Raw genomic sequence first — 55,563 nt, 5'->3', positions numbered from 1 at the left:
CGATGGTCACCATGACGTTGCGCTCCTTCTCCGTCACGGCCTTGGGAGCCACGGCGGGAATCAGGAGCATCATGAAGGCCGCCAGATGCAGGGCGATTACAAACGCGATACCGACGATGCGAGGCCAGCTCAGCCCCGAGTCATCGGGTTGTTCGTACCGGTGAACGACTAGTTGTTCCGTCATGCGCCAAGAGCTCAATAGTGGGGCCGGAATCCCGGGGGCGGGATCCCTGATCAGCGGTGCATGACACCGCAGGAACCTCCAAGCTTATACCAATCCTGAGCGCTTGCGCATCAACTGGGCAGGCGTTCAGGCGTTATTCCTACTTACTTCAGGTTGATGATTTTCTTGGCATCAGCCTGGTTCTTCACGCCCTTCGCCAGCGCCTGCTGGGCGGCCTGCTTGGCCTCCGGGACACGACCTTCACTGTGCAAAACACGTGCCAGATTCAGGTAGGTCTCACCGTCCTTGGAGAGCGGGGCGGCCTTCTGCCACGCATCGATCGCCTGCGGCACCTGGTCGGAGTAGTAGTAGGACTGGGCCAGTGCCAGGTAGACCTGGTAATCCGGCTTCAGGATGCCCTTCTGCAACCCTTCGTTGATGACCGCGATGACGTCCTTTTCCTTGTTCTCGGTGTTGGCATAGATCGAGTACAGCTGCTTGTACTCGCGCTCTTCGGTGAGCTGACCGCTGCTGCGCAGCTTGTCCATCACCGCGGCGGCCTTTGGCATCTGGTCGGCCTGCATGTACATGTTGGCCAGGTTCAGCTGCGCTTTTTTGTCATTCGGGTTCTTGGCGGCCAGTGCTTCGGCAGCCTGCACGGCCTCACCGGTCTGGCCGGCTTCGGCCAGCGCGGCCATCAGCAGCTGGTTCCAGTTGTCCTTCGGCTCGGCAGCGCCGGCGATGGCCTGCTTCAGCACCGGGATCGCTTCCTGGTAGCGCTCCAGCTGGTACAGCGCCTGGCCCTTGATGATCAGCTCTTCCGGCTTGGTCGACTTGCTCTCGGCGAAGTACTTGTCCAGGGTCGCCAGGCCTTCAGCGGTCTTGTCTTCCTGGATCTGCAGCTGGCCGAGCATCAGCATCGACTGGAAGTGGCCGTTGTTGTCCAGGCCGTTGAACTGCAGCACCTGCTTCAGGTAGGCGATGGCGGCTGCGGTGTCGTCGGTCTGGTAGGCGGCCTGGGAGGCGAGCTGCGCGGCCAGCGACTTGTCGTACTCGTTGGCGCCTTCGTTGGCCAGGATCTCGTCGGCCAGCGTGCGGGTCTCCGGGAACTTTTCCTTGTTGTAGCTGTCAATCATCTTCTGCAGCTTGCTGCCCAGCTTGGCCGACGACTTCGCTGCCGGTTCCTGGCGGGTCGCGTTCGGGAACAGCACTTCGGCCTTGGCCTGCTTGCCGCCACGGTTGCCACGCTCGGACGAACGCGAGGACTGCGCGAACGCATCGGTGACCACGGCGCCGGTCAGGGCAGTGGCGATGAGGACGGAAAGCACAGCTTTGTGGTTACGGAAAATCATCGTTCACCTCGATCGAACCGCCGGTAGCGGCAAAGTCGGACTGTCAGAAAAATCTGAGCCGCCAAACGTATCAGAAACAGATGGCGTGAGAAATCGTTTTATGTGCTGCAATACAGCATGAATCTGCGCACTCAGCCACACTTTGGACGGCGTCCGGCCGCCTGGGCCTGCTGGTAGACGGGGCCGAGCGCCGGTACATCACGCTGCAACTCCCTGATCCGATTGGCTGGATCGGGATGGGTGGACAACCATTGCGGGCTGCGACCGCCACTGGCGGCCATCATGTTCTGCCACAGATCGACCGCCTGGGCAGGGTTGAATCCGGCCTCGGCCATCAACCGCTGACCGATCACATCGGCCTCGCTCTCCTGGGTGCGTGAGCCGGGCAACAGGAACGCGGTCTGCGCCCCCATCCCGCCGAGCTGGTTGACCGTGCTGGCCGCGCCTTCGCCGCCATACGCGCCCGCGAGTGCCCCGAGCACCGCCAATCCGGTCTGCGCGCCCATCTGCCGGGTGATGCGCTCTTCATGGTGGCGGGCGATCACGTGGCCGATCTCATGGCCGATCACTGCGGCCAGCTGATCCTGGTTCTTGGCGACGCTGAAGATGCCGGTGTTGACCCCGACCTTGCCGCCGGGCAGGGCGAAGGCGTTGGGTTCCTTGTCGACGAACACCGCCGTCTCCCACCGTACGCCACGGTACTGAGGCGGCAGCTGTGCGACGAGCGCATTGACCACGCATTGCACGTAGCCGTTCTGGCGGCCGTCGCTGCTGATCTTCTCTTTCTGCTTGGTCTCAGCGAATGCCTGCGCACCCAGCTGATCCAGCTGTGCCTGCGACACGCCGCCCACCATCTGCCGACGTCCGGTGGGCGAGGTGGTGGTCGCGCAGGCGCTGACCAGAGTGGTGATGACGATGGCCAACAGCAGTTGTTTCATGGACCCACCCCCGTGTTCAGAAGCCCAGTGTGTAACGGGTCTGCTTAATCTTTCGTCAAGCGGACAGAGCCTTACGTTGCCCCGAAAAACACCAGGGCTGCAAGCGCCACGGCGTTGTTCAGTGCATGTGCGGCGATCGCCGCCCACAAGGTGCCAGTGCGGCGGTACAGCCAGCAGAATGCAGCGCCCATGCCGCCATAGACCAGCCACAGCTGTGCGATCTCGGCCGGGCCATTGGCGCTGGTACCGGGAATTTCATGGATGAGCGCGAACGCCAGGCTGCTCAGGATCATCCCCAGCCACGGCCGTCCGGCCTGCCACAGACGCCCGAACAGGACACGGCGGAACAGCAGTTCTTCGTAGGCGGGTGCAAGCACCACGGCAAACAACGTCAGGAACAGCGGAAAACGGGCAACCGCGTTCTGCATCAGTTCGAGGTTTGTCGGCACCGGCTCGATGCCCATCTGCTTGGCCACGAAGGCGATACCGTTGCTGCCGATCACGATCGCGCTGGCAACCAGCAGCGTCCAGCCCCAGGTGGAGGGGCGACGGAGTGCGTCCCGCGAACGCTGGCGTTCGGCAGCGTTGGCCGGTCGGCGCCAGAAATACACCAGCAGCGCTGCGCCGCCGGTAGCGACCAGTGCCATCAGGATCTGCCCGAGCGCACCGGGTTGGCCGAGCTGCTGGGCGACCGCTGCCGTATCAGGCATGCCGCCGCCGGATTTGGCGCTGGCATAACCCACCACGATGCCGCGGTAGAGCCCCCAGACCAGACCACTCACCAGGCTCAACCCGAACAGGGTGACGGCGGCGATGCCCAGATCAATGAAAAAACCTGCCAGCGGCGAGGAGGCGCGGGCGGCTGCGGTTGCCGGCGGGACCGGCGGCGGAGCGGAAACCGGGGCGGAAGCGGACATCGATTACCTGCGATCAAGGGACAAAAGCCGGCGCACCTCCCCGCGCGCCGGCCACGATCCGATTGTGTCAGATATCCAGGTTGGCGACCTTCAACGCGTTGTCTTCGATGAAGTCACGACGCGGTTCGACCACATCACCCATCAGGGTGCTGAAGATCTGGTCAGCGGCCACCGCGTCTTCGATACGTACCTGCAGCAGGCGACGGGTATCGGGATTCACGGTGGTATCCCACAGCTGTTCCGGATTCATTTCACCCAGACCCTTGAATCGCTGGATCTGACGGCCGCGCTTGGCTTCGTCCAGCAGCCAGTTGCGGGCCTGCGCGAACGAGTCGATCTCGATCGACTTGGCGCCACGGGTGATGACCGCGCCTTCGCGGACCAGACCGTGCAGCAGCTGCGCTGCCTGGTGGATGCCGCGCAGTTCGCCGCTTTCCAGCGCAGACAGCGGCAGCACCTGGATGTGCTGTTCGCCCATGTGGCTGCGCGTGACCAGCACTGCAGCCGGACGCTGCTCGTTGGGTTCCTGCAGTTCCAGGGTGAAACGGGCGCTGCCGAGGTTGCCTTGGTTGAGGTGCTTGGCCAGCGCGTCCAGGCCTTCGCCAGGACCTGCAGTGCGCAGGTTTTCCAGCTCCAGCGGCATGAAGTCGACCAGCGCTTCGAGCAGGTTGCGATCGTAACGGTGGGTATTGCGGTTGATCGTGTCCTGCGCGGCAGCGTAGGCGAGCAACAGCTTTTCCAGCGCCACGCCATCGATCGGCGGCTCGCCGCTGGCCGGCACCAGCCCGGCATTTTCCACCGCGCTGCTGGCCAGATAGCTGTCCAGTGCCGGATCGTCCTTCAGGTACAGCTCCTGCTTGCCCTGCTTGATCTTGTACAGCGGCGGCAGGCCGATATAGACATAACCGCGCTCGATCAGCTCCGGCATCTGACGGTAGAAGAACGTCAGCAGCAGGGTGCGGATGTGCGCGCCGTCGACGTCGGCGTCGGTCATGATGATGATCTTGTGGTACCGCAGCTTGTCCGGGTTGTACTCGTCACGACCGATGCCGGTACCCAGCGCGGTGATCAGCGTACCCACCTGGTCGGACGCCAGCATGCGGTCGAAACGCGCACGTTCCACGTTGAGGATCTTGCCGCGCAGCGGCAGCACCGCCTGGTTCTTGCGGTTGCGGCCCTGCTTGGCCGAACCACCTGCCGAGTCACCCTCGACGATGAACAGTTCGGACAGCGCCGGATCCTTTTCCTGGCAGTCGGCCAGCTTGCCCGGCAGGCCGGCGATATCCAGCGCACCCTTGCGGCGGGTCAGGTCGCGGGCCTTGCGAGCCGCTTCGCGGGCACGGGCAGCGTCGACGATCTTGCCGGCGATGGCCTTGGCTTCGTTCGGGTTTTCCTGCAGGAACTCTTCCAGGCGCTGGCCGAACGCGCTTTCCACGGCCGGGCGCACATCCGAGCTGACCAGCTTTTCCTTGGTCTGGCTGGAGAAGCTGGGATCCGGCACCTTCACCGACAGCACCGCGATCATGCCTTCGCGCATGTCATCGCCGGTCAGGTTGATCTTGGCCTGCTTGGCGATGCCGTTCTGCTCGATGTAGTTGTTGAGCACGCGGGTCAATGCGCCACGGAAGCCGGCCAGGTGGGTACCGCCGTCCTTCTGCGGAATGTTGTTGGTGAAGCAGTACATCGTCTCCTGGTAGGAGTCGGTCCACTGCAGCGCCACTTCCACGGTGATGCCATTGGATTCGCCGGTCACCGAGATCACGTTCGGGTGCAACGGCGTCTTCAACTGCGCCAGATGCTCCACGAAGCTGCGGATGCCGCCCTCGTAATGGAAGTCGTCGCGGCGGCCATCACCACGCTCGTCCACCAGCACGATCTTGACGCCGGAATTGAGGAAGGACAGTTCGCGCAGGCGACGGGCCAGGATGTCGTAGTGGAATTCCACATTGTCGTGGAAAGCCTTTACCGACGGCCAGAAGCGCAGGGTTGTACCGCGCTTGGTGCTGGGACCGACCTGCTTGAGCGGATGCAGTGCTGCGCCGTCGGCGTATTCCTGCTGGTAGTGGAAACCGCCTTGGTAGATATCCAGGACCAGCTTCTGCGACAGCGCGTTGACCACGCTGACACCCACGCCGTGCAGGCCGCCGGAAACCTTGTAGCTGTTGTCGTCGAACTTGCCGCCTGCGTGCAGGACCGTCATCACGACTTCGGCAGCAGACACGTCGCGGTCGAGCTTTTTGCTCATCTGCTCGTGCTTGCCCGTCGGAATGCCGCGACCGTTGTCGGACACGCCTACCGAGCCATCGGCATGGATCGTCACCGAGACGTGGTCGGCATGGCCGGCGAGGGCTTCGTCGATTGAGTTGTCGACGACCTCGAACACCATGTGATGCAGGCCGGTGCCGTCATGGACGTCGCCGATGTACATGCCTGGGCGCTTGCGGACAGCCTCCAGGCCTTCCAGGGCCGTAATGCTGTTGGCGTCGTAGTTGCCGTTGTTTGCCGGGGTGTTCTGTTCGTCGGTCATTGCGCTTGCCGTAGGCTCCGCAGGTCGGACACCGCTTTGAGCGATGTGCCGAGAATGAAGGGATAGCAGCCTGAATTATACCAGCCGGGGCTGAGCGGCCTTGCCGTGCCCACTATGGCACAGCCACGATCTGTGCATGTTCCACGTGGAACCGGGTGACGTCGCTCAGGGTCTCCAGTGCCGCAGGCGTTTCTGTTGCGGTGATGAAGATCTGCGCCGGCGCCGCCAACAAGCGGTGCAGTACCCGGCTCTGGTGGGTGCGATCCAGCTCCGAAGCCAGATCGTCCAGCGCGATGACGGGCCACTCGCCGCGCTGCTCGGCGTAATCCTCTGCCTGAGCCAGCAGACAGGCGAGGGCGGTGAGCTTGGCCTGGCCGCGCGAGAGCGCATCGCGGCCTGGAATGGTGTGAAACGCCACGCTCCAGTCTGCGCGGTGCGGGCCCAGCGAGGTGTAACCCGCCTGACGATCGCGTTCGCGCGCCAGCAGCAGTGCATCTGCCAGTGGAACCTCGCTTCGGCGCCAGCCCGGGCTTAGATTCAGGCCCACAATTCCCAGCTGAGGAGCCAATGCCTCGGCCAATGCGATCGTCCGGGACTGCAACCGCTCCAGATAGTGCTGCCGACGACTGGTCAGCGGCTCTCCCGCCTCGGCCAGCTCGTGATCCCAGGTATCGAGCATCCGCGACGGCCCGCCCTGCTTGAGCAGGGCGTTGCGCTGCTTCAGAGCCCGCGAATAGCGCCGCCACAGGGAAAGAAAGTCTGGTTCCACGTGGAACAGGCCCCAATCGAGGAAACGCCGGCGCGGTTCACCACCACCACTCACCAAGGCATGGCTGCCTGGTTCAAAGGTGACCACCGCCAGAGCGGCACACAGGTTTCCGAGCTGAGCGACGTCTTCGCCATCCAGGCGCCCCTTCCACTCCTGCCCACTATGGCGCAGGCCCGCCTTTCGGCGCTGCGCGGGCAGATCACCGCGTTGTTCGTCCCATTCCACGAAGACTTCCAACGCCTCATGGCCCTGACGCACCAGGCCGTCGCGTACCCGCCCGCGGAAACTCCGCCCATAGGCCATCAGATGCAACGCTTCAAGGACGCTGGTCTTGCCAGCGCCGTTGTCACCGGTCAACAGATTCACCCCTGGCTGGGGCGACAGCTCCACCGCATCGAAACGACGCAACTGGTGGAGGGCAAGACGACGAATCTGCATGGGATGCGACAGACCATCCGCACGTGGCGGTAGAGGGACGGGGAATCACCCAGCTTACTGCATTGGTCAAGCCAGCCGTCATGTCGGGACGCGGCCCGGCATCAGCGAGCCCTGTCGACGTTGGAGAACATGTGTTCCACGTGGCGGGGCCGTGACTTCCGGCGACAGGCGACCGGACAGCGGCCGAAATCGTTCAAATCCAGCAGCTGGCCAAGGCTCAAGAGCCCAGATTTCAACGATCCGAAGACCGTTATTCGCACACCAGGCCTGAGAGTGCGCTGGGGTGGCAGTCAATACCCCGAAAATTCCTTGAAATCTGGGGGCGGTGGTCCTGCCAGGTTCCACAGATTTCAAGAAATTCAAAGCCTCCGTTCCACGCCATCCACAGGGGGCATGTATGACTTATACACAAGGTGTGGGCGAACTGTGGATAAAAAAGCCACTTTTCCATCGCGTCAAAACTATCCACAGGTTCCCCCCCAGGCTTGATGGCCTATATACAGGGGGTTTCAGCCCTATAAAATTCTTCTAATTCAAAAACATAGCTTACTTTTACATGAAATCTGGCCCTACCATCACCACCAAGCTTTTGATTTATACCCAGATTTAGAAGCTAGGGAGGCCCCGACTTTCCGCGAACGAGGCCTGTGGACAGAGAGGTCAGCACGCAGGGCAGGTCGCTTGATCCAAGACCGCTCCCTGATCGCATCCAAGCGGTCTCAGCATCCCTGAAGGGCTGGAACTCCTCGGCTGGGTCCACCACAGCGCGAATCCCACGCAAGAGCGCGGAAGCCAGGAACGTCTCATCAACCGCAAGCCCGATGGTGCCAGAAAGATCCGGCACCGATGCTCCACGTGGAACAAAAAAAAGACGCCCGGGAAATCCCGAGCGTCCATGTGTTCCACGTGGAACTGCGCGAAGGTCAGAGACGCAACGGCATCACCACGTGACGCGACTTCTCACTGCTCGATTCACGCACCAGCGCCGAGGAGTTGGAGTCGCGAAGCTGGATGATCACTTCTTCGTCGCGCAGGGCGGAGAGGGCATCCAGCAGGTAGTTCACGTTGAAGCCGATGGCCAGATCGCTGACCGTGGTGTCCGCTTCGATTTCTTCCTGGGCCTCTTCCTGCTCCGGGTTGTGCGCGCTGATCTTCAGGTTGCCCGGCGAGACTTCGACGCGGATGCCGCGGTACTTCTCGTTGGACAGGATCGCGGCACGCTGCAGCGAGGCGCGCAGTGCTTCGCGATCAACCTTCACTTCGCGGTCGGCACCGATCGGAATCACTGCCTCGTAATCCGGGAAGCGACCATCGATCAGCTTCGAGGTGAAGGTGACATCGTCGCGCTTGACACGAACGTGGCTGCGGCCGACTTCAAGTTCGATCTCGCGGTCGCCGCTTTCCAGCAGGCGCTGCAGTTCGGTCACGCCCTTGCGCGGCACGATGATCTGGCGCTTGGAACCGCTGGGCTTGGCCAGATCGGTTTCGCACAGTGCCAGGCGATGACCGTCGGTCGCGACGGTGCGAAGGGCATCGCCGCGCAGATCGAACAGCAGGCCATTGAGGTAATAGCGCACGTCCTGCTGGGCCATCGCGAACGCCGTGCGCTCGATCAGCTCCTTCAGGGTGGCTTCGCCGATGGCAACGCGCTCGGTGGCTTCCACTTCGTCCACCGACGGGAAGTCGTTGGAGGGCAGGGTGGCCAGGGTGAAGCGGCTGCGACCTGCCTGCACGGTGATCTTGTCACCGGTCTGCGAGACGGTGATCCGGCTGCCATCGGGCAGTGCACGGATGATCTCGAACAGCTTGCGGGCCGGAATGGTGGTTTCGCCGTCCTGGGCATCTTCAACCGCGATCCGCGACACCATCTCCACTTCCAGGTCGGTACCGGTCAGCGACAGCTGGCCGTTCTGCACCTGCACCAGGAAATTGGCCAGAACCGGAAGGGTCTGGCGGCGTTCGACCACGTTGACGACCTGTGCCAACGGCTTGAGAAAGGCTTCGCGCTGCAGTGTGAAACGCATGTGGTTCCGTGCCCCTATGCTTTAAAAAAATGTGGAATAAATCAAAAGCTTGGTGGTGCTGGTAGAGCCAGAATCGCTGGAAAACACAGCTAAGTCTTTGTAAACAAAGGGGTTTCACGCTTCGAAACCCTCTGCATTACCAGCCCCCAAGGGGTGGGGAAAGCTGTGGATAAATTCTCCGCGAAATCCAACGGCATTTTTATCCACACCCTGTCCCGCGCTTGCTACCGGATTCTGCACCGTTTTATGCGGTGACGCCTCATCGGCGTACGTGCATCATTCGCTCAGCTTCCGGATCAGCTTGTCCCAGTCCTCGCGGAGCTTGCCGTCGGCTTCCATCAGGGTGCGGATCTGCCGGCAGGCATGCAGCACCGTGGTGTGATCGCGACCGGCAAAGGCGTCGCCGATTTCGGGCAGGCTGTGTTCGGTCAGTTCCTTGGTCAGCGCCATGGCAACCTGACGCGGACGGGCCAGCGACCGGGTCCGACGCTTGGACAGCAGATCCTTGATCTGCAGCCCGTAGTAGTCGGCAACGGTTTTCTGGATGTTGGGAATGCTGATCGCCTGCTGCTGGGCGCGCAGCAGATCGCGCAGGGTTTCCTGGGCGAATTCGGTGGTGATCGCGCGGCCAGTGAAATTGGCGCGGGCGGTCAAGGTATTCAGCGCGCCCTCGAGGTCGCGCACATTGGAGCGCATCTTCTTGGCGATCAGGAACGCAACGTCATCGGGAATCTCGGCACCACGCTCGCGGGCTTTGGCCAGCACGATCGCAGCGCGGGTCTCGAAGTCCGGCGGCTCGATCGCCACCGACAGGCCCCAGGCAAGACGCGACTTCAGGCGCGCTTCCAGGCCTTCGACTTCGCGCGGATAGCGGTCGCAGGTCAGGATGATCTGCTGCTTGCCATCGAACAACGCGTTGAAGGTGTGGAAGAACTCTTCCTGGGTACGGTCCTTGCCCGCAAAGAACTGGATGTCATCGATCAGCAGCGCGTCGACCTGCTGGAACTGGCGCTTGAACTGATCCATGGTCTTTTCCTGCAAGGCCCGGATCATCGCGCTGAAGAACTGTTCCGAACGCAGGTACAGCACCTTGGCCCCCGGATTGGCCTGACGCATCGCGTTGCCGGCGGCGAACATCAGGTGGGTCTTGCCCAGGCCGGTGCCCCCGTACAGCAGCAGCGGGTTGTGCGCGCGGTCGCCCGGCTTCTGCGCCGCCTGGAATGCCGCGGCCAGGCCCAGCTGGTTGCTGCGGCCTTCGACGAAGTTGGCGAAGGTGTAGTGGTTGTCCAGGTTGCCGGCGAACGGGACCTGCGGCTGCACCGGCGCCTGCGCCGAATGGCTGGAAACCGGCGCGATCTGCGCGTCCACGGGCCGCGGGCGCGAGCCGATTTCAAGAAAAACGTCGCCGAAACCGGCAAAGTGGGTGACCAGCTCGCGGATCCGCGGCAGGTACAGTTCGCGCACCTGATCGACAATGAAGGCATTCGGTGCATACAGCACCAGGCTGTCAGCGCGCAGATCGGCCTGCAGCGGCTTCAACCAGGTGTGAACATCCTCGGGCGGGAACTCCGCCTCGAGTCGCTCGAGACTACGTGACCAGGCATCCATCAGCAATAATTGTCCGGTGGCCGATGCATAGGCGCGAAAAGGCGCCCAAACACAGGCCTGAAAGGGGGAAATGGATGGCTCAGCCTACCACCGAGCGCCCGCCTTCGGAATGCTTGTCCCGTACTTATTCACAAAAAGATCCACAGCTATTGCACAGCCCGGTGAATTGGCGTAGCAGACAGGGGTTGACGGGAGGGGGGACACCTCTCTAAAATTTCCGGTTCTTTCCGTCCCATTCATACGAGAGGCCCACATGGCCACCAAGCGCACCTTCCAGCCCAGCAACCTCAAGCGTAAGCGCGACCACGGCTTCCGTGCCCGTATGAAGACCGCTGACGGCCGCAAGATCCTGTCGCGTCGCCGCGCCAAGGGCCGCAAAGTCCTGAGCGCCTGATTGCCATGCCGCATCCAGCGGCAGACGCAATCCATTCGACAGTGAATACTGCAGACCCGCGCAAGCGATTCCCTCGCTCTGCGCGGGTTCGCACGCGTGCCGAATATTCAACGGTCTTCAACGGCGCCCGCCGTGTGTCCGATCCGCTGATGACCCTGCACTGGCTACCGGCTGACCGGCCGGCCAGGCTGGGTCTGGCGGTTTCCCGCAAGGTCGATCCTCACGCCGTTGGGCGTAACCGGATCAAGCGCGTCCTGCGCGACGCCTTGCGTCAGACACGAACCGACATACAGCCAGGCGACTTCGTCGTCGTGGCTCGTACTGCTGCGCGTCACGCCAGCAACGAAGATATCCGCCAGGCCTTCCTGCGCCTGTTGCGGCGCCTGCGCGCATTGCCCGCGCCGGGCGTGGACGGCACAATGCCGCCGCCTGATGGCATTGCCATTTCCTCCGTCACCGAGCCGGCACCGCGTCCCGGCCCCGCTGAGCCTGCCTGCTGATGAACCAGACCCGTGTTTTCCTGATCTTTGCCTGGCTGATGGTGGCCGTGCTGCTGTGGATGGAGTGGAGCCGTGAGAAGTCCGCCCCGACCCCGGCGCCGACGACCAGCTCGGCCCCGGCCGCCGCACAGAGCGTCCCCGGTGCAGCCCCGGGCAGCATCCCCAGCGCGCAGGTTCCCGGTGCTCCGGGCCAGCCCGCTGTACAGGCCCAGGCCAGCGCCACCCCGTCCGCACAGCGCGTGACCATCACCACCGACGTGCTGCGCCTGGTGCTCGATGGCGGCCGCGTGCTTGATGCCGAACTGCTGCAGTTCCCGCAGAGCAAGGACGAAGGCAGCCCGCCGGTGCGCCTGCTGACCGAAGACCCCGCGCATCCGTACAGCGCGATCAGTGGTTGGGCCAGCGAAGACAAGAACACTCCGGTGCCGGGCGCCGACGGCTTCAAGCTGGTCGGTGACACCCGCGACTTCGTGCTGGCCAAGGGCCAGGACGAACTGCAGGTCCCGTTCGTGTGGACTGCCGACAACGGCGTGACCATCGAGCGCACCCTGATCGTCGGCCGCAACGAGTATGCGATCCGCTTCAAGGACGAGGTCAGCAACGCTGGCGCCGCGCCGTGGAACGGCTATGTCTACCGCACCCTGGACCGCACCCCGACCATCCTGTCGCGGAGCATGACCAACCCGGATTCGTTCAGCTTCAACGGTGCCACCTGGTACGACAACGACAAGAAGTACCAGCGTCGTGCGTTCAAGGATTACCTGGACGATGGCGCGCTGAACCAGAACATCACCGGTGGTTGGCTGGCGATGCTGCAGCACCACTTCTTCACCGCCTGGATCCCGCAGAAGGACCAGACCGCACACTACGTGCTGTCGCAGGTGGCCGGTCGTGACCTGATCGAAGCGCGCGGCCCGGCCTTCACCGTGGCCCCGGGCCAGTCCACCAGCACCGAGGCCCGCCTGTGGGTCGGCCCGAAGCTGGTCAACCTGATCGCCAAGGAAGACGTGCCGGGTCTGGACCGTGTGGTCGACTACAGCCGCTTCTCGATGATGGCGGTGATCGGCCAGGGCCTGTTCTGGGTGCTCAACCAGGTGCACAAGCTGGTGGGCAACTGGGGCTGGGCCATCGTTGGCCTGGTGGTGCTGCTGAAGATCGTGCTGTACCCGCTGTCGGCGACGCAGTACAAGAGTGGCGCCAAGATGCGTCGCTTCCAGCCGCGCATCGCACAGCTGAAGGAACGCTATGGCGATGACCGCCAGAAGTTCCAGACCGCGATGATGGAGCTGTACAAGAAGGAAAAGATCAATCCGATGGGCGGCTGTCTGCCGATCCTCATCCAGATGCCGATCTTCTTCGCTCTGTACTGGGTGCTGGTGGAATCGGTCGAACTGCGCCAGGCGCCCTGGTTCGGCTGGATCCAGGACCTGACCGCACGCGATCCGTACTTCATCCTGCCGGTGATCAACGTGGCGGTGATGTGGTTCACCCAGAAGCTGACGCCGGCACCGGGCATGGACCCGATGCAGCAGAAGATGATGCAGTTCATGCCGCTGGTGTTCGGCGTCATGATGGCCTTCATGCCGTCCGGCCTGGTCCTGTACTGGGTGGTCAACGGTGGCCTGGGCCTGCTGCAGCAGTGGTGGATGACCAAGCGTCACGGCAGCGATCCGGTGCCGGCGACGGCGGCCACCGCCCCGGCCAAGAAGAAGTAAGAGGTAGACGTCGACCTTGGTCGACTGCTCCCCAGGGTCGATCGACCCAGCAAAGGCCCGCCGCAAGGCGGGCTTTTCGCATGCGGCGTTAGAATCGCCGGCACACCATTCCCCATTGTTCGAGTCCGCCATGCCGCGTGCGCAGTCGTTCCGCCTGTTCCTGCCCAGCCTGCTGCTGACCCTGCTCGTGGCCGGCTGCGGCGACAAGGACGCGCAGGCACCGGCGGCGGTTACCCAGCCGAGCGCACAGGCTGCCGCTGCCGCCGACCCGGCCGCAGCACCGCTGCTGGGCGCATTGCAGAAGCAGCTCGACGGCTATCGCCGGATCATCGTGCTGCTGGCCGATGAGGAAAAGCAGTCCGCGGCCGATCGCACCACCTCCACCCGCATCGGCCAGCAGCTGTTCCACGACGGCCTGGAACAGCGCAGCGCCATTGCCGCGCAGTTCGACACGCTGCTGCGTGGTAGCAGCCCGCAGCGCTTCGCTACCCTGGGCACGGTGCTGGATTACATCGAGTCGGCACCGGAACTGTTCGATGCCGATCGCCTTGCATTCCGCGAAGTGCTGCGTGACCTGCACGAACGCATCGGCGCCGATTCCTCGTTGCCGGCGGTGAAGCTGCACCAGCGCATCGGCGAAGACCTGGAGGCGCTGGACGAGATCGAGCGCAACTACAACCAGGAACTGACCCGCATCTTCAGCCGCTTCGAGCGCACCCGTGCCATCGAACTGAAGCGCGAGAAGTGGGACGACTACATCGCGCACCTGCACAAGGACTACAGCCGCGAAGCGATCCTGCGCGACTACGGCGTGATCGAGCCGTACCCGATGTCGATGAAGGACAGCGACCGCGAGATCTTCGGCCGCGACCTGCCGCCGAAGACGGTGGTGCTGACCTTCGACGATGGCCCGCACAAGGCCTATACCGATGAAGTCGTGGCCATCCTCAAGCGCTACGACGTACCGGGCGTGTTCTTCGAGGTCGGCCGTAACCTGGGCAAGGTCGAGACCGACGGCAAGGTCAGCCTCGGGCCGATGGCGAAGATCAGCCGCCACCTGATGGAAGAGGGCTACGCCGTCGGCAACCACAGCCTGACCCATGCGCAGCTGTCGCGTACCACCGGCGATGCGCTGCGCCAGCAGGTGCTGGACACAGACACCCTGCTGAAGGATGTCGACAGCAAGCGCGCGCCGCTGTTCCGCTTCCCGTATGGCGCGCGCAACGCCGAGGGCCTGCAGCTGCTCAACGAAGCGGGCCTGAAGTCGATCATGTGGAACATCGATTCGATGGACTGGGCCGACCCGGTGCCGGAATCGATCGTGCAGCGCGTGCTCGATCAGGTGAACAAGGAACAGCGCGGCATCATCCTGTTCCACGATATCCACGACCGCGCGGTGAAGGCACTGCCGCAGATCCTGGATCGACTGATCGCCGACGGCTACCAGTTCGCTGGCTGGAATGGCCGCGACTTCAGCGTCGCCCGCCCGCGCAAGGGCAGCGACCGCGATGCCACCGTCACCACCGGCTATGAAAAATCGTGGGCGATCGTGGTCGGCATCGACAACTATGCCAAGTGGCCGAAGCTGGAGTACGCCAGCCACGACGCGCAGGCGGTGGCCGATACGCTGACCGGGCAGTTCGGCTTCCCGTCCTCGCAGGTGATCGTGCTGAAGAACGAACAGGCCACCCGCAACAACATCCTGGCCGCCTTCCACGACCGGTTGTCCGATGACCGCACCGGCAGGAATGATCGCGTGTTCGTGTTCTTCGCCGGCCATGGCGCGACGCGCCAGCTCGCCTCCGGTCGTGACCTGGGCTACATCATCCCGGTCGATTCGGACCCGAAGGAATTCGCCACCGATGCCATCGCGATGACCGACATCCAGAATATCGCCGAGAGCATGCAGGCCAAGCATGTGATGTTCGTGATGGATGCCTGCTACAGCGGCCTCGGCCTGACCCGCGGCGGCCCGTCGTCGTCGTCGTTCCTGCGCGAGAACGCACGCCGCAGCGCGCGACAGATGCTGACCGCCGGCGGCGCCGACCAGCAGGTTGCCGATGCCGGCCCGAACGGGCACTCGGTGTTTACCTGGGTGCTGCTGCAGGCATTGGCCGGCAAGGGCGATCTCAATGGCGATGGCCTGATCACCGGTACCGAGCTGGCCGCCTATGTGGCACCGGCGGTGTCGGCGGTCTCGCACCAGACGCCCGCCTTCGGCAGCCTGCCCGGCTCGCAGGGCGGCGAGTTCGTGTTCCAGGTGCCGGACAGCCAGGAATACCTCAACGCCGACACGCGCCAGCTGACTGCCGATGCGATCGCCCTGAACAACAAGGTTGATGCCGCCCAGGACGCCAAGAACAGTGAGGCGCCAGTGACCGTGGCCGACCTGCAGGGCGGCAAGGCCAAGCTGGTGGTGCCGACGGCCGGACCGGCCTCGGACCGCCAGCGCTCGCAGCAGGCCAACGACCGTGGCCTGCAGCTGTACCGCGAGAAGCGCTACGACGAAGCTGCCGTGCAGTTCGCCGAGGCGTTGAAGCTGCGCCCGGATTTCGCCCAGGCGGCCAACAACCTCGGCTTCGTCTACTACCGCCAGCAACACTACGCCGAAGCGGCGCGTTGGCTGGAGAACACACTGAAGATCGATCCGTCGCGCGCGGTGGCCCATCTCAACCTGGGCGATGCCTACTTCCACGCGGGCGAGAAGGCCAAGGCGAAGCAGGCCTACACCACCTACCTGGCGCTGCAGCCGCAAGGCAGTGGTGCGGCACAGGCGCGCGCGCAGCTGGAGAAGCTCTGAGCAATGAACGACGCGATCCGTACCGACACCATCGTAGCCATCGCCAGCGCACCCGGTGCGGGAGGCGTCGGCCTGCTGCGCCTGTCAGGCCCGCGCGCCGCAGCCATCGCCAACGCGCTCGGCGCACCGACGCTGCGCCCGCGCCATGCGCACTACGCGCGCCTGCGCGATGCCGACGGTGAGGTAATCGACGATGGCATCGTGCTGTGGTTCCCGGCACCAAACAGCTTCACCGGCGAAGAAGTGGTGGAGCTGCAGGGCCATGGCAGCCCGGTGTTGCTGCAGCAACTGGTTGCACGCTGCATCGCGCTGGGCGCGCGCCAGGCGCGGCCGGGCGAGTTCAGCGAGCGCGCGTTTCTCAACGGCAAGCTCGACCTGGCCCAGGCCGAAGCCATCGCCGATCTGATCGCCGCCGGTGACAACCGCGCCGCACGTGCTGCACGCCGTTCGCTGGATGGTGTGTTCTCGCGTCGTATCGACGCAGTGGTTGAACAGCTGGTGCTGCTGCGCATCCACGTGGAAGCGGCCATCGATTTCGCCGATGAGCCGCTGGACACGCTGGGCGGTGCACAGGTGCGGCGCGGGCTCGAGCAAGCCCGCAGCGACCTGGCCTTGCTGCGTCGTGATGCCGAGCGCGGCCGTCGCCTGCGCGATGGCCTGCATGCCGTGCTGATCGGCCCACCGAATGCCGGCAAGAGTTCACTGTTGAACGCGCTGGCCGGCAGCGAGCGTGCCATCGTCACCGACATCGCCGGCACCACCCGCGACACGCTGCGCGAGACCATCCGACTGGACGGACTTGAACTGACCCTGGTCGACACCGCCGGCCTGCGCGATGGCGGCGATGCCATCGAACGCGAAGGCATGCGCCGCGCTCGCGCCGAGATCGAGCGCACCGATCTGGCCTTGATCGTGCTGGATGCGCGCGACCCGGCGGCGGGCGAAGCAGCCATCGGTGAGGCCGCGCTGGCGGTGCCGCACAAGGTGTTCATCCACAACAAGTCGGATCTGCTGGAGGCGATGCCGGTGCTGGACGACCCGGACCGCGTGTTCGTCTCCGCTGCCACCGGCGCGGGACTGGACGACCTGCATGCACGCCTGCGTTCGATCGCCTCGGCTGGTGCGGGCGAGCAGGTGGACGGTGAGTTCTCCGCGCGTACGCGCCACGTCGATGCCATCGAGCGCGCGCAGGAACATGCGCAGCGTGTCGATGCAGAGCTGGTGCATGAGCGCCTGGAGCTGGCGGCGGAAGAGCTGCGACTGGCGCATGATGCACTGGGCGAAATCACCGGGCAGATGAGTGCGGACGATCTGCTGGGAAGGATTTTCTCCAGTTTCTGCATCGGCAAATAAGGCCGGGTCAGATCCCCGAAGGGGCTCTGACTCCCGACATCGATCAATCGCACGGCTCACGCTCTGGTAGATGCCAACCTTGGTTGGCACCGGGCATCCGGGGCCATGGAACCCCAATAGCAGAGCGCCGACCAAGGTCGGTGACTACCGGATCTTGGAGATCCGTATCTGGCAGATTGGGGGCGGAGTTCCTTCGGGGATCCGACCCCGGCTCCCCCAACCTGTCACATTCCCGCCGCATACTGACGCCCATCACAAACCGCTTGGGGAAGTCGCAGTGAAGTCGTGGGGTCGTGCGTTGCTGTTGTCGCTGGCCGTGGCACCATCGGTGGCCATGAGTGCTGAATCCTCCCCTCCGGCCGCGCCCAAGGTGTCGGTCTACGGTCATCGCGGCGCAAGCGCGCTGCTGCCCGAGCACACCTTGGCGGCCTATGCGCAGGCCATCGCCGACGGTGCCGATTACATCGAACCGGACCTGGTGATGACCAAGGACGGGGTGATGGTGGCCCGCCACGAGAACGAGATCGGTGGCACCACCGATGTGGCCGAGCACAAGGAATTCGCCAAGCGGAAGACCCGCAAGGTCATCGATGGGCAGACGGTCGAAGGCTGGTTCACCGAAGACTTCACCCTGGCCGAGCTGAAGACCCTGTACGCCCGCGAGCGCCTGCCGGAGTTCCGCAGCACCGCCTATGACGGCCAGTTCCGCATCGCCAGCCTGGACGAGATCCTGGCGTTCCTGGTGCAGCAGGCCGGGCGTGCCAACCGCGGCATCGGCCTGGTGCCGGAGATCAAGCACCCGGCCTATTTCCAGTCGATCGGCCTGCCGATGGAAGACAAGGTGCTGGCTGCGCTGCGTGGCAACGCCTATACCAACGTAGGCCCGGTCACCATCCAGTCGTTCGAGACCGCCAACCTGCGTTACCTGCGCGGCAAGATCCCGCGTGGCAGCAACATCCGCCTGCTGCAGCTGCTGTGGAAGGGCGATACCCAGCCGGCCGACATCGCCAAGGCCGGCGGCGCGCTGACCTATGCGCAGATGATGACCCCGGCGGGTCTGAAGGACGTCGCGGCCTATGCCGATGGCATCGGCCCGGAGCTGCGCTCGATCATCCCGCTGGATGCCAACGGTGCGCTGGGCACGCCGACGTCGCTGGTGCGCGATGCGCACGCGGTGGGTCTGATGGTGATCCCGTATACGTTCCGCCCGGAGAACCACTTCCAGGCCAGCAACCTGCGCAAGGGTGCCGACAACGCGCGCAATGCGGAAGGGTCGATCGCCGAGATGCGCGCCTATCTGGCGACCGGCATCGATGCCTTCTTCACCGATGACCCGGCACTGGGCCGGCAGGCGGTGGATGGAATGGGCGCGGCGGGAAACGCAGCGGATTGATGCGCCGGTGATAGATGCCAACCTTGGTTGGCATGCGGTCGCCGTGGGGTCATGAACGTCGTATGCAGGAGCGCCGACCAAGGTCGGCGGCTACCGGATCGTCGGTGATCGGGGTCAGAGCCCCTTCGGGGATCCGACCCCGCCACCGCTCAACCGCGCGGGTCTTCCGGGCGGCGGAACGGGACGACCACATAGTCCTGCCCTTCGCGCGGCTGCCACAGCACCGGCACGCGCTGCGGCGACGGCGGCTCGAGTTCGTCATCGGCCAGCGGCTCGACCTCGTCTTCCTCGTCCTCCCAGCTGTAGCGCGGGCGTGGCGGCAGCGGGTCGGCATTGCGGAACAGCAGCGCGGCGATGATGCCGGCGAAGGCGCCGCCCATGTGCGATTGCCAGGACACGCCGTCGGCGTGCGGCAGCACGGTCATCAGCATGCCGCCGTAGAACAGCATGCCGATCAGCCCGGTGGCGATGGCCGCGCGGTCGCGGCGTAGCAGGCCGAGGCTGGCCAGCAGGAACATCAGGCCGTGGGTGACGCCACTGGCGCCGAGATGGAAGCTGCCGGGGTTGCCCAGCATCCACGCACCGATGCCCGAACCGACCCACAGCAGGGGCAGGGCACGTAGCGTGGCCTTGGGATAGACGCTGCCGGCGAGGGTGCCGAGGATCAGGATCGCGGCGCTGTTGGCGGCGATGTGTTCGATCGATGCATGCAGCAGCGGTCCGCCGATCAGGCCGAGCAGTCCCTTGGCTTCCAGCGGTGCCACGGCCCAGGGTCGCCAGTCGAAATGGTCCTGCAGGGCGAACACGGCCACCAGCACCAGCACGGCGGCCAGGCTGGCATTGAAGGCGCGCAGGATGCGCGTGCGGTCGTTGCGGTCGGCCGGCGCGTCGCCGGCGGGCAGGGGCGCGTTCGTGTTCATACCCTCAGCAATGGCGGTGGCCGGCGCGAAACCAAGGCCACCGCTGCGGGAGAGTGGGTGCGGCCGGCGGGACAATCCACCGGCCGCATCCTTCAATCCGCCTGGATCAGGCGCCGCCTTCCTTCGGCGGGTTCTTCAGGCTCAGCACCACCGTGGCGGCGATGATCACCGCGACCACGCCCAGCGAGATCGGGGTCGGGATCTTGAACAGGTCGATGATCATCATCTTGATGCCGATGAAGGCCAGCACCAGGGCCAGGCCGTACGGCAGCAGGTGGAAGCGGTCGGCCATGCCGGCCAGCAGGAAGAACATCGCACGCAGGCCGAGCACCGCGAACACGTTGGAGGTCAGCACGATGAACGGGTCGGTGGTGATCGCGAAGATCGCCGGGATGCTGTCCACCGCGAAGATCACGTCGGTCACTGCGATCAGGATCAGCACCGCGAACAGCGGGGTGAACCAGCGCACGCCGTCGCGCTTGACGCTCATCGCGTTGCCTTCGTAGTCCGGCAGCAGGCGCAGGTGCTTGCGCATCCAGCGCAGGGCCGGGTTGGCTTCCAGGTCAGGCTCCTGGCCCGCGGCGAACCACATCTTCCAGCCGGTGAAGAGCAGGAAGGCGCCGAACACGTAGAGCAGCCAATGGAACTGGGTGATCAGCACGCTGCCTGCGAAGATCATGATCGTACGCAGCACGATCGCACCCAGGATGCCGATGATCAGCACCTTCTGGCGCTGTTCCTCCGGCACCGCGAAGTAGCTCATGATCATCAGGAAGACGAAGATGTTGTCCACCGCCAGCGCCTTCTCGACCAGATAGCCGGTCAGGAACTCCAGGCCGACCTTGTTGGCCACGACCTGGCCGGCCGTCTCGTTCAGGTAGAACCAGAGGCCGCCGTTGAAGGCCAGGGCCAGCGCGACCCAGCCGATGGACCACCACAGGGCCTCCTTGAAGGTGACCTTGTGCGGGCCACCATGGCGCATCAATACGAGGTCGACCAGCAGGGCGATGACCACCACCGCTGCGAAGCCGCCCCACAACCACAAATTACCGATCGTCTGCATGGGTTTGTCCGTTGGGAAAATGAAAAATGCCTCAAGCCGGACGGCGAGGATCTGCAACGGAGGATCGGGAGGGGATCCAGGGACAGAGCTTCGCCAGTACGGCGAAGGTCTCGCTCGCAGTTCCGATGGGCCGGAACTGCCGTTGCACCGGAGCCTGCGGGCTCGAATTGACGGCGACAACGTCTGGGAGCTACTCCCCTTCTGCCGCCGATTCTGCGGCCTGGCCGGGCCGGCGTCAAATGCCCTGGGGCCGGGGGCCAGCTCTGGTAGGTGCCAACCTTGGTTGGCACACCGGCCCGGGGTCAGAGCCCCTGTGGGGATCTGACCCCGGCGCCCGGTTTACAATAAGCGGATGAATACCCCCCTTCCCGTTGTCCGCCTCAAGAACGCGTGGCGTTCCAGCCACCCGTGGATCTTCCAGAAACTGGTCGAGAAGCCGACCGTCCGGCCCAAGCCCGGCTCCCTCGTCGACGTCGTCGGCGTGGATGGCGAGTTCATCGGCCGTGGCTTCTACAACGGGCATTCGCGTATTGCCGTACGCATCCTCGAAACCGACCCGCAGACCCCGGTGGACGCCGGCTGGTTCTCGCGCAAGATCGCCCAGGCGGTGTCGCTGCGTCGTGAGGTGCTGAAGCTTGATGCGGTGTCCGACGCCTGGCGCGTGGTGCACAGCGAAGGCGACGGTCTGTCCGGCCTGGTGGTGGACCGTTACAACGACCTGGTGGTGGTGGAGTTCTTCGCCGCCGGCATGTTCCGCCACCGCGAGTGGATCTACGACGCGCTGCGCGAACAGTTCCCGGGCTGCCGTTTCCACAGCTTCGCCGACGAACACGTGCAGAAGCAGGAAAGCTTCGACTTCCACGGCAACACCACCACCGAAGCGTCGGTGATCACCGAGTACGGCATCAAGTTCCGCGCCGACCCGGCCGGTGCGCACAAGACCGGTTTCTTCGCCGACCAGCGCGAGAACCGTGAGTGGCTGAGCCAGCAGGTGGAAGGCAAGAGCGTGCTCGACCTGTGCTGCAACACCGGCGGCTTCGCCGTGTATGCGGCCGCGCGTGGTGCATCGGAAGTGGTCGGCATCGACATCGATGAAGACGTCATCCAGATCGCCAAGGGCAATTCGCGTCTGAACAACGTGCGCCCGAAGTTCGTCCAGTCCGACATCTTCCCGTGGCTGCGTGATGCGGCCAACCGCGGCGAGAAGTACGACGTGGTGATCCTGGACCCGGCGAAGATGACCCGCGACCGCGAGCAGGTGATCACCGCGCTGAAGAAGTACCTGGACATGAACAAGCTGGCGCTTGGCGTGGTCAAGCCCGGTGGCCTGTTCGCCACGTTCTCCTGCACCGGCCTGGTGGCCGAGGACCAGTTCCTGGACATGCTGCGTCGTGCGGCGTACTTCTCTGGCCGCACCATCCAGATCCTGAAGGTGGCCGGCGCCGGTCCGGACCATCCGTTCATGGCCCACGTGCAGGAATCGCGTTACCTGAAGGCCGTGTTCTGCCGCGTGGTGGATTGAGCTGGGGAATACATCACGCCGGACACGGGCCGGCAACCTGTAGCGCAGGGCCTACGCTCGGCTCTACTAAAGCGCTGACAGCAGCGCTATGGTCGGGCTCTTCCCTCTGCTGGTGAGAGCCCATGCCTTCGTTGAGTCGCCTGTCCCTGCTGCTCGCCCTGGCGCTGAGTGCGCCGCTGTCCGCCCATGCCATCGACTTCAGCGCGCAGGAACTGGCCCGGGCCAAGGCACTGCAGCAGCGCCTGCTGACCCTGGACAGCCATCTGGATACGCCGGCCAACTTCGGCCGCGACGGCTTCGACATCGAGCAGCGGCACGACCGCAACGCGCTCTCGCAGGTGGATTACCCGCGCATGGTCGAAGGCGCGCTGGATGGCGGCTTCTTTGCGATCTACACCGACCAGGGCGATCGCACTGCCGCTGCGCATCTGGCCGAGCGCGACCACGGCCTGCAGCGTCTGCTGGAGATCCGCGAAATGCTGGCCGCCAACCCCGAGCGCTTCGCGTTGGCGCTGACGGCCGATGACGCAGCGCGCATCAAGGCCGCCGGCAAGCGTGTGGTCTACATCAGCATGGAGAACGCCAGCCCGTTGGTGGCCGATCCCAGCCTGCTGTCGTTCTATCACCGTGCGGGCCTGCGCCTGCTCAGCACCGTGCACTTCGCCAACAACGAGTTCGCCGATTCGGCCACCGATCCCAAGGGCGCGGAGTGGAAAGGCCTGAGCCCGGCCGGCAAGGACCTGGTGCGCTCCGCGGTGAAGCTGGGCATCGTCATCGACCAGTCGCACGCCTCCGACGCCGTGTTCGACGATCTGCTGGCGATGATGCCGGTGCCGTTCGTGCTGTCGCACAGCTCGGCCAAGGCGATCTATGACCACCCACGCAACCTCGACGACGCACGCCTGCGCAAGCTGGCCAAGGCGGACGGCGTGATCCAGGTGAACGCGTATGGCGGCTACCTGATCGACACCGCCAAGTCGCCCGAGCGCAAGCAGGCCGAAGAAGCCCTGAGCAAGCAGTTGGGGGGCTGGGAAGGCATGACCATCGAACAGGGCGTGGCGCTGCAGAAGGCCGAACAGGCACTGGACCACGAACACCCGGTGCGCCACGCCAGCCTGGACGACTTCTTCGCCCACTTCGAACACATCCTCAAGGTCGTCGGTCCCGAGCACGTCGGCATTGGCCTGGACTGGGATGGCGGCGGTGGCCTGAGCGACCTGCCCGATGTCAGCCAGCTGCCGAAGATCACCGCGTGGCTGTTGCGCAAGGGCTACACCGAGCAGCAGATCGCCGCCATCTGGGGCGGCAACCTGCTGCGGGTGATGCGCCAGGCGCAGGACTACGCGGCAAAGCAGGGCGGCTAGCCGCCCTGCGGTAGTGCCGGCCGCTGGCCGGCAATCCCCAAAGACCGCCGGGCATGGCCCGGCGCTACCTTTACCGGCCGATCAGCGCATTGCGACGGCTGTAGGCGAAGTACAGCACCAGGCCGACCACGTTCCACGCCAGGAAGTACAGCTGGGTGGTGTGCGGCAGGCTGATGAACAGGTAGATGCAGCCCAGCGCCGCCAGCGGGCCGACGATGAAGGCGAACGGCGTGCGGAAGGTACGTTCGCGGTTCGGCTCACGCACGCGCAGCACCACCAGGCAGATGCCAACGGCGGTGAACGCAGCCAGGGTGCCGGCATTGGCCAGTGCGGCGATCTCGTCCAGGCGCGCCACACCTGCCAGCGCCGACACCACCACGGCGGTGAACAGCGTGGTCGCCACCGGCGTGCCGGTACGTGCGTTGACCTTGGACAGGCCACGCGGCAGCAGACCATCGCGGCTCATCACGAAGAAGATGCGGCTCTGGCCGTACAGGAAGGCCAGCAGCACGGTCGGCAGGGCGATGATGGCGATCACGCCGATCAGCATCGCGGCGGTTGGCTGGCCCAGCTGGCGCATGATCAGTGCCAGCGGCTCGGCACTCTGGCCGAACACGGTGTAGCTCATCGCACCGATCGCGGCCAGCGCCACCAGCACGTACACGATGGTGCAGCCGACCATCGAGCCGATGATGCCGATGGACAGGTCGCGCGCCGGGTTCTTGGTTTCTTCGGCGGCGGTGGAGATCGCATCGAAGCCGTAGAACGCGAAGAAGATGATTGCCGCTGCGGCCATCACGCCGCGCTCGACGCCATCCGGCCCCAGCGTCTTGGCGAAGCCGTAGGGCATGAACGGCTGCAGGTTGCTGGTATCGAACGCCGGCAGGGCCACCGCCACGAAGATGGCCAGCGCGATCAGCTTGAACACGACCAGGATCGCGTTGAGGGTGGCGCTCTCCTTGGTACCGGCCATCAGCATCAGTGCCACCAGCCAGGTGATGACGATGGCGGGCAGGTTGATCATGCCGCCATCGACGTGCGGGCCCGCCGCGAGCATGGCCGGCAGGCGCAGGTCCCAGCCGAACTGGGTATGCACCCATTCCAGGAAGCCGACGAAATAGCCCGACCAGCCGACCGCCACGGTACTCACCACCAGCGAGTACTCCAGGATCAGGCTCCAGCCCACCACCCAGGCGAAGACTTCGCCCAGGGCACTGTAGCTGTAGGTATAGGCGCTGCCGGCAGCCGGCATCATCGTGGACAGTTCGGCGTAGGCCAATGCCGCGCAGGCACACACTGCGCCGGCGATGGCGAAGGAGATCAGCACAGCGGGGCCGGCGCGGTCGGCACCGACGCCGATCAGGGTGTAGATGCCGGTGCCGACGATGGCGCCGATGCCGAGCGCGATCAGGTGCGGCCAGCTGAGGGTCGGGACCAGGCGCCGGCCGGCTTCATGGACGGTGACGGAATCTAGGGACTTGCGCCGGAGCAGGGACATGCAGGCCTCGGAAGGGGTGACTGAGAACGACAAGTTCCCGAGTGTGACCGAACGCAGCGCAGCATTGCCACTGACGGGGGTCATGCATGGCGTGGCGCGCGCTGCGCCCCGGCCAGGCTGCCGGAATCGGCACAATCCGGCGGCAGCCACCGGTGTGCGTTCGTCCCGGCTGCTCCTACGACTCGATGTTGGCCATGCCACTGACCGAATAGCGTTCACCCGCAGCGGCATGCAGCGGGAAGGCGACATCCAGTGCGTCCAGCGTGGCCGCATCCAGTTCCACTTGCAGCGCACCGAGGTTCTCGTCCAGCCGTGCCTGCCGCGTCGTGCCCGGGATCGGTACGATGTGCTCGCCGCGCGACAGCACCCAGGCCAGCGCCAGCTGCGAGGCGGCGATGCCGCGTTCGGCGGCCAGCGCCTGCACGGTGTCCACCAGCGCCAGGTTGCGCTGGAAGTTTTCGCCTTCGAAGCGGGGCGAGGTACGCCGGTAATCATCGGCGTCGAAGTCATCCGGGCTGCGGATGGCGCCGGTCAGGAAGCCACGGCCCAGCGGCGAATATGGCACGAAGCCGATGCCCAGTTCCGCCGTGGCGGCCAGCACTCCGTTCTGCTCCGGCTCGCGCGACCACAGCGAGTACTCGCTCTGCACCGCAGTGATCGGGTGCACCGCATGGGCGCGGCGGAGGGTGGCCGCCGACGCCTCGGACAGGCCCAGCCAGCGCACCTTGCCCTGTTCCACCAGGCGTGCCATCGCACCTACGGTGTCCTCGATCGGCACGGTCGGGTCGACGCGGTGCTGGTAGTACAGGTCGATGTGGTCCACGCCCAGGCGGCGCAGGCTGGCCTCGCAGGCGGCCTGCACATAGTCCGGGCGGCCGTTGACCTGGCGCCCCTTTGGGGCAGCCGGGTCCAGGCCGATACCGAACTTGCTGGCCAGGAACACTTGGTTGCGGCGCCCGGCAATCGCGTGGCCGACCAGCACCTCGTTGGTGTGCGGGCCATACACATCGGCGGTGTCGAGCAGGGTTACGCCACGGTCCAGCGCGTGCCGGATGACGGCAATGCCGTCATCGTCACTGCCGCGGCCGCCGTAGTAGGCACTCATGCCCATGCAGCCGAGGCCGAGGGCGGACACGGTCGGGCCGACGGGGCCGAGAGTACGGGTCTTCATGCGGATCTCCTTGGGGAAGGCGCCACGCCTGGATGGGCAGTGGCTAGGGGCACAGCATCCTCCACGCCATCATGTGGATAAACTGCGTGCCACCGGACTTACCTTGAAGGTTGGCTTCACAATGGATGCCTCCGCGCCCCTCACTGCCGTGGTCGCCTTTGTCCGCGTGGCCGAACATGCCAGCTTCACCCGCGCCGCCAACGCGCTGGGCGTGTCGACCTCGGCGCTGTCGCAGAGCGTGCGTGCGCTGGAAGCGCGGATGGGCGTGCGCCTGCTGCAGCGGACCACGCGGCGGGTGAGCCTGACCGAACACGGCGCGCGTTTCCTGCAGCGCGTGCGCGGAGGCCTGGACCAGATCGACCAGGCATTTGCCGAACTGGACAGCGCGCGCTCGGTGCCTGCCGGGCGGCTGCGCGTGACCCTGCCGCGCATCGTCGCCGATCGCATGGTGCTGCCGCGGCTGCCCGACTTCCTTGCGCGTTACCCGCAGGTGCAGGTGGAACTGTGCGTCGACCCAGCGCTGACCGATCTGGTGGCCGAGGGCTTCGACGCCGGCATCCGCCTGGGCGAATCACTCGCACAGGGCATGATCGCGGTGCCGGTCGGGCCACCCGAGCGGCAGGTGGTGGTGGCTACGCCGGTCTATTTCGAACGCCATGGCGTGCCGCAGACCCCGCATGACCTGCAGGGCCACGCCTGCATCGTGCACCGCCTGGCCAATGGCCGGCTGATGCCCTGGGAGTTCAGCCGCGAAGGCCACGACCTGGACGTGGAAGTGAGCGGGCGGCTGGCGTTCAACGATGCCGGTGTCGCCCATCACGCCGTGCTGGCGGGGCTGGGCATGGCCCAGGGTTTCGCCTCGCTGATGGCCGACGACATCGCCGCTGGGCGACTGCAGAGTGTGCTGCAGGACTGGCAGCCGCCGTTCCCCGGCTTCCACCTGTACTACCCCGCGCGCGAGCAGATGGCGCCCAAGCTGCGGGTGTTCATCGATCACCTGCGCGAGGGAATGCGTGGTTCGCAGCCCTGGTAGACGCCAACCTCGGTTGGCGGCCGTCGCGTCGGCTCAGTCGAGCCCACTCGACGCGACGGTCAGCGGCTCAACGCCCGCCCAATGGCAGCCATCTTCCTGCCACGCCTCGACGTCCTCGTTGAACTCGGTGCGTCGCCCGTCGCGGGCGCGCTCGTAGCTGAAACCGTAGACGCGCGCGCCCTGCGTGGTCAGGTAGTAGCGCCCATTGAGGCGGCCACTGATGCGTTCTTCCCAGACGCTGTCGAACTGATACGGGCGGTCCTCGTCCAGCACCGTCGTTTCCTGCGACGCCCGTTGCACCTGCAGGCGGCCGCGTTGCCCGGCGTACTGCACCTCGGCGCTGCCATCGTCCAGCCAGCGCCACAGCAGGTGGATGCCGTCGTTGCGGCCCCCGGTGAGGCAGCGATGGTCCTGTGCGCTGGCCGCTGCGGTGCCGGCCATGAGCCCGATGAACACCAGCACCAGCCGCCGCCGGATCATCCGTTCAGCCCCAACCGGATGCCAAATCCCACCAGGAACAGGCCGGCCACACGTCGCAGCGCATCGCTGACCCGCGGGTGCTGGATCAGACGGCGCCGGGCCAGGTTGCCGACCCAGATCAGCAGCGAGCAGTAGGCGATGCTGACCACGAAGATGATTCCGGCCAGCGCCGCGAAGGTGGCCATGCCCTGATGGGCTTTGGGGTCGATGAACAACGGCAGGAACGCCATGTAGAACAGGATCGCCTTCGGATTGAGCAGGCTGACCAGGATCGCCTGGTGGAAGTAGCGGCCTGGCTGCATGCGCACCGGGCCGACCTCGGCACCGTCACCCTTGGGCGTGCGCAGCAGGCTGATGCCTACCCACACCAGGTACGCCGCGCCGAGATACTGCACGGCATGGAACACCGTCGGATTGGCCTTCAGCAGCGCGGCCACGCCGGCCAATGCCAGCCACATCAGGATCTGGTCGCCGACCAGCAGGCCGGCCAGCGCCGTGTAGCCGCCGCGTACACCGCCACGACCAGTGGCGGTCAGCAGGGTGAAGGTGCCCGGCCCGGGCAGGGCCAGAAACACCAGCACAGCGAGCAGGAAGGTCCACAGGTCCTGGATGCCCATCCACGGCATGGCGCGATTCTCTTACAACGGGGGAGCACCATTGTCGGCCAGCGGCGTTGCAGGCGACAGGGGCAGGCCGTCATGGCCGGGCATCGCGGACAGCAGCGGTTGCAGGTACTGGCGCAGCTGCGCGTGCAGTTGCCGCACCGCCGGTGAGAACTGCTTGCGGTGCGGACACACCAGCTGCAGGGGGATGTGGCTGCCGATGCCATCCAGCAGCACCTGCAGGCGTCCACCCAGCACGTCGTCGCGCACGTCCAGCCAGGATTTGTAGGTGATGCCCTCGCCGGCGACCGCCCAACGCCGCACCACGTCAGCGTCGTCGCAGACCAGTGGCCCGCGCACCGGGATCACTACGCGGCGCCCCTCCAGCTCGAATGACCAGCGATCGTAGGCACGCCCGCCGAGCTGGTAGACAAGGCAATCGTGTTCACGCAGATCGTCCAGCCGGGTCGGCGTGCCACGCCGCCGCAGGTACTCCGGCGATGCGGCCAGCACGCGCCGGTTGCCTTCCAGCAACGGCAGGGCAACGTAGCTGGCATCGTCGAAGTGGCCAATGCGGATCGCCACGTCGACCGGGTCGCGGAACACGTCGGCCACTTCATCGGACAGGCGCAGGTGCAGGCGCAGCCGTGGATGTGCGGCACGGAACGCGGTCAGCCACGGCAGCAGCAGGTTGCGGCCGAAGTCCGAGGGCGCCGACAACTGCAGGGTGCCATGCAGTTCGGCATCCTCGCCCTGCACCCGCGCCTGGCCTTCGCGCAGGGTGGTCAGAACGTCCTGTGCGTAGGGCAGGTACAGCGCGCCTTCGGCGGTCAGCCGCAGGCTGCGGGTGGTACGCACGAACAGGCGCAGGTCCAGCTCGCGCTCCAGCCGCGCCACCGCCGCGGCCACCTGGCCCGGCAGCAGATCGGCCTCGCGTGCGGCCTGCGAGAAGCTGCCCAGCGCAGCGGTACGGACGAACAGCTGCAGATCGTCGAAACGGACCATTTTCATTGCTGCAGTGAAAGTGTTGACCGATTCTGCGCCTTTCTGCCCCCCTGCGCACGGCGCACGCTGTGGCCTCTCCTCATTGGATCTCCCCCATGCGCGCCATTGCCTACACCCATGCCGGCCTGCCGATCGACGACCCGCAGGCCCTGATCGACCTCGACCTGCCCCTGCCGCAGCCGGGCCCACGCGACCTGCGGGTGGCGGTGCGCGCGGTGGCGGTGAACCCGGTCGACACCAAGGTGCGACGCGGCGCTGCCACCGACGGCCCACGCGTGCTGGGGTGGGACGCGGTTGGTGTGGTCGATGCGATCGGTAGCGAGGTGACCCTGTTCCAGCCCGGCGACGCGGTGTACTACGCCGGTGTGATCGATCGCCCGGGCAGCAATGCCGAATACCAGCTGGTGGACGAGCGCAGCGTTGGCCGCAAGCCGACCAGCCTGGACGATGCCGCGGCGGCGGCGCTGCCGCTGACCGCGATCACCGCGTGGGAACTGTTGTTCGACCGCCTGCGCATCGCCGAAGGCGGTGGTGACGGCCAGACCCTGCTGGTGATCGGGGCAGCGGGCGGCGTGGGTTCGATCCTTGTGCAGTTGGCGCGTCGGCTGACCAAGCTGACGGTGATCGGCACCGCCTCGCGCCCGGAGACCCAGGACTGGGTGCAGGCGATGGGCGCGCACCATGTGATCGACCACACCCGGCCGCTGGCCGAGGGCCTGACCCGGCTGGGCATCACCGAGGTGGACCACGTGGCCAGCCTGACCCACACCGACCAGCACTATGCGCAGATCGTCGAGCTGCTGGCGCCGCAGGGGCAGCTGGGGCTGATCGATGATCCGGGCCAGATCGATGTGATGGCGCTCAAGCGCAAGGCGCTGTCGCTGCACTGGGAATCGATGTTCACCCGGCCGCTGTACAAGACCGCGGACATGCAGCGTCAGCACGAACTACTGAACCGGGTGGCCGAACTGGTCGATGCCGGTGTGCTGCAGACCACGCTGGGTGAGCACTTCGGGCGCATCGACGCGGCCAACCTGCGGCGTGCTCATGCGCTGCTGGAGAGCCATCGGGCGAAGGGAAAGATCGTGTTGGAAGGCTGGTAAGTGTTCGGGCCAACCGGAGACAAGAAACCCGAAGCGATCCTTCTGACCTTCATCCACGCATGGCGTGGATCTACTGCAGATCGCGGAAATCCGTGAAAGGCGGGGTGGCATGGGTTTGCGGGACCGCAGGCGCCATGGATGGCGCCTACGAGCCCCCATGGATGGGTTTACGGCGTGTCCCGCAAACCCATGCCACCCCGCCATCCCTCGGAATGCCAGCCTTTGACGTTGACGTTGCCTCTGCAGGTGCAGGGCGCAGCCCTGCCGGAAACTCCCTTACGCCACGCCGTTGTCCACATGTTTAGCGAAGCCCGGGCGGGGGCGCAGGCGCTCGAACCAGGCTTCCACTTGGGGCAGCGCCGGTTTGTTGCCCGGTGTGCTGCGCCAGCGCTGGGTGGACAGGCCGAGCACGATGTCGGCCAGGGTGAAGGTGTTGCCCACCACGTAGCCATCGGTCGTCGCCAGCTGTGCATCGAGCAGTGTCATCAGATGATTCCAGTGCGTCAGGCTGGCCTCCGCGCGCGCGTCGTCCGCGAAGTCAGGGTGCTGGCGGACGCGGGCCATGAACACGTGGCGCCAGGCGCTGTTGAGGTCGGTGGCCTGCCAGTCCATCCACTGCTCGACCTTGGCGCGGCCCTGTGCCGTGGCGGGCAGCAGGTCATCGCGGCCCTGGCGTGCGGCCAGGTAGCGGCAGATGCTGTTGGACTCCCACAGCACGAAGTCGCCGTCGCGTAGCGCCGGCACCTGCCGATTCGGATTCAGCGTGGCCAGCAGGTCCGGCGCGGGGGTTGGTTCATGCGCAAGCGGGAGGTCGAGTTCGGCGTACAGCCACAGCACTTTGCGCACGTTGATCGAGGTGGGCTTTCCGTAGAGAACAAGCATGGTCGGGTCCAATGTGGTCCGACCAAGGCTAGCGCAGCGGGGCTACACTGGTCGCATGAACATCGAAGTCCTCATGATTGTCGCCGTGGTGCTGCTGCTGGCGACGTTGCTGGTGCTGGTACTGCTGTGGCGTCGGGCATCCAACAGCGCCCCCGCTGCTGAAGCACAGCAACAGCTGGTTACCGAACGCGAGCAGCATCGCCTGGCCCTGGTTGACGCCGGGCAACTGCGAGGTCGGCTGGAAGCCTTGCTGGCAGAGCTGGAAAGCGAGCGTGGCCGAAGCCTGCAGCACGCCCAGCTCGTCACTACCCTGACCGCACGCGTGGAGCGGGAGGCCGCGTTGGCGTCCAGTCGTGAAGCGATGTTGGCCGAGCGCGAAACTGCCCTGGCGCAGGTGCGGGCCGGTCTGGCCGAGTCCAGCAAGGAGCTGCAACAAGCGCAGCAGCGCTACCAGCAGCTGCATGGCGAACATGCTCGCGCGCTGGCCAACCTGCAGCATTCCGAACGCGCCAGTGCCGAGCTGCGCAGCTATCTGGATACTGCCAAGGAAAAGCTCTCCGGCGCCTTCGCCGAACTGGCGGGCAAGGTGTTCGACGAACGCGGACAACAGTTCGAAAAGAACGTGCGCCAGGCAACGGTGCAGTCGCGCGCGGATATCGAAGGGCTGCTCAAACCCTTTGCCGACAGGCTGGGGGATTTCCGCAACCGGGTCGACACGCTGTACGGGGAAGAAGCGAGGCAGCGTGCCAGCCTGCTTGGCGCGGTGGGTGAACTGAAGACGCTCAACCAGGACATGGCTGCACAGGCCTCGGCGCTGACCAATGCGCTGAAAGGCAGCGCCAAGGTGCGCGGTGACTGGGGCGAGCTGATGCTCGACAACGTGCTGCGTGGCTCAGGCCTGGAGGAGGGCGTTCACTACCAGCGGCAGAAGCACGCCGTGGATGATGAGGGCGCGCGCCTGCGGCCGGACGTGGTGGTGCAGTTCCCCGATGAGCGCAGCGTGGTGATCGACAGCAAGGTCAACCTGATCGCCTGGCAGGAGGCGATGAATGCCGCCACGCCGGAACAGTCCGAAGATGCATTGCGCCGCCATGCGGTGGCGCTGCGCCAGCACGTCAAGGATCTGGGCGAAAAGAACTATCCGAAGGCTCTTGGCAGCGAGACCCTGGATATCACCATCGCTTTCGTTCCCATCGAAGGCGCGCTGTCGGCGGCGCTGGGCGCGGATGGTGCACTGCAGGCGTATGCCTTCGACAACCGCGTGGTGTTCGCTTCGCCCAATACGCTGATGGCCCTGTTGAGGGTGGCCGAGCGACTGTGGACACGTGACAAGGTGCAGAAGCAGGCATTGAAGATCAGTGAAGCCGGTGGACTGGTGCTGGACGCCCTGACTGGATTCCTGCAGGACTTCAATGCCATGGGCAAGAAGCTTGATGATGCAGGCAAGGCTTACGCCGACGCACGCAACCGCTTGATCGATTCGCCGCAGTCGGCCATCAGCCGTGCCCGCCGGCTTGCCGAACTGGGCAGCAAGTCAAAGCGCGCGTTGCCCCCTGAGCTGACCCCCGATCCGATGCAGCAGTTGACCTCCACCGACGGAGAGGACGACGGCAACGCCGGCTGACACGCCACCTGCATGGGCGGGTGCGTATGCTGGCGCCGTCCACACCCTTCAGGTACCGCCATGCGCCTCCGATTCCTTGCCAGCTTTGCCCTGGGCGCGCTGCTTGCCGCCTGCAGCAGTGCGCCACCGGCCAGCGAAGATGCAGGCACGGCATCCACGGCGGCCGACAGCCCCGAAGCTGCTGCAGCCTATGAAGAAGCACGCGATGTGGACTGCCGCGCAGCGGGCGGTACGCTGCAGCCGTTGGGCCGCCTGCAACGGGTGCAGTGCGTGATTCCCTATGCCGACGCTGGCAAGTCGTGCGGCAACAAGAGCGACTGCAGCGGCCAGTGCCTGGCGACGGGCGAGGTCGCTGCCGGCGTTGTGGCGACCGGCACCTGCCAGCGTGATGTCAGCCAGAACTTCGGTTGCCGCCAGCGCATCGACGGTGGCAAGGCGCAGGGCACGATCTGCGTGGATTGAGGATGTCCTGTAGAGCCGAGCCCATGCTCGGCTACCGTGGCATCAGCCGAGCATGGGCTCGGCTCTACAACAGCGCATGCGGCGGTATGCTGGTGGGCCTTTCCCAGCCGTAGCCGGAGCCCCCGCGTGAGTACCTCGATCCAGGATGTTTCCCTCACCACCATCGACGGCCAGTCGTCCTCGCTTGCCGACTACCAGGGCAAGGTACTGCTGCTGGTCAACGTGGCGTCCAAGTGCGGCCTGACCCCGCAGTACGAAGGCCTGCAGGCGCTGTACGCGGAGAAGCACGCGCAGGGCCTGGAAGTGCTGGGCTTCCCGGCCAACAATTTCCTCGGCCAGGAGCCGGGCAGCGAGGCGGAGATCCAGCAGTTCTGCCAGCTGACCTACGACGTGAGCTTCCCGATGTTCGCCAAGATCAGCGTGGCCGGTGAGGACACCCACCCGCTGTACCAGCAGCTGACCGCCGCGCAGCCGCAGGCGATCGGCGAAGGCCCGCTGCGCGAGCGCCTGGCCAGCAAGGAGATTCCGATCCACCCGGCACCGGCGGTGCTGTGGAATTTCGAGAAGTTCCTGGTCGGCCGCGATGGCAAGGTCATCGCCCGCTTCGCCCCGGACGTTGCCGCCGATGATGCGCGCCTGCGCGAAGCGGTCGAGGCGGCGCTGGCGGCCTGAAGACGACGTGCCAACCAAGGTTGGCACCTACCGGAAGGTAGGTGGATGCCAGTAAACAAAAAACCCCGCCGAGGCGGGGTTTTTCATGCGGTGCCGGCAGCGGTCAGTTGGTCCACTGCGGCATCGGCATCGCATCGACCGGGATCGGCGAGTTCGCATCGTCGCTGCCACGCTCGCGCTTGCTGCGCAGATCGTTCTCGATCTGGTAGTTGCGGCGCTGCATCCAGGCATCGCGGACCAGGGCGTATTCGTCCACCGCGGTATCGCGCAGGTCGTCGATCGCCAGCAGCTGTGCACGGGTGTCGACCAGCTGCAGGCCCTGCAGGCCGATGCGGTACTTGTCGCTTTCGATGCGGCGGATCGGCGACAACGGGATGTCACCGGCCAGGCCGAACACATCACGCACGGTACGCGGGCCGAAGAACGGCAGTTCCACGTAACGCGAACGACGCCAGCCCCACGCACCCAGGGTCTGCCCGAAGTCCTCGTTGCGACGCGGCACCATCGCCTTGCTGGCCGGGTCGAACAGGCCACCAATGCCCAGCGTGCTGTTCATCAGGAACCGGCCCAGGCTGTCCCACGCATCGGCCGGTCGGCCCTGCAGCAGCTGGTTGGTGATGGTCAGCGGCGCACGCAGGTTGCTGAAGAAGTTGCTTACGCCGGTACGTGCAAAGCGCGGCACCACGTGGGTATAGGCGGTGGCCAACGGGCGGGCGATACCGCGGTCGACGGCGTTGTTGAAGCCGTGCACCTTGCGGTTGAACGGTTCCCACGGGTCGTAGGCGGTAGCGCTGCGGCTGTTGTCACTGGTGCCGTACAGCGCATCGAAGTCGTTGTCGCCGCCCGGGGCGGTCGCCGCCGCGTCGGTGGCGGCATCGGTTGTCGGGGCACGGTTGCCGGTGTCCACGGCCGCCGCAGCGGGCGGCGTGTCGGCCTGCGTCGGCTGGCTGGCCGGCTCGGTGTCAGCAGCAGTGGCTGCGGCAGGTGCTGCAGCAGTCGACGGAACCACGGTATCGGCCACCGGCGCGTCGCTGCGTGCCGGCTTGCCGGCACAGGCGCTGAGCGCAGCGGCCAGTAGGATCAGAGGGAAAACGCGCACGACGTTCATGTCAGCTCGCAGCAGAAGTAGCGTTGAAGTCCAGGTCGGGCGACAGCCGGTAGGCCGCGCTCAGTTCGTTGTAGCCGGCGGGGGCGCCGGAGATCGTCAGCGGATGACCGCCCTGGCGCGCGCGCGCGGCCAGCTCGGCCAGCAACGCCAGGCCGGCGCTGTCCACGCGCTCGACCTCCGCCAGTTCCAGCCGCGACAGCTGCGCCGGCAGGGCCTGCAGCTGCGGCCACAGCGCGATCACCGCTGCACGGTCGAGCACCCCGCGCAGGCGCAGGGTGTCACCTTCCAGCAGCGCCAGCGCCTTATTTGCCATTGCCGGCCGGTCCGGCCTGCATGCTGCCGCTGCGCAGATCGTTGGCTACCTGCTTGATGCCCTTCTGTCGCAGCGGGGCATCGAACTGGTTGCGGAAGGTCTGCACGTAGGAGATGCCTTCGATGTTCACGTCGAAGATCTTCCACTGGCCGTTGACGTTGCGCATCCAGTATTCAACCGGCGTCGGCTCGTTGGCGGCGCGCACCAGTTCGGTGGCCACGCGCACGCCGCGGTTGCCCGGCAGCGGGCTCTCGCCCTTCAGGCGGAAGCTCGGCTTGCCTTGGATGTTGAGCAGGGTCGAGCCATAACGCTGCATCAGGCTGTCGGCCATCGCATCGGCGAACAGTTTGATGTCGGCATCCGAAGCGCCGCGGGCGTGCGGGCCCAGCACCAGGCGCGCGGCATAGTCGCGGTCGAAGGTACGGGTCAGTTCGCTGTCGATGTAGCTGCGCAGGCTGGCCGGGTTGCTGGTGAACTCAGCACGGCGCTGCTGCAGGGTCGACATGATGCGGCTGCTGGCGTCGATCACCACCTTGCCGGCCTGGCCCTGGGGGGCGGCGGCAGCGGCGGGGGCGGCCTGCGCCTGGGCCAGGAACGGGGTGGCCAGCAGCAGCGACGAGGCGAGCAGGGCCGGGATCAGTTTCATCTTCATGGTTGCGGTTCCGTTGCAGGCGACTGCTCGCCATCGTTGGGTTTCTGAGCAGCGCCACCACCGGCGCCGCCACTGAACATGTACTTGCCGACCAGCTGCAGCAGGTCCACGGCCGGCTGGGTGAACACGATTTCCTCACCGGGCTTGAGCACGTCCGGATCACCGCCGGGCTGCAGACCGATATAGCTCTCGCCAAGCAAACCGCTGGTGAAGATGCCGGCGGAGGTGTCGGCCGGCAGGTCCTTGACCTTGCTGTCCATGCGCAGGGTCACGATCGATTCGAACTTCACCGGGTCCAGTTCGATGGAAGCGACCTGGCCGACGGTGACGCCGCCGATCTTCACCGGCGCCTGCTTGCGCAGCTGGCCGACCTGGGAGAAGCGGGCCTTGAGTTCATAGCCTTCGCCACCCCAGCTCCAGCGCTGGTTGGTCGAGGCGACGGCCAGCACCATCAGCGAGGCCAGGGCCAGCAGCAGGAAAGCGCCGACGGAGAATTCGAGTCTGGGACCGCGGATGGCCATGTGGATTACCTGATCAGTCGTGGTGGCCGCGCGCCGATGCGCACCGCCGATGGAGGGGTTAGGTGAACAACATTGCCGACAGCACGAAGTTGAACATCAGCACCAGCAGCGAAGCGTTGACCACCGCACGGGTGGTGGCGACGGAGGTGCCTTCGATGGTCGGTTCGGCGTGGAAACCGACATAGGCGGCAACCAGTGCGGCGGTGCCACCGAAGATCGCCGACTTCAGCATCGCCACGCCGAAGTCGTCCCAGAAGTCCACGCTGTTGCGCAGCGCCGACCAGAACACGCCGTTGTCCAGGCCCAGTACGTGCACTGCTTCGAAATAGCTGGCGCTGATTGCCAGCGAACAGAAGATGCCGGTCAGCAGCGGCACGGTCAGTACCGCCGCCCAGAAGCGCGGCGCCACGGCCTTGGCCACCGGGTCGATGGCCATCAGTTCCAGCGCCTTGATCTGGTCGGTGGCGCGCATCAGGCCCAGTTCGGCGGCGATCGAGCTGCCGGCGCGGCCGATGAACAACAGCGCGGTCAGCACCGGTGCCAACTCGCGGTACAACGACAGGCCGAGCAGGGTCGACAGCGCGTCGGCCGCACCGAAGGTGGTCAGCGTGCGGTAGCCCTGCAGGGTCAGCACCAGGCCGACGAAGGCGCCGCCCACGGCGATGATCGGCAGCGAGCGCGCACCGATCTTGTAGATCTCGCGGGTCAGCTCGGCCAGGAAATCACGGGTCGGCAGCGAACCGCGCAGCACGGTCAGCGAGAACAGACCGGCACGGCCCAGCGAACGGGTGGCTTGCACGAACGGCATCAGGCAACCCTCGCGCGCGGTGCGGCATCAAACGGAATGGGACCGTCGGGCTGGCCGTGCAGGAACTGCCGCAGCAGCGGGTCCTGGCTGGACTGCAGCGCTTCGGGCGTGCCCTGGAACACGATGCCGCCGTTGGCGATCGCGATCACCTGGTCACAGATCGGCAGGGTCTCGTGCACGTGGTGGCTGACGATGATGCTGGTCAGGCCCAGGCTGTGGTTGAGGCGCTGGATCAGGCTCATGATCACACCCGAGGCGATCGGGTCCAGCCCGGTCAGCGGCTCGTCGTAGATCATCAGCGGCGGGTCCAGGGCCAATGCGCGGGCCAGTGCCACGCGGCGGGCCATGCCACCGGACAGTTCACGTGGCCAGGCATCGGCGGCGGCCAGCAGGCCGACCGAATGCAGCTTCATCTGCACCAGCCGGCGCAGCACCGGTGCCGGCAGGCGGGTGTGGGTGCGCAACGGCAGGGCGACGTTTTCGGCCACGGTCAGGTCGGTCAGCAGGCCATTGCCCTGCAGCAGTACGCCAACGCTCTTGCGCATCTCCAGCAGTTCGGAGGTGCGCTGCGGGATCGGCTTGCCGAACAGGGTGATGTCGCCTGCAACCGGGCGCAGTTCGCCGGTCAGCGCCGCCAGCAGGGTCGACTTGCCGCTGCCGGACGGCCCCAGCACGGCAGTGATGCTGCCTTTGGGCACCTGCAGCGAAACGTCGCGCAGGATCGTGCGCCCGCTCCGGTCGATGCGGACGTTGGACAACTGCACCAGACTGGAGGTGGAAGCCGACATGGGCACCCTTAACGTTTTTTCGACATTGAAGCATCGGGTCAGACTGCTGAACATAAGCAGACTGGACGGTCCAGTATTGTCGCACGGCCGGACCGCCGCCAGACCGGGACAATTCCTGAAACGACCGGAACAATCCGTCGCGATCACCGTCCCCCGGCATTGAATACGGCCGGGTGTGCTGCACACTGTGCACGATGAGTGACCCGGGCAGCGACTTCCGCCTCTACCATTCCAATTCGCTGGACGTGCTGGCTGCCCTGCTGGCGCGCAATGTGCGTGTGCCGGTGCCGGGACAGCCGCTGCTGGCGCCGGAGGTGGTGCTGATCCCGCAGGTGGCGATGCGGCGCTGGCTGCAGGCGACCCTGGCTGCCGAGTATGGCGTGGCCGCCAATCTGCAATTCCTCACCCCCGGTGAGTTCGTCGCCCGTGCATTGAACGCCAATGTCGAGGGCGAAGCCGACGACCTGGACGCGGCCGCCCTGCATTGGCGCCTGTACCAGGCCCTGCGCGACCCGCACCTGCTGGCGCAGCCCCCCATGCGTGCGCTGCAGTCCTATCTTGCCGGTGGCGACGCGCTCAAACCCTGGGCCCTGGCCGGCGAACTGGCCTCGGTGTTCGAGAAGTACCAGGCCTGGCGCCGCGACTGGCTGCTGCGCTGGGAAGCCGGCGCCGATGCGGCCGACCCGCAGGCCATCCTCTGGCGCAGCATCGCCGCTGGTCATGGTTACCGCGCGCGCCGCATCCAGGCCTACCTGGACCGCTTCGAGGGCGCCGCCCAGCCGCTGCCGAAGGGCCTGCCACCGCGGATGTCGGCGTTCGCCACCCTCAACATCTCACCCGACGTACTGCGGGTGATGGCCACCCAGTCGCGGGTGGGCGAACTGCATTTCTATCTGCCCACGCCGGTGCAGTCCTACTGGGGCGACCTGCAGACCCTGGCAGAGCGCCTGCGCAGCGGCGCGCCGGACCCGTTCGGCGAGGCCGCCGGCGAGAACCGCCTGCTGGAAGCGTGGGGTGCGGCCGGCCGCGATTTCATGGCGGTGCTGGGCAGCTACGAAGTGGTGCATCCGGCCGGTGAGATCGCCGCCTATTCCGACCCCGAAGAAGATACGCGGCCGACCCTGGACCAGGGCGGGCTGTCCGACAGCCTGCTGCACCGCCTGCAGCGCGACCTGTTCCACCGCCGCGCATTGCCGTCGGGCGACCTGCGCGATGGCCTGCGCAGCGACGACCCGAGCCTGCAGGTGCATGCCTGCCACACCCGCCTGCGCGAGTTGCAGGTGCTGCACGACCAGTTGCGCAGCCTGCTGCAGGACCCGCGCTTCGACCCGCCGTTGCAGGCGCGCGAGATCGCCGTGCTGGCGCCGGACATCGATCCGTATGTGCCCTATCTGGAAGCGGTGTTCGGCGGACGTGGTGGCGACGACGAGCACATTCCCTACGCGCTGGCCGACAGCAGTCCACTGGCCGGCGAGCCGCTGGCCGATGTGTTCGTGCACCTGCTCGGCCTGCCGATTTCGCGCTTCGGCCTGAACGAGGTGCTGGACCTGCTGGCCAGTGCGCCGCTGGCCGAGGCGGCGGGGCTGGAAGCGGTCGACTTCGATCGACTGCATGGCTGGCTGCAGCAGGCCGGCGCACGGTGGGGCCTGGATGCCGACCATCGCGACCAGCTGCAGGCCCCCAGCGATGACGCCTACACCTGGCAGTTCGCGCTGGATCGCCTGCTGCTGGGCCACGCCACCGGCAGCGAGGTGGACCTGGCCGGGGTGGCGCCGTGGATCGAACTGGAAGGCGGGGCGCTGGATGCGCTGGACCGGCTGCTGCGCCTGCTGCGCGTGCTGGCCGTCTACCAGCGTCGGCTCGGCGAGCTGTTGACCCCGGCACAGTGGCGGCAACGCCTGCTGTCGCTGCTCGATGCGCTGCTGCCGACGCCGCCCAGCTCACCCAACAGCCAGCGTGCGCTGGAGCGCCTGCGCAAGCTGCTCAACCAGTTCGCCGAGGATGCGTACAAGGCCGGGTTCGCCGACGGCGTGCCGCCGGAAGTGGTGCGTGCACATTTCGCCGGTGCCCTGGCCGAAGCCGATACGCGGGCGCCGCTGCTGACCGGTGGCATCAGCTTCGGCCGCATGGTGCCGATGCGCCTGCTGCCGTTCCGGGTGATCTGCGTGCTCGGCCTCAACGACGGTGATTTCCCGCGTCGTGACCCTGCCGCCGGCCTCAACCAGCTCACCGCCGAACTGGATACGCCGCGCCGCCGCCCGGGCGACCGCTCCACCCGCGAAGACGATCGTTTCCTGTTCCTGCAGCTGTTCGCTGCGGCGCAGGACGTGTTCTACCTCAGCTATCTCGGCGCGGACCCGCGCGATGGCAGCGTGCGCGAACCCTCAGTGCTGGTCAGCGAACTGATCGATGCCGCCGCGGCCTATCACCTTGACCCGCCGGCCGCTACGCGGGACTTCACCGTGCGCCACGCGTTGCAGCCGTTCTCGCCGGCCGCCTTCGGTGATGGCGACCCGCGCCGCTTCAGCTACCGCCGGCAGTGGCATCCTGCCGCCGGGCGACTGGGTGGGGAGCGTGGCGGCCTGATGCCGTGGTTCGACACCACACTGCCGCCACCGGCGGACGACGCGGTGGAAGAAGAGGTCTCGCTGGACAGCCTGCGTCGTTTCCTGTGCGATCCGGCCGGCCAGTTCCTCGCGCAGTCGCTGGGCCTGCGCCTGGCTGACGACGTTGAGGACGTCGACGACCTGGAGCCGCTGGTGCTGTCTTCGCGCGGGCCGGAGAAGCGCAGCGTGCAGTTGGCCGTGGTGCAGGCCACCCTGGCCGGCGACAGCGAGCCGCTGTACCCGCGGTTGCGCGCACGCGGACTGTTGCCGTCGGGCATCCTCGGCGAGCGCCAGTTCGAAGTGGAGCAACTCAAGACACGGCCCTACGCCACGGCCATGCTCGGCTGGTTGCAGGGCACGCCACTGGAGAGCCGCCGCTATGAAGTGGAGATCGACGGTGTGCGCCTGCATGGCCGGGTCGGCGATCGCCATCCGGAGGGCCTGGTGCGACTGCGCGCCGGCGCCCTCAACGGCAACGCGGTGATCCGCCAAGGGCTGGACTGGCTGTTGGCCAACGCCGCCGGCGATGCCTTGCCGCTGGTGCAGTTCCACGATGGTGGTGATGCCGGCCCCGGTCCGCATGTGTTGCCTGCGCTGACCGTGCCTGCAGCCCGCGCGGCATTGCGCGCGCTGCTGCAGCTGCGCCAGCGCGGCCTGCGCGAGCCGCTTCGCTTCGCGCCCTACACCGGCTGGGTGCTGTTCAACGCGCCGGTGGAAAAGCAGCGCAGCGAAGGCTGGAAGCAATGGCATGGCAGCGACCGCAGCTGGGGAGAAGCCAACAGTGATGCGTGGCAGCTGCTGCTGCGTGGCGCCGATCCATTTGCCGACGACGCCAGTTATGCCGACCTGCTGCGCAACAGCCAGGTAGTCTTCAGCGCCGTGCGCGAAGGCCGCAGCTTCGGCACTGATCCACAGGCAGGCCACGCATGAGCAGCGTTGCCGAGGGCCCTTTCATCGACACGCGTTTCCCCGACCCTTACCTGGCATTGCCGCTGCACGGCACGCGACTGATCGAAGCCAGTGCCGGCACCGGCAAGACCTTCACCCTGGCGACACTGTTCACCCGGCTGGTGGTCGAGCAGGGCCTGCGTATCGGCCAGATCCTGGCGGTGACGTTCACTGACGCGGCCACCCAGGAGCTGCGCAAGCGCATCCGTGAACGCCTGGCCTTGGCCGCACGCCTGGTCGATCTGCCGCCCGGCGAAGATGAAACGCCCGACGCGGCGCTGACCCGGCAGGTGCTGCAACGCCATCTGCAGGACGGCACCGAAAGCGCCAAGGCGTTGAAGCGGCGCCTGCAGGTGGCTGCCGATGAAATCGATCTGGCGGCGATCTTCACCATCCACGGCTTCTGCACCCGCGTGCTGCGCGAACATGCGCTGGAGAGCGGGCATACCTTCGACCCGCCGGAACTGCTGGCCAGCGATCGCGAACTGCTGGAAGAACTGGCCGCCGATCTCTGGCGTGTGCACGCCAACGACCCGGCCACGCTGGAACCGCTGACCTGGCTGTGGTCCACCCCGGATGCGCTGGCGGCTGACCTGCGCGCGCTGCTGGCTTCGCCCCCCCTGCACCCGCGGCCGCAGCCGCTGGCGGTGGACGACCCGCACCCGGCCCTGCAGGACGCGGCGGTGGAGCTGTCGATGGCCGTGCGCGAGCACGGTGAGCGCTTCTTCCTGGACCTGTGCGAAGCGGTCGACAACAAGTGGATCAACGGCGTCTCCTACAAGCTGGGCTGGCTGCACCCGCTGGGCCGCCAGCTGTTGGGCTGGGCCGAGCGCGGCGACGCTGCCGAACTGCTGTCCAGCGACCGCCTGCCTGCGCTGCTGCCCGATGCACTCGTAGCCAAGACCAACAAGAAGTTCACCGAGCGCACACCGTCTTCGCCGCTGCAGGCCCCGTTGGCGCGCTATGTCGCATTGCTCGCCGAGCGTGAGCAGTGGCTGCGGGCCAGTGCGCTGAACTTCCTGCATGCGCTGCGCGAGGATGCCAGCCAGCGCCTGGCGGCCCTGAAGCGCCTGCGCCGCGTGCAGACCTACGACGATCTGATCGATGGCGTCGCCCGCGCGCTGGAAGGCCCGCAGCGGCTGGCCCTGGTGAAGCAGCTGCGTGCGCAGTACCGCATCGCCCTGGTCGATGAATTCCAGGATACCGACGATCGCCAGTGGGGCATCTTCCATACCGTGTTCGGCGCCTCGCCGGAGGTGGACGAACTGGGGCTGCAGCCGGCGCTGTTCCTGATCGGTGACCCCAAGCAGGCGATCTATGGCTTCCGCGGCGGCGACATCCATACCTATCTGAAAGCCAAGCAGGTGGCCGAGCAGGCACCGGCGCTGGACCAGAACTTCCGCTCGCGCCCGGCCGTGCTGCGCGCGCTGCAGGCGCTGTACGACAACGCGGGAGAGGACGCCTTCCTCGAACGCGACATCCAGTTCGAGCCGGTGCGCCCGGGTGGCGTGCGTGCCGATGAGGATTACCTGCGTGATGGCCGGGCCGCACCCGCACTCACCCTGCGCCTGTTGCGCAGCGACGGCGAAAAGGCCTTCGGCGCCGACGCCTCGCGCGACGCAGCGACCCAGGCCTGCGTGGCCGCGATCCACCAGATCCTGCTGGAGGCGCGTGCCGGCACCGCGCTGCTGCGCGGGCGTGCGCTGCAGCCTGGTGATATCGCCGTGCTGGTACGCTCGCATCGCGAAGCGACGCTGGTGCAGCGCGCGCTGGCTGCGGTCGGCATTCCCGCAGTGGCGGCCGGCAAGCAGAGCCTGTTCGCCACCAGCGAGGCCCGTGACCTGCGTGCGCTGCTGCTGGCCCTGCTGCAACCGGCCGACGAAGGGCGCCTGCGCACCGCATTGGCAACCGTGCTGCTGGGGCAGCGCGCAAGTGCGATTGCCAGCATGGAGCGCGAGGGCGACCTGCAGCGCGGGTTCCAGGCGCAGCTGCTGCACTGGCGCGAGCGCTGGCAGCGTGGCGGACCGTTCGCGGTGGTTGCCGACGTCTGCGCGGCGCAGGGCGAGCGCCTGCTGGCGCTGATCGACGGCGAGCGGCGCCTGACCAATTACCTGCAGCTGGGCGAACTGCTGCAGGAAGCCTCGGCGCAGGCACTGGGCATGCACGGTCTGCTGGACTGGCTGCAGGGGCAGATGGCCAACGCCGACCAGGACGATGAGCAGCAGCTGCTGCGGTTGGAATCCGATGCGCGGCGGGTGCAGATCATCACCCTGCACAAGAGCAAGGGCCTGGAATACCCACTGGTGTTCCTGCCGTTCGTGGGGATCGATGGCGGCGCGCCGAACACCGCTACCCACTGCACCGTGCACCTGCAGGGCGAGCGTCAGCTGCACTGGAAGCTGGACAAGGACGACGCCTGGGAAGCGGCCAGCAGCCAGCGCGAGCGCGAACAGCGTGCAGAAGACGCGCGCCTGTTGTATGTGGGATTGACCCGCGCCGAGCATGCGCTGTGGATCGCCACCGGCGATCTGGCTGGCCACGCGAAAACCCGCCTGGCCCCGTTGCTGGGTGATCTGCAGGCGCTGCGCGCGCACGCGGATGTGGAGCTGGATGACAGCGCACTGCCGGATCGCCTGCCGCAGCTGCTGGCCGAAACCGAAGGTGCGCTGCCCGCGGTGCGCGCACTGACCCGCCGTGTGCCACATGACTGGTGGGTCTACAGCTTCACCCAGCTGGCGCATGCCGACGCTGGCAACAGCGACGATATTGAAGCGGCGGCCACCGAACTGCCGGCACCGGCCGCCGACGAGCCCGCCGGTGCCGAGCTGCCGCTGGAACCGGCACTGCCGGAAGCCGCTGCGGAAGACACCGCGCCGCCCGATCCACGCTTCATGGGCAGCCGCTTCGGCAACGTCCTGCACGATGCGCTGGAGAATGTCGACTTCGCACTGTGGAGCGGCTGGCAGCCGCAGCAACCGGCGCCGGAGGGACAGGCCGACGTGCTGCGCCGTTCGCTGCACGAAGAAGGCTATGCCGACGAGGATCTGGACGACGGCGTGGCGGTGCTGGTGCCGCTGGTGGGCCATACCCTCACCGTGCCGCTGCCCGAAGGTGGTGCGCTGTGCAGCGTGCCTGAGACCGAACGCCGGGCCGAGATCGAGTTCCACTTCGCCATCGAACCGATCGCAGTACCGGTGCTGCTGCAGCTGCTGCACGACCACGGCATCTCCAGCGCGCGGCGTGGCTTTGGCCTGCGCAGAAGGCTGGAAGGCCTGATGACCGGCAAGATCGATCTGACCTACGTGCGTGATGGCCGCTGGTATGTGCTGGACTACAAATCCAACCGGCTGCCGGGCTACAGCCCGGACCTGCTGGAGATCGCCATGCGCCACAGCGAGTACGACCTGCAGGCACTGATCTACACCGTCGCACTGCATCGCTGGCTGCGCTTCCGCCTGGGCGCGGCCTACGACTACGCGCGCGACATGGGCGGTATCCGTTATCTGTTCTGCCGGGGTCTGGACGTTGCCGGCAACGGCGTGCACGTGCAGCGCTTCGCACCGGAACTGGTGGATGCGCTGGATGCCTTGTTTGCCGGCGGCGAGGCGGCCCAGGCCGATATGGCGGCGCGCGCGCGCGGAGAAACCGCATGAGCCTGCTGCGCGATCTGCATCGCAGTGGCCAGCTACGCACCCTGGACCACGCCCTGGCCACCAGCCTCAAGCGCCTGCGCGAGGACACCCCGGACAACGTGGCGCTGGCGGCCGCACTGGCCTCGCTGGCCGTGGCGCAGGGGCACGCTGGATTCGATCCACGCCAGCCACAGCGCCTGATCGATGGCGTCCCGGCATGGCCTGAGCCTGCGCAGTGGCTGGCGCAGTTGCAGGACTCACCCTGGGTGGCGACGCCGCAGGACGCCAGCGCCGCCGCAGAGGAAGCGCCGCTGGTGCTGGAGAACGGCCTGCTGTACCTGCGCCGTTACCGCGAGTACGAGCGGCAGCTGGCGGTCGGCCTGCAGCGCATCGGCCGCCATCCGCTGCCTGCACCGGACATGGCGGCCGTGGCGCCGCTGTTCGCGCGCCTGTTCCCGCAGGCCGCAACCAGCGAAGACCAGCAGGCACGCGCCGCCGGCGTGACCCTCCGCCACCCGCTGGCTCTGGTCACCGGCGGCCCCGGTACCGGCAAGACCACCACCATCGCCCGTCTGCTGCTGCTGTTGGCCGCACAGGCGATGCACCAGGGCTTGCCCGTGCCGAAGGTGGCGCTGGCTGCGCCCACCGGACGCGCCGCCGAGCGCATGGCCGAAAGCCTGCGCCTGGCCGTACAGCGGCTGCAGGAGCAGGGGCTGGACCCCGCGCTGTGCACCGCGCTGCCCAGCACCGGCACCACCCTGCATCGCCTGCTCGGGGTGATTCCCGATTCACCGCGTTTCCGCCATCACGCCGACAACCCGTTGCCGGTGGACGTGGTGGTGGTCGACGAAGCCTCGATGATCGACCTGCCGTTGATGGCCAAGCTGGTCGACGCGATCGCCAGCGGCACCCGCCTGATCCTGCTCGGCGATCCCGACCAGCTGCCATCGGTGGAAGCCGGCGATGTGCTCAGCGCCATCCTGCGCGCCAGCGGCGATGGCATCGGCACCCGCGCCGACGACGCGCAAGCGCTGCATGGCCTGCTGGCACCGGCCACGCTGCAGCCGCAGGCAGCACCGCGTGCGTTCGCGGGCCGCCGCGTGCAGTTGCAGCGCGGCTACCGGCAGAGTGATGCGCTGGACCTGGCACCGCTGGCGCAGGCCGTGCGCGGCGGCGACAGTGGCACCGCCCTGCGCCTGCTGCGCAGCGGTGAACTGGCCGGCGTCCGCTTCCATGAAGGCGAAGCCGATCCGTTGCGCGGCCAGCGCGAGCATCTGCTCGATCATTGGCGCGCGCTGGCCGATGCCGTGGATCCGGCGCAGGCGCTGCAGCAGGCTGGCCGGCTGCGCGTGCTGACGGCACTGCGCGAAGGCCCGCAGGGCGCGCGCGGCCTCAACAGCCGCATCGAACAGCTGCTGGCCGGCAACACCCCGGGCTACTTCCAGGGCCGGCTGCTGCTGATCACCGAGAACAGCTACCGCCATCGCCTGTTCAACGGCGATATCGGCATCTGCCTGCGCGATGGCAGCGGCGCGATGGTGGCCTGGTTCCCCGGCGAGACCGCAGACCAGCCCCGAGCCTTCCACCCGGCGGCGTTGCCTGCCCACGAAAGCGCCTTCGCCATGACCGTACACAAGGCGCAGGGTTCGGAGTTCGATGAAGTGTGGCTGCAGCTGCCACGGCAGGACAGCCGCGTACTGTCGCGCGAGCTGGTCTACACCGGCCTGACCCGCGCCCGCCAGCGCCTGCAGGTAGCCGGCAGCGCCGACGTGCTGGAGGCCGCGTTGAAGCGGCATGCCAGTCGTCTCGGTGGATTGGCGTGGAGGCTGGGCGCGGAAGAAGTGCCCGACGAACCAACGCGCATCGAACAACCCACGGTGCAGGGCCAATTGTTCTGATCATGGGTCGGATCCCTTTCCCAACGGGAAAGGGCTCTGACCCCATCCAGATCTCGGAGGCGCTTCTGTCGCATATGCCCTTTGATGACGCCGTCGGCGCTACCTATCCTGCGTTGCTACCAACGACACAGGAACCGGCACATGGCCCTAATCGCCTTGGATGATCCCCGCTGGGCCGAACTGCAGCACGCATATGGTGCTGCGGATGACATTCCGGAGCTGCTGGCCAATCTCAGTATCCCGAAAAACGAAAGATCCGAAGACGATCCGATCGAGGACACCTGGCACGAGCTGTGGAGCAGCCTGTGCCATCAAGGGGACGTCTACAGCGCTTCGTTTGCGGCTGTGCCGCATATCGTCAACGCATTGCCAATGGACGCTGACTCAAACGATTGGCAGTTCATTTCCCTCGCACAATCCATCGAAACGCTGCGATGCCACCAAGGCATGGAGCTTCCTGCTGGATTGGAGCCGGAGTATTCGCAGGCCATTCAGCGCATGGGGAAACATGCTGCAATGCTAGTCGCGACGCCGCAGGAAGCATGGAAAACTTCAGCATTCTTTGCAGCCATCGCTATCGCGCACGGCCACACCCCGATGGCCAGACTGCACACCGAGATCATGTCCGACGAGATGGACGAGGCAGTCAACATCTTCTTCGCAGAGGTAACACGGGACAAATAGCGCTTCCGCTGGTGAGCGGGAACACTGCCTCCATGATCCTTTCGCGTCAGTCGAGCATGGCTCGACTCTACAAAAGCGCAATTCGATCATTTTGGCGTTCATCCACGCATGGCGTGGATCTACCGTGTCGACCAAGGTCGACACCCACCAACAGCAGGCCGTGCCATTCCGACAGATCGCGGGAACCTGTCGAAGGCGGGGTGGGTCCGGTTGCGGGGGCGTGAGCGCCATGGATGGCGCGACCGAGCTTACATGGACGTACTTGCAGCGTCCCCCGCAACCGGACCCACCCCGCCATCCCCCAGTAGCCCAGCATTCGACGTTGACGTTGACGTTGACGTTGATTCGGCAGGTGCAGGGCGCAGCCCTGCCGCCAGACCTACTCCGGCATCAACACCAGCCCATCCGGATACACGATCGCCGCTTCGTCAGCACTCACATCGAAGAACCCCACGCCGTGCTTCTCGGCCAGGTCCTGCACCAGCCCATGCGCGCGCTCGGCCACCGAATACGCGAACGCGCCATAGATCACGTCGCGGCCGATGCTGTACTCGGTCACTTCGGCGCGATCATCATCGTCGTTGCTCAACGGGCCGTTCATCGGCGGAAATTCCTGTGCCATCTCCGCAAACCATGCCTGCAGCGCCGGGCTGCTGACCGCCGGGTCGTCGTACTCGTGGCGCTCGCCCCACTGCGCCTGCTTCTCGAACCAGGCGATGAACGCCGCCGCCTCACGCGGGGCGACGCTGGCCTCGAACACCATCATGTCGTAACTCATTGGAGCGTCCTGTTGTCTGGGTGAAAAGCCGCCGGGCATGGCCCGGCGCTACCGGAGGATAAGGGGTGCGCCGGGGCATGCCCGGCGATTCGTATCAGGCGGACAGGGTAGCGCCGGGCCATGCCCGGCGGATCGCATCAGATGGACGGCGCTGCGGCGTCCGCCAACCCCAGCGCCAGCGCCTTCGCCTCCGGGAACAACGCGAAACGCAGGCCGATCAGGCCCATCAGGGCTTCATCGCGGGCCTTGCAGGCGGCCACGCTGCCGACCCGGCCCAGCGAGGTATCCAGCCGCTCGCGCAGCGCCTCGGCCGCCACAATCGGTTTGCGCGCGGCGATCTGCCGGCGGTAATGCGCGGCGATCTCTTCGAGGATGTGCTCGACTGCCTCGCGGCTGCGCTCGGGCAGTTCCAGTCGTGCGCGGCGCAGCTGCAGGATGTTCAGGCCGATGCGGGCTTCGTTGAGCATGTCCACCGACGCGATGTCGCTGCCTTCCGGGGTCGCTGCCAGGCGCGGTGCCAGCAGGCCGAGCAGATCCAGCATGCGTGCGGCGAAGCGTTGGCGATCCTGTTGACCACGGCCTTCGGCCGCCTCGGCCAGGGTGGTCCAGCCCTGCCGTACCAGCCGGCGCGCGGTCCATTCGGCACCGACCGAGCGGAACAGCCGCGTCATCACCACGGCAAAACCAATGCCGATGAACATCGCGATCGACGAGTTGGCGAAGGTCTGGACGTTGGCACTGTAGGTGTTCTGCAGGCTCAGCAGTGCGGCCAGGTTGACCGTCAGCGGCAGCGCGAACAGCGCGCTCTTCGGGTGGTGCAGCAGCAGGCCCAACGGCAGGAACACCACCGCCAGCACCAGCGCCAGCAGCCCGAAGTCGTGCACGGCGGGGAACACGCCGAACAGGTACACGCCGGCCACCAGCGACGCCACCATCGCCCACACCAGGAACGAGACCATGCTCGGCGCCGGGTCATCCTGGGCAGCAAAGAAGGCGGCGGTCACTGCGGCCATCATCGCGCCGTTGCCACCGCCCTCCCAGCCCAGGCCGATCCACAGCACGCAGTAGCTCATCAGCGCCACGCCGGCACTGAGCGCGGAGAACAGCGCCATGCCGTAGTCGACGTGCTTGTCGGTGGCGGTGCGTTCGGTGCGGATGCGGTAGTGCGCACGGTCCAGTGGCGCGGTGCCCTGGTCGATCGCGTGCTGCAGGGTGCGGCAGTCCTGCCACAGGTCCACCAGCTCTTCCAGGCGCAGCAGCAGGCTGGCCAGCTGCAGGTGCTGCAGATCGCGGTCCACCTGTGGCTTCAGCGCACTGATGCGTGCGCGCAGGCGTGCGTAATCGCTGGCACTGGACGGCGTGTCGATCCAGTCGTGGATGTCATCGACCAGCGTCGGCAGGCCCTCGGGCAGTGTCTGTCCATCGCTGCGCAGCGCGCTCAGGCGGTCGGCGATCGATGACAGCACCGGCAGCAGCAACAGCATGCGCTCGCGCAGGCGCTCCATCGACACCGCCGCACCGGCGTGGCGCGGGTCATCGCGGCGCAGGAATTCGATCAGTGCCTCGAACTGCACCAGGTCGGCCGCCAACCGGTTGCGCGGCGCATGCGCACGGCCGCGTTCGAGGATCTGCCGGCACCACTGCGCCGCGTCCTCCATCCAGTTACCGATGCGCGCGCCCAGCATCGGCCGCACCGAGGCCGGGAACAGCAGCGAAGCAAACAGCACCGCCACTACCGTACCCAGAATGATCTCCTCGCTGCGCGCCACCACGGTGTCGAAGATGGTCTCCGGTGAGGTCACCGCCGGAAAGCCGATGAACGCGGTGGTGTAGCCGGCCAGCAGGAACGCGTAGCCGCGCGGACCGCGGTTGAGCAGGGCCAGGAACAGGCAGCCGGCCAGCCAGATCGACATCGCCGCGCTCAGCACCAGCGGCGTTTCCACCAGGGCGGGCAGCATCAACAGGGTGGCCAGGCCGGCGGCGAGGGTGCCGAGGATGCGGTACACGCCCTTGGCCCGGGTCGGTCCCAGCAGCGGCTGGCTGACGATGTACACCGTGCCCATCGCCCAGTACGGGCGTGACAGGTTGCCGGCCATGGCGATGTACAGCGCGACGATCGCCGCCAGGTAGGTCTTGATCGAGAACAGCCAGGCCTGGCGGTCGGTCAGCCCGTTCATCGCTTACCTCGCCGCCGTCGGTGCAGCCGTGGCAGTGGCACTGTCCTGCCAGCCACCGCCCAGTACCAGGAACAGGTGGATCTGGTCGCGCGAGACCTGTGCTTCGGCTGCGGCCAGGGTCGCATCGCTGCTGGCCAGGCTGCGGTCGGCATCCAGGCTGGACAGGTACGGCGTGCGGCCGCCCTGGTACAGCCGGCGGTTCTGCTCTGCGGCCAGCGCGGCCTGCTCCTGCGCCACTTTCAACGACTGCAGGCGGCGCAGATCCTGCGCATAGCGGTCCAGCGCGGTCTGTGTCTCGCGCAGCGCCTGCAGCACGGCATGGTCGAACTCGGCCAGCGCTGCATCGGCGCCAGCCTCGGCGGCGTGGATGCGTGCATGCGTGCCCGAGGACGGCAGCGTCCACGAGATCAGCGGGCCGAACGACCACTGCTGGGTCATCGGCTGGCCGAAGTCTTCCAGCAGGCCGGCGGCGCCGACCGAGGCGCCCAGGCGGATGTCCGGGTACAGCTCGGCAGTGGCGACACCAATGCGCGCGGTGGCCGAGGCCAGCTTGCGTTCGGCCTGGCGGATGTCGGGACGGCGCTGCAGCAGTGCGCGGCCATCACCGACCGGAAGCGGCTGAGCAAGGGTTGGTGCATGCGCGCAGTCGATCACCCCGGCCGGCAGTTGGCCCGGGGTCTGCCCCAGCAGTGCCGCCAGCGAATAGGCGGCAGCCGAACGCTGCGCATGCAGCGGAGGCAATGCCGCTTCCAGCAGCGCGACCTGGGCATTGGCGCGCGCCAGCTCCGGCGGCGTGCCGCGGCCTGCGCTGATCAACCGCTGGGTGACCGAGCGGCTGCGCTGCTGCAGCTGCAGCGAGTGCTCGGCCACATGCAGCTCATGGTTGGCGTGGCAGATCTCCAGGTAGCTGTCGGCCACCTCGGCCACCACACTCACCTGGGCCAGGTCACGTGCGGCGGCCACCGACTGTTCGTCGGCGCGCGCCGCTTCGGCACCGCGCTTGAGCTTGCCGAACAGGTCGAACTGGTAGCTGACCGCGAACTTGCCATCGGCCAGGTTGATCACTGGCAGTTCGTGTTCCTGCAGGAACGATTCGGCCGACAACTGTGCGCGGCTGACCCCGGCTTCGGCCTCGTACTCGAAGCCACCGGCATCCATCGCCTGCTCGTACACGGCAGCGGCGCGGCGCAGGTGCGCATCGGCGGCCTTCAGTTCGACGTTGTCGCGCAGCGCCTGGGTGATCAGCCCATCCAGCACCGGGTCGTTGTACAGCGACCACCAGCGTGCCGGCAGCGCCTGGTTGGCGGCCACCTGCGGGTTCTGCGTGTCGATGAAGGCCGCATTGGCCTGCGGCCGCTTGAACGCCGAGCCCTCGGGCAGCGCGTAATCCGGGCCGACGGTCCTGCACGCGGCCAGGCTGGCCAGGGCGACGATCAGGCCAAGGCGGGGCAGGGCGGCGTTCACAGGCCCGCCTGTGTCGGCGCAGCGCCGGCCTTCTTGTTCTGCACGTGGCGGCCGGTGTCCACGGTCACCGTGGCGGTGCGCCCGGCGATCAGTTCCACGCCGGCAGGCACCTCGTCGATGGCGATGCGCACCGGAATGCGCTGCGCCAGCCGCACCCAGTCGAAGGCCGGGGTCACGTTCGGCAGCAGGGTGCTGCCGTTGCTGCGGTAGCGATCTTCGATGCCGGCGGCGATGCTTTCGACATGGCCGTGCAGGGGGGTGTCCTCGCCCATCAGGCGGATGTCCACACGCTGCCCCGGGGCCACGCCGCGCAGGCGGGTTTCCTCGAAGTAGCCATCAATGCGGAACGAACCGGTATCCAGCAGCGCCAGCACCGGCTTGCCGGCCACCACGTAATCGCCCACGCGCATGGTGCGGTCGTTGACCCGGCCATCAGCCGGCGCGCGCACTTCGGTGCGGGCCAGGTTGAGTTCGGCCAGGTCAACCGCGGCCTGCGCAGTGGCCAGTGCGGCCTGCGCAGCCTGCAGCTTGGCCCGGCGCACTTCGGCATCCTCGGCGGCGACCAGATCCTGCAGGCTGCGGTCGCGGCCGATCTCGCGGCGCAGCTGCGCGACCGATGCCTGCCGTTCGGCCAGGCTGGCGCGGCTCTGTTCCAGCGCGATGCGGTAGCGCGCCCGATCGATCACGAACAGCAGGTCGCCCTTCTTCACCGCCTGGTTGTCGGCCACCTGCACCGTTTCGACCAGGCCGGACACATCCGGCGCCACCTGCACCACATCGGCGCCGACGTGCGCATCGCGCGTCCACGGCTCATCCATGTAGTAGACCCACAGCTGGCGCAGCACCAGCAGGGCGACGATCACGGCTGCGCAGGTGAGCAGCACCGGCAGGGTCTTCTTCACGATCTTGTTCACGATTGCATCCAACGCAGGAGGTGGAACAGCAGGCCCAGCACGATCCCGTACAAGGCCAGGTTGAACAGCGCCGGGTGCCATACGTGGCGATAGGCGCCGGCACGCTGCAGCAGCGCGTGCAGGCCGCTGTTGACCAGATAGGCCAACACCATCAACCCGAGCAGGGTCGGGACGAACACTCCGTGGAGACTGAATTCACCGGGCATCGGTAGGGGCAGGGGCGGTATGGGGAAGGGGAGGCGGAACAGAACAACGGCAACGGGCAAAAGCCGCTGGCGCATGCACGGCAGCGGCGGTGTTCACAGGCAGCGGGCTTACGTGATGCGGTCGGCAGCCTCGGCGAGCAGGCGCCACGCCTTCAATACGGCGTGCAGTTCATCCGTGGAAAGCTCGCCGAACACGTCCTGGCGCAGGCCGATCAACTGATCTTCCAGTTCGCGAACCAACGCCTGGCCTTCCTCGGTCAGCCACAGCAGGTTGGCGCGGCGGTCGCTGGCATCGCATTCGCGGCGGACCAGTCCACTGGCGCAGAGCTTGTCCAGCAGGCGCACCAGCGACGGGCCTTCCATGCCCAGCTGCTGGGCCAGCGCGACCTGGCGGATGCCACCGCCGGAGCGGCCGATCATCAACAGCGGCATGGTGCAGGCGGTGGAGATGCCGTAGCTGCCCAACCGGCTGTCGGCCAAGCGCTGCCACTGCCGCCCTGCGTACAGCAGGCCGGAGCTGAGCTGCATCTGCAGCACGGTGCGCTCGTCGAGGGGTCGGTCCATAAGTAATAGATAGGATACTACTAATTTCATTCCTATCAATAGGTTTTACTGAATGGGTGGGTGTGTTGAGGAAAGCGGTGCGCCTGCTGGTTATCGGTTGGGGTGGCGGAGGGCCGGACGGGGCAGGGCACGCTGCAAGTACGTCCATGTAAGCTCGATCGGCGCATCCATGCGCCTCACGGCCCTGCCCCGCCCGGCCCTCCGCCGCCCACCCATCACCCCGCGAGCGCGGAGGGTTGGCTCTAAAGGCAGAAGCAGTGCGGACCAAGGTCCGCACCCACCAAAGCTGCAACCCGCGCAGTCTCCGCAGCCATGAACCCAGCTTTTGACCCCCGCTTTCGGGCGGTCCGGCCGCGCCCGCAGGAAACCGTCGGAGAGGCGGAGGGGCAGGCAGGGCAGGACCGTCCACGGCATGGATGCCGTGGCCGAGCCCCCATGGATGGGTTCACGGCGTGTCCTGCCCTGCCTGCCCTTCCGCCTCTCGCTCAGCAGCAACGAGGCGCTGCAATAGACCCCCGATGAACCGTCCCCAGAGGACGACCCACCCCCCGGTCGGGTACGATGCTCGCCCCCCGTTCGGGCGCTGTATGCAATGAGCAAGAACAACGAAAAGGCCGCCCCGCAGGGCGATGTGACCCAGGTCCAGGCCGAGGATGCCGTGCGCACCCTGCTGCGCTGGGCCGGTGAGGACCCCACCCGCGAAGGCCTGCTGGATACCCCGCGCCGCGTGGCTGAAGCCTATGGCGACTGGTTCAGCGGCTACCGCGACGACCCGCGCGCCTACATGGAGCGCACCTTCGAGGAAGTGGCCGGCTACGACGAACTGATCGTCCTGCGCGACATCGAATACGAAAGCCACTGCGAGCACCACATGGCGCCGATCATCGGCCGCGTGCACGTCGGCTACCTGCCGGCCGGCAAGGTGGTGGGCATCAGCAAGCTGGCCCGTGTGGTCGAAGCCTACGCCCGCCGCTTCCAGGTGCAGGAAAAGATGACCGCGCAGATCGCCCAGTGCATCCAGGATGTGCTGCAGCCGGTCGGTGTCGGCGTCGTCGTCGAAGGCGCCCATGAGTGCATGACTACCCGCGGCATCCACAAGCGTGGCGTCAGCATGGTCACCTCGAAGATGCTGGGCAGCTTCCGCGAAGACGCCCGCACCCGCGCCGAGTTCCTGCGCTTCATCGAAGTGGGCGGCAAGCGCTGAGCGCCG

General features: G+C 66.5%; 45 protein-coding genes and 1 pseudogene. 18 read left to right on the top strand and 28 right to left on the bottom strand.

The features are described 5' to 3' along the window. The 8 genes and pseudogenes from AC27VL_RS16385 to dnaA all read right to left on the bottom strand — a co-directional run. A pseudogene (locus AC27VL_RS16385) lies at positions 1 to 184 on the bottom strand (energy transducer TonB); the annotation flags it as partial. A 143-nt stretch (positions 185 to 327) separates the two neighbouring features. After that, positions 328 to 1,515, bottom strand: a complete 1,188-nt coding sequence (locus AC27VL_RS16380) for a tetratricopeptide repeat protein (protein WP_099819422.1) — start codon at positions 1,513 to 1,515, stop codon at positions 328 to 330. A gap of 131 nt (positions 1,516 to 1,646) precedes the next feature. Continuing rightward, positions 1,647 to 2,453, bottom strand: a complete 807-nt coding sequence (locus tag AC27VL_RS16375; RefSeq protein ID WP_025875555.1) for a M48 family metallopeptidase — start codon at positions 2,451 to 2,453, stop codon at positions 1,647 to 1,649. Between the two features lie 71 nt (positions 2,454 to 2,524). After that, positions 2,525 to 3,370, bottom strand: coding sequence for a CPBP family intramembrane glutamic endopeptidase (locus AC27VL_RS16370; protein ID WP_191078317.1), 846 nt, complete (start codon positions 3,368 to 3,370; stop codon positions 2,525 to 2,527). A gap of 67 nt (positions 3,371 to 3,437) precedes the next feature. After that, a complete protein-coding gene (gene gyrB, locus AC27VL_RS16365) occupies positions 3,438 to 5,897 on the bottom strand; it encodes a DNA topoisomerase (ATP-hydrolyzing) subunit B (RefSeq protein WP_099819420.1) in 2,460 nt (819 codons plus the stop codon). Positions 5,898 to 6,009: 112 nt separating this feature from the next. Continuing rightward, positions 6,010 to 7,104 (bottom strand): DNA replication/repair protein RecF, encoded by a 1,095-nt coding sequence (recF, locus tag AC27VL_RS16360; protein ID WP_346559424.1) that lies wholly within the window; start codon positions 7,102 to 7,104, stop codon positions 6,010 to 6,012. A gap of 923 nt (positions 7,105 to 8,027) precedes the next feature. Beyond that, positions 8,028 to 9,128, bottom strand: a complete 1,101-nt coding sequence (gene dnaN, locus AC27VL_RS16355; protein ID WP_005411731.1) for a DNA polymerase III subunit beta — start codon at positions 9,126 to 9,128, stop codon at positions 8,028 to 8,030. 276 nt (positions 9,129 to 9,404) lie between these two features. Further along, positions 9,405 to 10,736, bottom strand: a complete 1,332-nt coding sequence (gene dnaA, locus AC27VL_RS16350) for a chromosomal replication initiator protein DnaA (protein WP_089241915.1) — start codon at positions 10,734 to 10,736, stop codon at positions 9,405 to 9,407. A gap of 253 nt (positions 10,737 to 10,989) precedes the next feature. Here dnaA and rpmH point away from each other — a divergent pair, with 253 nt between their 5' ends. The 6 genes from rpmH (at position 10,990) to AC27VL_RS16320 (ending at position 18,891) form a co-directional block, all read left to right on the top strand. Further along, positions 10,990 to 11,130: a 50S ribosomal protein L34 gene (rpmH, locus tag AC27VL_RS16345; RefSeq protein WP_006404565.1), complete on the top strand. Its 141-nt coding sequence runs from the start codon at positions 10,990 to 10,992 to the stop codon at positions 11,128 to 11,130. Positions 11,131 to 11,135: 5 nt separating this feature from the next. Then, positions 11,136 to 11,630, top strand: a complete 495-nt coding sequence (gene rnpA, locus AC27VL_RS16340; protein WP_025875580.1) for a ribonuclease P protein component — start codon at positions 11,136 to 11,138, stop codon at positions 11,628 to 11,630. After that, positions 11,630 to 13,345: a membrane protein insertase YidC gene (yidC, locus tag AC27VL_RS16335; RefSeq protein WP_488767404.1), complete on the top strand. Its 1,716-nt coding sequence runs from the start codon at positions 11,630 to 11,632 to the stop codon at positions 13,343 to 13,345. Before rnpA ends, yidC begins: the two co-directional genes overlap by 1 nt. A 130-nt stretch (positions 13,346 to 13,475) precedes the next feature. Then, the gene (locus AC27VL_RS16330; RefSeq protein ID WP_488767402.1) at positions 13,476 to 16,145 is read left to right on the top strand and encodes a polysaccharide deacetylase family protein; all 2,670 of its coding nucleotides are present in this window, start codon (positions 13,476 to 13,478) and stop codon (positions 16,143 to 16,145) included. A 3-nt stretch (positions 16,146 to 16,148) separates the two neighbouring features. After that, complete coding sequence (gene mnmE / locus AC27VL_RS16325) at positions 16,149 to 17,498, top strand: tRNA uridine-5-carboxymethylaminomethyl(34) synthesis GTPase MnmE (protein ID WP_488767400.1); 1,350 nt, start codon at positions 16,149 to 16,151, stop codon at positions 17,496 to 17,498. A 277-nt stretch (positions 17,499 to 17,775) separates the two neighbouring features. Further along, positions 17,776 to 18,891 (top strand): glycerophosphodiester phosphodiesterase, encoded by a 1,116-nt coding sequence (locus tag AC27VL_RS16320; protein WP_488767398.1) that lies wholly within the window; start codon positions 17,776 to 17,778, stop codon positions 18,889 to 18,891. Positions 18,892 to 19,040: 149 nt separating this feature from the next. Here the strand turns inward: AC27VL_RS16320 and AC27VL_RS16315 are convergent, their stop codons facing one another. Together AC27VL_RS16315 and AC27VL_RS16310 are read right to left on the bottom strand one after the other, a co-directional pair. Next, positions 19,041 to 19,811: a rhomboid family intramembrane serine protease gene (locus tag AC27VL_RS16315; RefSeq protein ID WP_488767396.1), complete on the bottom strand. Its 771-nt coding sequence runs from the start codon at positions 19,809 to 19,811 to the stop codon at positions 19,041 to 19,043. A 106-nt stretch (positions 19,812 to 19,917) separates the two neighbouring features. Continuing rightward, entirely contained in the window at positions 19,918 to 20,874 is a 957-nt protein-coding gene (locus tag AC27VL_RS16310) for a TerC family protein (protein ID WP_025875596.1), read from the bottom strand. A gap of 352 nt (positions 20,875 to 21,226) precedes the next feature. Between AC27VL_RS16310 and AC27VL_RS16305 the strand changes: the two genes are divergently transcribed. After that, positions 21,227 to 22,396: a class I SAM-dependent rRNA methyltransferase gene (locus AC27VL_RS16305; RefSeq protein ID WP_180164790.1), complete on the top strand. Its 1,170-nt coding sequence runs from the start codon at positions 21,227 to 21,229 to the stop codon at positions 22,394 to 22,396. A 122-nt stretch (positions 22,397 to 22,518) separates the two neighbouring features. After that, positions 22,519 to 23,760 carry a dipeptidase gene (locus AC27VL_RS16300; protein WP_488767393.1) on the top strand — a complete coding sequence of 414 codons (1,242 nt, stop codon included), beginning with the start codon at positions 22,519 to 22,521 and terminating at the stop codon, positions 23,758 to 23,760. Positions 23,761 to 23,830: 70 nt separating this feature from the next. Here AC27VL_RS16300 and AC27VL_RS16295 read toward each other — a convergent pair whose 3' ends face one another. Together AC27VL_RS16295 and AC27VL_RS16290 are read right to left on the bottom strand one after the other, a co-directional pair. Then, positions 23,831 to 25,258 (bottom strand): amino acid permease, encoded by a 1,428-nt coding sequence (locus tag AC27VL_RS16295; protein ID WP_488767391.1) that lies wholly within the window; start codon positions 25,256 to 25,258, stop codon positions 23,831 to 23,833. A gap of 175 nt (positions 25,259 to 25,433) precedes the next feature. Further along, entirely contained in the window at positions 25,434 to 26,429 is a 996-nt protein-coding gene (locus tag AC27VL_RS16290; RefSeq protein ID WP_488767389.1) for an aldo/keto reductase, read from the bottom strand. 121 nt (positions 26,430 to 26,550) lie between these two features. Here AC27VL_RS16290 and AC27VL_RS16285 point away from each other — a divergent pair, with 121 nt between their 5' ends. Then, positions 26,551 to 27,462: a LysR family transcriptional regulator gene (locus AC27VL_RS16285; protein WP_488767387.1), complete on the top strand. Its 912-nt coding sequence runs from the start codon at positions 26,551 to 26,553 to the stop codon at positions 27,460 to 27,462. Between the two features lie 33 nt (positions 27,463 to 27,495). On the opposite strand, the gene AC27VL_RS16280 is transcribed toward AC27VL_RS16285, so the two are convergent. The 3 genes from AC27VL_RS16280 to AC27VL_RS16270 are packed head-to-tail and all read right to left on the bottom strand — an operon-like array spanning position 27,496 to position 29,555. After that, positions 27,496 to 27,942, bottom strand: coding sequence for a hypothetical protein (locus tag AC27VL_RS16280; RefSeq protein ID WP_488767385.1), 447 nt, complete (start codon positions 27,940 to 27,942; stop codon positions 27,496 to 27,498). Continuing rightward, positions 27,939 to 28,568: a leucine efflux protein LeuE gene (gene leuE, locus AC27VL_RS16275; protein ID WP_089241943.1), complete on the bottom strand. Its 630-nt coding sequence runs from the start codon at positions 28,566 to 28,568 to the stop codon at positions 27,939 to 27,941. Before leuE ends, AC27VL_RS16280 begins: the two co-directional genes overlap by 4 nt. Positions 28,569 to 28,580: 12 nt before the next feature. Continuing rightward, a complete protein-coding gene (locus AC27VL_RS16270) occupies positions 28,581 to 29,555 on the bottom strand; it encodes a LysR family transcriptional regulator (protein ID WP_100554261.1) in 975 nt (324 codons plus the stop codon). Between the two features lie 89 nt (positions 29,556 to 29,644). Here AC27VL_RS16270 and AC27VL_RS16265 point away from each other — a divergent pair, with 89 nt between their 5' ends. Then, entirely contained in the window at positions 29,645 to 30,652 is a 1,008-nt protein-coding gene (locus tag AC27VL_RS16265; RefSeq protein ID WP_100554260.1) for a zinc-binding alcohol dehydrogenase family protein, read from the top strand. A 276-nt stretch (positions 30,653 to 30,928) separates the two neighbouring features. Here the strand turns inward: AC27VL_RS16265 and AC27VL_RS16260 are convergent, their stop codons facing one another. Continuing rightward, a complete protein-coding gene (locus tag AC27VL_RS16260) occupies positions 30,929 to 31,534 on the bottom strand; it encodes a glutathione S-transferase family protein (RefSeq protein WP_488767382.1) in 606 nt (201 codons plus the stop codon). A gap of 55 nt (positions 31,535 to 31,589) precedes the next feature. Here AC27VL_RS16260 and AC27VL_RS16255 point away from each other — a divergent pair, with 55 nt between their 5' ends. The 3 genes from AC27VL_RS16255 (at position 31,590) to AC27VL_RS16245 (ending at position 34,292) form a co-directional block, all read left to right on the top strand. After that, a complete protein-coding gene (locus AC27VL_RS16255) occupies positions 31,590 to 33,158 on the top strand; it encodes a DNA recombination protein RmuC (RefSeq protein ID WP_488767380.1) in 1,569 nt (522 codons plus the stop codon). 60 nt (positions 33,159 to 33,218) lie between these two features. Next, on the top strand, positions 33,219 to 33,620 hold the full coding sequence (locus AC27VL_RS16250) for a hypothetical protein (RefSeq protein WP_488767378.1): 402 nt from the start codon (positions 33,219 to 33,221) through the stop codon (positions 33,618 to 33,620). A 126-nt stretch (positions 33,621 to 33,746) separates the two neighbouring features. Further along, entirely contained in the window at positions 33,747 to 34,292 is a 546-nt protein-coding gene (locus tag AC27VL_RS16245) for a glutathione peroxidase (RefSeq protein ID WP_191078324.1), read from the top strand. A 103-nt stretch (positions 34,293 to 34,395) separates the two neighbouring features. On the opposite strand, the gene AC27VL_RS16240 is transcribed toward AC27VL_RS16245, so the two are convergent. Genes AC27VL_RS16240 through AC27VL_RS16215 form a run of 6 tightly spaced genes read right to left on the bottom strand, consistent with a single transcriptional unit; the run spans position 34,396 to position 38,482 of the window. Then, the gene (locus AC27VL_RS16240; RefSeq protein WP_488767376.1) at positions 34,396 to 35,400 is read right to left on the bottom strand and encodes an MlaA family lipoprotein; all 1,005 of its coding nucleotides are present in this window, start codon (positions 35,398 to 35,400) and stop codon (positions 34,396 to 34,398) included. A gap of 1 nt (position 35,401) precedes the next feature. After that, positions 35,402 to 35,713: an STAS domain-containing protein gene (locus tag AC27VL_RS16235; protein ID WP_025875628.1), complete on the bottom strand. Its 312-nt coding sequence runs from the start codon at positions 35,711 to 35,713 to the stop codon at positions 35,402 to 35,404. Further along, positions 35,703 to 36,365, bottom strand: coding sequence for an MlaC/ttg2D family ABC transporter substrate-binding protein (locus AC27VL_RS16230; protein ID WP_100554254.1), 663 nt, complete (start codon positions 36,363 to 36,365; stop codon positions 35,703 to 35,705). Before AC27VL_RS16230 ends, AC27VL_RS16235 begins: the two co-directional genes overlap by 11 nt. Further along, positions 36,362 to 36,886: an outer membrane lipid asymmetry maintenance protein MlaD gene (gene mlaD / locus AC27VL_RS16225; protein WP_100554253.1), complete on the bottom strand. Its 525-nt coding sequence runs from the start codon at positions 36,884 to 36,886 to the stop codon at positions 36,362 to 36,364. The genes AC27VL_RS16230 and mlaD overlap by 4 nt, the downstream gene beginning before the upstream one ends. 58 nt (positions 36,887 to 36,944) lie before the next feature. Next, on the bottom strand, positions 36,945 to 37,694 hold the full coding sequence (locus tag AC27VL_RS16220; protein WP_005414955.1) for an MlaE family lipid ABC transporter permease subunit: 750 nt from the start codon (positions 37,692 to 37,694) through the stop codon (positions 36,945 to 36,947). After that, entirely contained in the window at positions 37,694 to 38,482 is a 789-nt protein-coding gene (locus tag AC27VL_RS16215; protein ID WP_100554252.1) for an ABC transporter ATP-binding protein, read from the bottom strand. The genes AC27VL_RS16220 and AC27VL_RS16215 overlap by 1 nt, the downstream gene beginning before the upstream one ends. A 194-nt stretch (positions 38,483 to 38,676) precedes the next feature. Here AC27VL_RS16215 and recC point away from each other — a divergent pair, with 194 nt between their 5' ends. The 4 genes from recC to AC27VL_RS16195 all read left to right on the top strand — a co-directional run bounded on the left by recC (position 38,677) and on the right by AC27VL_RS16195 (position 48,250). Continuing rightward, positions 38,677 to 42,018, top strand: coding sequence for an exodeoxyribonuclease V subunit gamma (recC, locus tag AC27VL_RS16210; protein WP_488767371.1), 3,342 nt, complete (start codon positions 38,677 to 38,679; stop codon positions 42,016 to 42,018). After that, a complete protein-coding gene (recB, locus tag AC27VL_RS16205; protein WP_488767369.1) occupies positions 42,015 to 45,689 on the top strand; it encodes an exodeoxyribonuclease V subunit beta in 3,675 nt (1,224 codons plus the stop codon). Before recC ends, recB begins: the two co-directional genes overlap by 4 nt. Beyond that, positions 45,686 to 47,566, top strand: coding sequence for an exodeoxyribonuclease V subunit alpha (gene recD / locus AC27VL_RS16200; RefSeq protein ID WP_488767367.1), 1,881 nt, complete (start codon positions 45,686 to 45,688; stop codon positions 47,564 to 47,566). Before recB ends, recD begins: the two co-directional genes overlap by 4 nt. Before the next feature lie 141 nt (positions 47,567 to 47,707). Next, positions 47,708 to 48,250 (top strand): hypothetical protein, encoded by a 543-nt coding sequence (locus AC27VL_RS16195; protein WP_100554248.1) that lies wholly within the window; start codon positions 47,708 to 47,710, stop codon positions 48,248 to 48,250. Between the two features lie 379 nt (positions 48,251 to 48,629). Here AC27VL_RS16195 and AC27VL_RS16190 read toward each other — a convergent pair whose 3' ends face one another. The 6 genes from AC27VL_RS16190 to AC27VL_RS16165 form a co-directional block, all read right to left on the bottom strand. Further along, positions 48,630 to 49,028 (bottom strand): hypothetical protein, encoded by a 399-nt coding sequence (locus tag AC27VL_RS16190; RefSeq protein WP_488767365.1) that lies wholly within the window; start codon positions 49,026 to 49,028, stop codon positions 48,630 to 48,632. A 137-nt stretch (positions 49,029 to 49,165) separates the two neighbouring features. After that, positions 49,166 to 51,205 (bottom strand): FUSC family protein, encoded by a 2,040-nt coding sequence (locus AC27VL_RS16185; RefSeq protein ID WP_488767363.1) that lies wholly within the window; start codon positions 51,203 to 51,205, stop codon positions 49,166 to 49,168. Between the two features lie 3 nt (positions 51,206 to 51,208). After that, positions 51,209 to 52,669, bottom strand: coding sequence for an efflux transporter outer membrane subunit (locus tag AC27VL_RS16180; protein WP_488767361.1), 1,461 nt, complete (start codon positions 52,667 to 52,669; stop codon positions 51,209 to 51,211). Next, a complete protein-coding gene (locus AC27VL_RS16175; RefSeq protein WP_165781026.1) occupies positions 52,666 to 53,583 on the bottom strand; it encodes an efflux RND transporter periplasmic adaptor subunit in 918 nt (305 codons plus the stop codon). The genes AC27VL_RS16180 and AC27VL_RS16175 overlap by 4 nt, the downstream gene beginning before the upstream one ends. After that, on the bottom strand, positions 53,580 to 53,789 hold the full coding sequence (locus AC27VL_RS16170; protein WP_025875651.1) for a DUF1656 domain-containing protein: 210 nt from the start codon (positions 53,787 to 53,789) through the stop codon (positions 53,580 to 53,582). Before AC27VL_RS16170 ends, AC27VL_RS16175 begins: the two co-directional genes overlap by 4 nt. A gap of 108 nt (positions 53,790 to 53,897) precedes the next feature. After that, positions 53,898 to 54,353 (bottom strand): MarR family winged helix-turn-helix transcriptional regulator, encoded by a 456-nt coding sequence (locus AC27VL_RS16165; RefSeq protein WP_089241977.1) that lies wholly within the window; start codon positions 54,351 to 54,353, stop codon positions 53,898 to 53,900. A gap of 592 nt (positions 54,354 to 54,945) precedes the next feature. On the opposite strand from AC27VL_RS16165, the gene folE reads away from it, so the two are divergent. Then, positions 54,946 to 55,557: a GTP cyclohydrolase I FolE gene (gene folE, locus AC27VL_RS16160; RefSeq protein ID WP_089241981.1), complete on the top strand. Its 612-nt coding sequence runs from the start codon at positions 54,946 to 54,948 to the stop codon at positions 55,555 to 55,557. Positions 55,558 to 55,563: the final 6 nt, after the last annotated feature.

It is taken from the genome of Stenotrophomonas sp. 14P6.2.3 (genome assembly GCF_057799055.1).
This window is presented reverse-complemented; position numbering and strand designations above follow the sequence as displayed.

Bases quoted from the DNA above. Each gene is read 5' to 3' on its own strand.
- AC27VL_RS16380 (WP_099819422.1), bottom strand. From the start codon at position 1,515: ATGATTTTCCGTAACCACAAAGCTGTGCTTTCCGTCCTCATCGCCACT.
- AC27VL_RS16375 (WP_025875555.1), bottom strand. From the start codon at position 2,453: ATGAAACAACTGCTGTTGGCCATCGTCATCACCACTCTGGTCAGCGCC.
- AC27VL_RS16370 (WP_191078317.1), bottom strand. From the start codon at position 3,370: ATGTCCGCTTCCGCCCCGGTTTCCGCTCCGCCGCCGGTCCCGCCGGCA.
- gyrB (WP_099819420.1), bottom strand. From the start codon at position 5,897: ATGACCGACGAACAGAACACCCCGGCAAACAACGGCAACTACGACGCC.
- recF (WP_346559424.1), bottom strand. From the start codon at position 7,104: ATGCAGATTCGTCGTCTTGCCCTCCACCAGTTGCGTCGTTTCGATGCG.
- dnaN (WP_005411731.1), bottom strand. From the start codon at position 9,128: ATGCGTTTCACACTGCAGCGCGAAGCCTTTCTCAAGCCGTTGGCACAG.
- dnaA (WP_089241915.1), bottom strand. From the start codon at position 10,736: ATGGATGCCTGGTCACGTAGTCTCGAGCGACTCGAGGCGGAGTTCCCG.
- rpmH (WP_006404565.1), top strand. From the start codon at position 10,990: ATGGCCACCAAGCGCACCTTCCAGCCCAGCAACCTCAAGCGTAAGCGC.
- rnpA (WP_025875580.1), top strand. From the start codon at position 11,136: ATGCCGCATCCAGCGGCAGACGCAATCCATTCGACAGTGAATACTGCA.
- yidC (WP_488767404.1), top strand. From the start codon at position 11,630: ATGAACCAGACCCGTGTTTTCCTGATCTTTGCCTGGCTGATGGTGGCC.
- AC27VL_RS16330 (WP_488767402.1), top strand. From the start codon at position 13,476: ATGCCGCGTGCGCAGTCGTTCCGCCTGTTCCTGCCCAGCCTGCTGCTG.
- mnmE (WP_488767400.1), top strand. From the start codon at position 16,149: ATGAACGACGCGATCCGTACCGACACCATCGTAGCCATCGCCAGCGCA.
- AC27VL_RS16315 (WP_488767396.1), bottom strand. From the start codon at position 19,811: ATGAACACGAACGCGCCCCTGCCCGCCGGCGACGCGCCGGCCGACCGC.
- AC27VL_RS16310 (WP_025875596.1), bottom strand. From the start codon at position 20,874: ATGCAGACGATCGGTAATTTGTGGTTGTGGGGCGGCTTCGCAGCGGTG.
- AC27VL_RS16305 (WP_180164790.1), top strand. From the start codon at position 21,227: ATGAATACCCCCCTTCCCGTTGTCCGCCTCAAGAACGCGTGGCGTTCC.
- AC27VL_RS16300 (WP_488767393.1), top strand. From the start codon at position 22,519: ATGCCTTCGTTGAGTCGCCTGTCCCTGCTGCTCGCCCTGGCGCTGAGT.
- AC27VL_RS16295 (WP_488767391.1), bottom strand. From the start codon at position 25,258: ATGTCCCTGCTCCGGCGCAAGTCCCTAGATTCCGTCACCGTCCATGAA.
- AC27VL_RS16290 (WP_488767389.1), bottom strand. From the start codon at position 26,429: ATGAAGACCCGTACTCTCGGCCCCGTCGGCCCGACCGTGTCCGCCCTC.
- AC27VL_RS16285 (WP_488767387.1), top strand. From the start codon at position 26,551: ATGGATGCCTCCGCGCCCCTCACTGCCGTGGTCGCCTTTGTCCGCGTG.
- AC27VL_RS16280 (WP_488767385.1), bottom strand. From the start codon at position 27,942: ATGATCCGGCGGCGGCTGGTGCTGGTGTTCATCGGGCTCATGGCCGGC.
- leuE (WP_089241943.1), bottom strand. From the start codon at position 28,568: ATGCCGTGGATGGGCATCCAGGACCTGTGGACCTTCCTGCTCGCTGTG.
- AC27VL_RS16270 (WP_100554261.1), bottom strand. From the start codon at position 29,555: ATGAAAATGGTCCGTTTCGACGATCTGCAGCTGTTCGTCCGTACCGCT.
- AC27VL_RS16265 (WP_100554260.1), top strand. From the start codon at position 29,645: ATGCGCGCCATTGCCTACACCCATGCCGGCCTGCCGATCGACGACCCG.
- AC27VL_RS16260 (WP_488767382.1), bottom strand. From the start codon at position 31,534: ATGCTTGTTCTCTACGGAAAGCCCACCTCGATCAACGTGCGCAAAGTG.
- AC27VL_RS16255 (WP_488767380.1), top strand. From the start codon at position 31,590: ATGAACATCGAAGTCCTCATGATTGTCGCCGTGGTGCTGCTGCTGGCG.
- AC27VL_RS16250 (WP_488767378.1), top strand. From the start codon at position 33,219: ATGCGCCTCCGATTCCTTGCCAGCTTTGCCCTGGGCGCGCTGCTTGCC.
- AC27VL_RS16240 (WP_488767376.1), bottom strand. From the start codon at position 35,400: ATGAACGTCGTGCGCGTTTTCCCTCTGATCCTACTGGCCGCTGCGCTC.
- AC27VL_RS16235 (WP_025875628.1), bottom strand. From the start codon at position 35,713: ATGGCAAATAAGGCGCTGGCGCTGCTGGAAGGTGACACCCTGCGCCTG.
- AC27VL_RS16230 (WP_100554254.1), bottom strand. From the start codon at position 36,365: ATGAAGATGAAACTGATCCCGGCCCTGCTCGCCTCGTCGCTGCTGCTG.
- mlaD (WP_100554253.1), bottom strand. From the start codon at position 36,886: ATGGCCATCCGCGGTCCCAGACTCGAATTCTCCGTCGGCGCTTTCCTG.
- AC27VL_RS16220 (WP_005414955.1), bottom strand. From the start codon at position 37,694: ATGCCGTTCGTGCAAGCCACCCGTTCGCTGGGCCGTGCCGGTCTGTTC.
- AC27VL_RS16215 (WP_100554252.1), bottom strand. From the start codon at position 38,482: ATGTCGGCTTCCACCTCCAGTCTGGTGCAGTTGTCCAACGTCCGCATC.
- recC (WP_488767371.1), top strand. From the start codon at position 38,677: ATGAGTGACCCGGGCAGCGACTTCCGCCTCTACCATTCCAATTCGCTG.
- recB (WP_488767369.1), top strand. From the start codon at position 42,015: ATGAGCAGCGTTGCCGAGGGCCCTTTCATCGACACGCGTTTCCCCGAC.
- recD (WP_488767367.1), top strand. From the start codon at position 45,686: ATGAGCCTGCTGCGCGATCTGCATCGCAGTGGCCAGCTACGCACCCTG.
- AC27VL_RS16195 (WP_100554248.1), top strand. From the start codon at position 47,708: ATGGCCCTAATCGCCTTGGATGATCCCCGCTGGGCCGAACTGCAGCAC.
- AC27VL_RS16190 (WP_488767365.1), bottom strand. From the start codon at position 49,028: ATGAGTTACGACATGATGGTGTTCGAGGCCAGCGTCGCCCCGCGTGAG.
- AC27VL_RS16185 (WP_488767363.1), bottom strand. From the start codon at position 51,205: ATGAACGGGCTGACCGACCGCCAGGCCTGGCTGTTCTCGATCAAGACC.
- AC27VL_RS16170 (WP_025875651.1), bottom strand. From the start codon at position 53,789: ATGCCCGGTGAATTCAGTCTCCACGGAGTGTTCGTCCCGACCCTGCTC.
- AC27VL_RS16165 (WP_089241977.1), bottom strand. From the start codon at position 54,353: ATGGACCGACCCCTCGACGAGCGCACCGTGCTGCAGATGCAGCTCAGC.
- folE (WP_089241981.1), top strand. From the start codon at position 54,946: ATGAGCAAGAACAACGAAAAGGCCGCCCCGCAGGGCGATGTGACCCAG.